The following is a 57,671-nucleotide window of genomic DNA, read 5'->3' as shown; positions in this document are numbered from 1 at the left end:
AACCTTCGGGCAAGCCTTTTATAGTGTAGCCAATAGCGAGGTAGGGTTGCAGCGGATCGATCTTTTTTTGCTCAAAGGCCTGTTTAACAGCAGTTATCTGGATGTTATAATCGGGTTTTTCCTTATCGCTGCAGGATAGTAGAGCGAGTAGGAGGAGTAAAGGCAGTAGCTTTTTCATAAAATGATAGTTGTTGGTTGATAAATAAATGTAGTAAAATTCAGCGTTTTATAAACTGTTGTTTTTAAACATTCTTATACCCTGCAAGTTACCCTGCATAAACAATTGGTTGTGTTACGCATTGCTATGTTGTGTTAATTAGTGTTAAGATGAATTGTCGATCCTGAATTCCAAATAGTATACCTCTAAATTAACGAGTTAAATTCCAGTATTTTATGATGACAGAAATTGTAAACATCTCTGTATTTCGAAAACTATTAGCGAAATATTAGGGCATGCTCGTTTCTTGTCCCAGTTCAATGCCCATGTTTGAGATATGGAGCAAGTTTGTGGTGTTCGTGAGGGAACAATTTTACGCTTTGATTGATTGGTTGATTGATGTTAAAGGCTTTGCCGGTAATCCGTGCAGAGCCTTTTCTTTATAGTTGATACTGAAGTTTTAAATAGCAAAAAGGCTGCCTTCAGCAGGGCAGCCTTTTAAAAAAGAACAATTTTTAACTACTACTATCTTCTAACTTCCTCCTGGTAAGCGGTTAACAGCCTTTTGCCAAAGCTGCTGTTCCACTCCATAGGGAACGTATAATCATCTAACGATTTTATGCCGATAACCTCGGCAGCAGTGCCGGTAAAAAAGGCGCTATCAGCCTGCTTTACATCCTCTATAGTAAAGAGTTTTACCTCGGTACGGATGTTAAGTTGCTGTGCCAGATCTAATATAGTATTGCGTGTTATTCCCGGTAAAATATTACCTAACGGGCACGTATACAGGCATCCATCCTTTTCATAAAAAAAGTTGGCACCGGGGCCTTCGGCTACAAAACCGGCAGCATCCAGCATCAGGGCTTCATCAAACCCGTTTTGTTTGGCCTCTGTACTGGCGAGTATGGAGTTGATGTAATGCCCCACAGTCTTAGCCTCAACATGGCACGATTTAGGGTTGGGCCTTTGATAGGACGATGTACCCAGCCGCAGCAGGTTGTCGCCCAGGTATTTACCCCATTCCCACGCGCATAAAAACAGGTTGGTTTCTTCAACCGGCATGAGGGTCATATTAGGGCCCAGGTAAAACAACGGCCTTATATAGGCATTGGTAATATTATTTTTTTCGAGCAACTCATAACTCAGCGCAATAAGCTCTTCTACAGTATAATAGGTTTTAATGTGCATCAGCTTTGCCGAATCCAGCATCCGCTGATAATGCTCTTTAGCCTTAAATATCTTTACGCCATTGGGTGTATCATACGCTCTTATGCCTTCAAAAATACCATTACCGTAATGCATGGTCTGGTTATAAAGGCTGGTGTTTGCCTGCGCTGCAGGGATCCAGTTTCCGTTAAGGAAAACTATAGTGTTTTCGTTATAATACATTAAATTATGGTTGACTTGCCAATGCTCATGTTGCTGCTGTTGGTAAAAATTTCGTTGCCAAGTATCAGGCTTTCAATAAAATCGCCTACATCGCCGGTGGAATAAGTGCTTTCCGGGTCGATGTCCAGGGTGCAAAAATCCTGTTCGATACTTACAGCCACAGCGTTTTTAATGGCGTCGGCTTCTTCATACAGGTCAAAATGCTCTAACAACAAAGCAGCTGATAGTATGGATGCCACTGGGTTGGCAATGCCTTTTCCCGTTGCAGCAGGGTAGGAGCCGTGAATAGGTTCAAACAGGCTGTATTCATCGCCCACAGAGGCTGATGCTGCCAGCCCGATGCTTCCGCCAATTACACTGGCTTCATCTGATAGGATATCGCCAAACATATTTTCGGTAAGCATTACATCAAACTGTTTTGGGTTAAGGATAAGCTGCATAGCGGCGTTATCTACAAATAAAAAGTCGAGTGCCACGTCAGGGTATTCTTTGGCAATTTCGGTCACTATGCGCCTCCATAAGCGGGAGGTTTCCAGTACGTTAGCCTTATCTACCAGCGTAACTTTTTTGCGCCTGTTTTGTGCCGCTTTAAACGCCATGTGGGTAATCTGCTCTATTTCTTTAACAGAGTAGCTGCACACATCGGTAGCTACGGTTTTATCATCACTAAGAAATTTTTCGCCAAAGTAAATGCCGCCCGTAAGCTCCCTGTAAATGGCAATATCTACACCGGCTATCCTGTCGGCTTTAAGCGGTGATTGCGGTATAAGCTTATCATAAATAGTTATGGGCCTTATGTTTGCAAACAGCTGTAGCGCCTTACGGATGGCAAGCAACCCCTGCTCCGGCCTTATGGGCGCATCAGGGTTATTGTCATATTTAGGATGGCCTACCGCGCCTAACAATACCGCATCTGCCTCCCGGCAAATTTGCAGGGTAGATGCAGGCAATGCTTCGTTGTATTTATCTATAGCGCAGGCACCAAGCAGTGCCTCGGCAAAATCAAACCGGTGCCCGTATCGTGATGCAACGGCTTTTAATACTTTTACCGCTTCGTGGGTAACCTCCGGTCCTATACCGTCGCCGGCCAATACTGCTATCTTTAAGATCATAACTAACTTATTTTTTCTTCAAATTGTTTAATTGCGTCCCGCTTGCTCAGCAGGAAATCGATATCATCATAACCGTTAATAAGGCATACTTTTTTATACGGATTGATGTCGAAACCTTCTATATTTGCATCATCGCCAAAGCTTATGGTTTGCTCTTCCAGGTTAACCGTTACTTTTTCTGTAGGGTTAATTTCTAAAGCCTTAAAGAGTTTGCTTAAAAATTGCGGACTAACCTGCAAGGGTAGTAAACCGTTGTTGAGGCAGTTTTCCTTAAAAATATCGGCAAAATAGCTCGATACGATTACTTTAAACCCAAAGCCCGCGAGCGCCCATGCAGCATGCTCCCTGCTGGACCCACAGCCAAAGTTGTTGCCAGTAACCAGTATAGAACCCTTTTGCGACTGCTTGTTAAGGCTAAAATCAGGGTTAAGGATATCGCCGCTGCTGTACCTCCAGTCCCTGAAAAGGTTATTGCCAAAGCCATCCTTATCGGTAGATTTTAAAAACCTTGCGGGGATAATCTGGTCGGTATCAACGTTCTCAATATTAACCGTCATGGCCACATCGGTAAGTGTTGTGAACTTTTGCATACTAATTAAGGTTTTGGGTAAAGTCGATTATTTTTCCTTCAATAGCAATGGCAGCAGCCGTTAGCGGGCTTGCCAGTATGGTACGTGCACCGGGGCCCTGGCGGCCTTCAAAATTGCGGTTGCTGGTAGATACACAGTATTCCTCGGCAGGGATCTTGTCATCGTTCATGGCCAAACATGCCGAGCAGCCCGGCTGGCGTACCTGGAAACCAGCTTCTTCAAATATTTTATACAGGCCTTCGGCTTTCATTTCATCGGCTACCTGGCGCGATCCCGGCACTATAAGCGCGGTAACATTATCGGCTTTCTTTTTACCGTTAATATAACCGGCCACGGTGCGGAAATCCTCTATGCGCGAATTGGTACAGCTGCCTATAAATATGTAATTTATTTTAGTGCCTAAAAGCGACTGCCCATACTCAAAACCCATGTATGCCAGTGCCTTATCGGTACTGGTTTCTATTGTTTCAGGGATAGTTCCGCCTATTTTTATGCCCATACCAGGATTAGTACCGTAGGTTATCATTGGGGCAATATCGTTAGCGTCAATATCATATTCCTTGTCAAAAACAGCGCCTTCATCGGTTTTTAGGGTTTCCCAGTGGGCTATCTTAGCGGTAAGTTCTTCGCCTTTTGGGGCAAATTCCCTGCCTGCAACATACGCATATGTAGTTTCATCCGGGGCTATTAGTCCGCCGCGTGCGCCCATTTCAATGCTCATATTGCACACTGTCATGCGTCCTTCCATAGACATCTCCCTGAACACATTACCGGCATACTCGCAAAAATATCCGGTACCGGAGTTGGTGCCCAGTTGGCTGATAATGTACAATATCACATCTTTAGGAGATACCCCTTTTTTTAGCGTACCATTTACATTGATGCGCATTTTCATAGGCTTTTCCAGCAGAAGGCTTTGGCTGGCAAATACCTGTGCCACCTGGCTGGTGCCGATGCCAAATGCAATAGTACCAAATGCCCCGTGGGTAGAGGTATGGCTGTCGCCGCACACAATGGTCATGCCCGGTTGGGTTATGCCCAGTTCAGGCGCAATTACGTGCACAATGCCGTTATACTTATGGCCAAGGCCGTAAAACTCTATGTTGTTCTTTTTACAATTGGCGGTAAGCTCTTCAATTTGCTTGCGCGACATATCATCCTTAATGGGCAGGTGCTGGTTAAGGGTAGGGGTGTTATGATCGGCAGTGGCAACAATTTTATCAGGGCGGAAAATAGGGATATCCCTTTGCTCCAGTTCGTTAAAGGCCTGAGGGCTTGTAACCTCATGTATAAGGTGCTTATCTATATATAAAATATCGGGGCCGTTAGGTATCGACTCCACCACATGGGCATCCCAAACTTTATCAAACAGCGTTTTTTTCATTGTATTAAAGACTTAATTGAAATTTGCTTTTAGACATCTGTACGATATGGTGAATATCATTATCGGCAACCACTTTGCAGGTATCGGCAAAGTTTACAAATTCAGAATATACCAAATCCAGGTCCAGCTTTGTAAAATCGTAACCTATATTTTTTGCCCTGTACGCCAGCGCCGACCTGCCGCTACGTGCTGTTAGCACAATAGACGATTCGTTTACGCCTACATCGGTCGGGTTTATTATCTCATAGGTTGAGCGGTTTTTAATCATACCATCCTGATGGATGCCGCTGCTGTGTGCAAATGCATTATCGCCCACAATGGCTTTGTTGGCCTGTACCATCATACCCATTTCTTCGGCCACCATTTTACTGATGCTAAGCAATTTTTTAGTGTTAATATTGGTTTCAAGGTCAAGCCTTGGGTGCTGGCGCAATATCATAACCACCTCTTCTAACGAGGTGTTGCCTGCACGTTCGCCAATGCCGTTAATGGTACACTCTATTTGGCGGGCACCGTTTATAACACCGGCAATGGCATTAGCTGTGGCAAGGCCAAGATCGTTATGGCAATGGCAGGAAATGCGCACCTTGTGTATACCCGGCACGTTCTCCATTAAATATTTAATCTTAGCGCCATATTCATCGGGCAGGCAATAACCTGTAGTATCAGGAATATTAAGTACAGTTGCACCGGCACGTATGGCTTCGGCGCACACCTTTGCAAGAAACTCATTATCGGTACGGCCGGCATCTTCGGCATAAAACTCAACATCATTAACATAGGTTTTAGCGTATGCAACAGCCTCGTAGGCACGCTCTAATATCTTATCGGGCGTGGTGTTGAATTTGTATTTTATATGCGTCTCAGATGTGCCAATACCCGTATGTATGCGTGGCCTGCGGGCGTATTTAAGTGCTTCTGCGGCAACTTCTATATCTTTCTCCACGGCGCGCGTTAAACCGCATACTGTGGCGTTTTTAACCAGTTTTGCAATCTCTGAAACCGACTTAAAATCGCCGGGGCTCGATATCGGGAAACCGGCCTCTATTACATCAACCCCCAGTTCATCGAGTTGGGTAGCTATTCGCAGTTTTTGAGATGTATTTAACTTACAGCCGGGCACCTGCTCGCCGTCTCTTAATGTGGTATCAAAAATTTCTACGCGCTCCATAGCTCTTGTATTGTTAGATTGAAAGATAAAATTACCATGTATTATGCGCGAATATTATTTTAACAAGATACCCTTTACGGCACCTTAACTCGAAATTTAAAACTCAAAATATTGATAATTAGTAATTTATATACGTTTGAATTACGATGGCTAAATAATTTTATATTTTGATTGTATGTTTTTAATTGATACTTTTAAGCACTAACATTATTAAGCCGTGTATAAAAACCACAACGAATTAACCGATAACCTGTTTTCGCTGGTAAAATCGCTTACCGCATCCGAGAAGCGGCAGTTTACGCTGTACGTGGGCAGGGTGCCGCTTAATAATGAAAGTAAGTTTATTAGCCTGTTTAAAATACTTAGCACGCAGGAAAAATATAATGAGACAGAGATTTTACAATGTACCGATATCTCCAAGCAACAGCTTAGCAACGTTAAGTCGCACCTTTATAACCAGATACTTACCAGCCTGAGGCTTAACCCATCTAAACGCAATATACCGCTGCAAATACGTGAGCAGCTGGATTTTGCTTTTATATTGTACCGCAAAGGCCTTTATCAGCAAAGCCTTAAGTTGTTGGATAAGCTAAAAACACTTGCACTGCATTATGAGGAAAAGAACATAGGTTATGAGATTTTAGACCTTGAAAAAATAATCGAGTCGCAATACATTACCCGTAGCCGCCCCAACCGTGCCGATTTGCTAATTGGGCAAACCAATGAGCTTACGTTTTTAAACGGGGTAGCGAGCCAGCTATCTAATTTGGCGCTGCACATGTACAATACCTTTTTAAAGAACGGGTATGCCCGTATGGAGGAGGAGTCTAAAGAAATATCAAATCATTTTTTTAATAACCTGCCCGATTATGATGATGCCCGCCTGGGCTTTAGGGAAAAGCTTTGGTACAACCAGGCCTACCTGTGGTACAGTTTTATAATCCAGGATTTTATTTCCTGCTACCGCCATGCCACGCGCTGGGTGGCTCTGTTTGATAAGAATCCGCACCTTATTGTAGTACACCCGGTGTTTTACATTAAGGGCAACCATTATATATTAGAGTCGCTGTTTTACCTTAACCGCCCTAAGCAGTTTGAGGCAGCGCTGAATAATTTTGAAACCATTGTAAGCGGGCCCGATATTCCGGATGATGATAATATAACTGTATTGTCTTTCCTGTACCTGTACTCCAACAAGCTTAACCTTAGGTTTATGAAGGCCGATTATAGCGATGGGGAGGAATTACTGGACACCATTCATAAAAAACTAAACCGCTACAGAGACAAGATAGACGAGCACCATATTATGATACTGTATTATAAAATGGCATGCCTTCATTTTGGCAACAATAAGTATGATAAATGTATTTTCTTCCTAAAGAAAATTATACACAGCAAGGCCACCCACCTAAGGGAAGATTTGGTGTGTTTTGCGCGGATACTTAACCTTGCGGCCCATTATGAGGCCGGGCTTGATTACAGGCTGGAAGCGCTTATAAAATCTACCCACACGTTTTTAAGTAAGATGAACCACCTGCACGAAGTACAAAAAGCGCTGATGGAATTTTTAAAGAACCTGCCACAAATTTCACCATTACGTATTAAGGCTGAGTTTAAAAGATTCCATGCTGTTTTAAGCGAATATGAGAACCACCCTTTTGAGCGCAGGGCATTTTTATACCTGGATTTACTTTCGTGGCTGGAAAGCAACATAACCGGACAGCCTATTGCCGTGGTTATAGCCAAAAAAGTTGCTGCTAAAAACAAGGCAAGGGGCATTGTGTAAAAATTCTTGTACATTTTAATAAGGATTATAATCAGGAAAATAATTATTGCTTCATTTAAAAGCATGATTATTAGGGTATAATAAAATTGCTTTATAAAAAACGATGGTATTTTTTACCGCATCGGCAAAAAACGCGTATATACCTTATATATGTGTTATATTTACACACCACTATTTCGATTGAAAAAAATGTAAACCCCTTAAAGATTATAATTTTATAATCTTGTGGTTTAAAGGATTTATGGTAATGAAATTATACCAAAATATAGCCACGGTGCTTTTGTTAATTTGTTGCTTTGCAGGTGTAAAAGCACAGGAACTGCCTGTAAAATTTTTAGATATTACCCAAGGACTGTCTAACAATTCGGTTATAACAATTCACCAGGATGCTAACGAGTTTATGTGGTTTGGTACTTATGATGGCCTTAACCGTTATGACGGCTACAGCTTTAAAACCTATCGCAACCTTATTGGCGACAGCACTTCTATAGCAAGCAATTCGGTATACTGCATACAAAACGATTCTAAAAACAATATTTGGGTAGGAGGCTCTAAAGGAGCCAGTGTGCTTAACCAAACCACCGATAAATTTAAGCAGTTGCACTACATGCCGTACAACAGCACTACGCCACAGCTTCTTAACGATATTGTACACCAGATAAAACTGGCGCGTACTGGTACAATTTTGGTAGCCTCTCAACAAAAGGGCCTCATAAGTTTTAATGAAAATTCGTTTACCGGAAAACAAATAACCCTTGACGGTGCTAAAAACAATAAACATGTTTATGATGTAACTGCCATACAGCCGGGCGATTATAAAACCTTTTGCTGGGTGTATGTAAATAACGAGGGCATTTGCAGGTATGATATAGTAAATAAGAAATTAAAAGTTGTATTTGCATCTGCTATAAAGGCAAATTGCTTTGCAGCTGCTACGAGCGATAATTTATGGCTTGGTACCGATGAAGGACTGTTTTTGTACGATCCGGTTAAAAATTCGCTTTCAGGTAATTACATGCCGCGGAAAATCAATATTACTAATGTGCTGCCCGATAACGGCCAGCTTTGGATAGCTACAGATGGTGCAGGGGTGTATAACCTGTACCGTGACAGCAAAATGGCTGTGCCTTATGATAAGGATAAGGGACGTATTGTAAAGAGTAATTCGGTTTGGTGCCAGTACCGCGATACAAGGGGTAATAAATGGATAGGCACGCTAAGGGGTGGCATCAGTATGATAAGCGCGGTACCCACAGCTTTTGAGCATATTAAATACACGGGCACCGACCCATCTAACCTGATAAATAATTTTATATTGTCTTTTTGCGAAGACGAAAAAAACAACATCTGGATAGGTACTGATGGGGCAGGGCTGCGCTATTGGGACAGGAAGCAAAACACGTACAAGCTGTATAATACCGGCGGTGGCACTAACGGCACGTTAACCAGTAATTTTATTACGAGTATTATACGAGATGAAAATAACCTTATATGGCTCTCAACCTGGGCCGGCGGCATTAACCGCATCAACCCTAAAACCGGCGCCATAGATTATCTTAACTGCTACAACCCGGTTACTAAGCAGGTAGAAAAGAATGTGTGGTTTGTTTTTCAGGATTCAAAAAAGAATATTTGGGCAGGCGCTACTAATGAGGGGGCCCTTTATAAGTTTAATAAAGTTACCAACACCTTTGAGTTATTTAGTAATGCCATTAACAACCTGCAATGCCTTATAGAAGATAAACAGGGCAGGCTATGGGCAGGCAATTATTCACAACTTTTTCTTATAGATCCCATAACTAAAAAACATGAGGCGTTTGATGTTGGCTATCCCGTGCGTAGTGTTTTAGAAGAAAGTTATAATAATTTATGGGTTGGTACGCAGGAGGGTGGTTTATTGTTATTTGATAGGAAAAGCCACAAATTTACGCGCTACACCACGCAGGATGGGCTTTCGGGTAATACCGTTTTAAGGCTATTGCAGGACAGGGAAGGCTATTTATGGATGAGTACCTACAACGGGCTTACCCGCTTTGACGTGAAAACTAAAACATCCAGAAATTTTACCATAACCGATGGACTACAGGGTAACCAGTTTAGCTTTAATGCAGGATTGCAGCTTTCTACGGGAGAATTTTTGTTTGGCGGCATCAACGGGTTTAATATTTTTTTCCCTGAGCGTATTAAAAGCATACACCACAGCAGTAAGATACAGCTTACATCTTTATCGGTAAATAATTCGCCTATTGAGCAAAAGGCTGGGTACATTACCCCTATGCCAGGTGGGTTGATAAAAGATATACGCCTGCCTTTTGATGAGACCACACTATCTATAGAGTTTGCCGAGATTGACTATAATAATTCGGATAATATAGATTATGCCTACACCTTAGAAGGCTGGGATGATGAGTGGAACTATGTAGATAACGCGCGTAAGGCCAATTACACCCGGCTACATGAAGGCGATTACACGTTTAAAGTTAAGACCAAAAATGCCGATGGTACCTGGAACAAGCCCGTAAACCTGCTTCAAATAAATGTAATGCCGCCGTGGTACCGCACAATTTGGGCTTATTTGCTGTATAGTATGCTTGTTGCTGCCGGTATTTATGCTTATATTAGGTATAGCAGGTATAAGGAACAGCTGCGTTATAGCGTTAAACTGGCACAAATGGAAAGCCGCAAGGAGAAAGAACTGGCCGAAAAGCAACTTTCTATGTTTACCTATATATCACATGAGTTAAGGACCCCGCTTTCGCTGATAATTAATCCGCTAAAAAGGGCAGTACGCAAACCTGTTGCCGATAACCCCGACCTGCCTAACGACCTTGCCGTTGCACACCGCAATGCCCGGAGGCTGCTTAGCCTTGTAGACCAGCTCTTATTATTAAGGAAAGCCGAAAGCGATGCCGATTCGCTTAAAATATCTCCCATTAATTTAACTCACATTTGCAACGAAGTGTACGAATGCTTTGTAAACCAGGCAAAAGGGCAGAGCATAACCTTTAACCTGCTTGTGCCCGAAACTCCTGTTGAAATTTATGGCGATTATGAGAAAATTGAGATAGCGCTATTTAACCTAACATCAAATGCGTTTAAATATACTACCGGGGGTGGTACAATTACATTGCAATTATCTGAAAATGATGATGAGGCAGCTGTAAGTATTATAGATACCGGTAAAGGTATAGCCCAGGCCGATATACCTTTTATATTCGAGAAATTCAGGCAGCTTAACAGTAAGTCGGCATCAGCCAGCGGGTTTGGCATAGGGCTGTATATTGTAAAATATTTTATAGAAAAACATAAGGGCACGGTCAGTTGCAGCAGCGAGCCCGGCAAAGGCAGTACTTTTACGCTTAACTTTTTAAAAGGCAACGAGCATTTTGCCGAACTCCCTATTAGTGAAGTCAGCTCTAAGATGAGCGAACTTGTTGAGGAGCTTATGGAAGAAAAAGCACCCCATGAAATTGAGGTTAGCACTACACAGCTGGAAAAAGAGATAGAAAGCCAAACCAGTACCGAGATACTTACAGGCAAAAAATCGGTGCTGATTATAGATGATAATGATGAGATAAGGGAATATTTGGTGCAGTTGTTTAGTCCGCTATACCTGGTGTATTCGGCCATTAACGGAATCGAGGGGTTAGAGAATACCATTAAGCACCTGCCGGACCTTGTAATAAGCGACATTGCAATGGATGGCATGGACGGGTTAGAGGTATGCCAAAAAATTAAGGAGAACAATAACCTGAGCCACATACCGGTAATATTACTTACGGCAACTACAAGCAGCGAAATTCATTTACAAGGAATTACGTTTGGTGCCGATGATTACATTACCAAGCCTTTTGACAGTGATATATTAATGGCAAGGGTAGAAACGCTGCTTAAAAGCCGTGAAAACCTGCGCAGTTATTTCTTAAACAGCATAACCCTTAAAGAGAACAACCATAAAGTACCGGCAGAATACCAGGAATTTTTAACCAAATGCATTCGCATTATTGAGGCCAACCTGGACGATAAAGATTTTACAATAAAATCATTCTCTAAAGCTATGGGCATGAGCCACCGTAGCCTTTACGATAAAATAAAGCTAATATCGGGGCAAACCCTGAATGCTTTTATCAGGTCGGTACGCCTGCGCAGGGCAGCTTTGTTAATGCTTACAGAAGATATTAATATTGCGCATGCCAGCGCTCAGGTAGGTTTTGAAGACCAGCAATATTTCAGGCAGCAGTTTGTAAAGCTGTTTGGCATGAATCCGTCTGATTATATCAGGAAATACAAAAGCTCATTTAACAGGGAGCTTAATGTTATAAAATAATATTTTAAAAAAATATTGTTGTTTTAAATAGGGCAAATCAAATTATTTTGAAGAATTATAAGAATAAATTAATGTGTATTTAACACTTATTACGATTCTTAAAATTGTACTTATTTGATTTTATAGGTTTTAATTTCACTTTTTTGCGAATTTACCCCCCTAAATTTTCCATTTTACCCCCCTTAAATCATTGTTTACCCCCCTTACTTTGCATCATACCATTATAGCTACAACGATTTAGTTATGGTTATTATGAACATTAAAAACAGCAGGCATATAAAAGGTGTGTACTACGCACTTAAAAATAAATAAAACTTGTTTGGGTTAAGTTTTAGGATTATTTGGGTTTTTTACACCTGCCTGCGGTATTCATACACTGCAGGCAGTTTTAAATAGAACCTTTAAAAACAAGCTTTAAAAAAATGAATAACCAATTAAATTATATAGAACAACCATAATTTTAAATCAAACCATTTTTGTGCCTATGACGTGTTTAAACCAAGAGAACAAATAAACCATTAACACGAATCCCGAAAGGGACAGAATTTTAAACAAACTCTAATTTATGAATAACATTACGTTTTTTAAACCTAAAAATGTTTTGCAGGGCTGCATGCTGGCTCTGTGCATTATTGGTGCCAATCAGGAAGCGAGGGCTTATGGGCCGGTTGCCAGCGAGAGCACCTATTTTCAAACCATTGTAAAAGGTACTGTAAAATCAGGTACTGATAATTTACCCGTACCCGGCGTAACGGTAATGGTAAAAGGTACCAGCATTGCCACTACTACCGATATTGATGGTAACTTTGAAATATCAGTAGCCGATCCTTCTGCGGTTTTGATCTTTAGCAGTATAGGATTTGCAAACCAGGAGATCCCGGTTAACAATCAAACCAATATATCGGTTACTCTTGCCGAAGACGTGAAAACTCTTGAAGAAGTTGTTGTTGTAGGTTACGGTGTTAAAAAGAAAGCTACCGTAACAGGATCTATATCAGAAATTAATGGTAAAGATGTTGCAAAAAGCCCGGCAGTAAATATCTCTAACGGTTTTGCCGGCAGGGTATCGGGTGTTATAGCTACCAACAGGAGCGGTGAGCCGGGTTATGATGACTCAGGTATCTCTATAAGGGGCCTTGGTACTATGGGTAATAATGATGTACTTGTAGTTGTAGATGGTATTCCTGGACAAATTGGTGGTCTTAGCAGGCTATCTGCACAGGAAATAGAAAGTATTACAGTACTTAAAGATGCATCGGCAGCTATTTACGGTAGCCGTGCAGCAAATGGTGTAATACTTGTTACAACTAAAAAAGGTAAAAAAGGTTCAAAATTAAGCGTTAGCTACAATTTTGATCAGGGTTTCTCATCGCCTACACGCCTACCGGATATGGCAGATGCAGCTACCTACGCGCAAATACGTAATGAGATAGCATACTACAACTCGCCAGACCTTGGCATGAACCAGATTTATGACCAAAACGACATTGATATGTTTAGGGATGGTTCTAATCCGGTTACAAATCCCAATACAGATTGGGCAAAGGCGGCATTAAAATCAGCAGCACTACAAAGTCAGCACAACATTAACGTTCAGGGTGGTAGCGAAACTACTAACTATTTCTTCTCTGTTGGTAAATTATCTCAGGAAGGCCTTTACAGAAATGGTGTTGCTAATTACGACCAGTACAATGTGCGTACTAATATTGATACTCAAATTAATGATAAATTAAAAATTGGGGTTTCATTATCAGGGCGTAAAGAAGACAGGCTGTTCCCTATACAAAGTGCAGGAAACATATTCCGTGCTATTTACAGGGCATACCCTACCGTTGCAGGTATTTATCCTAATGGTTTACCATCAAGGGGTATAGAAGGCAGTAATCCATTGATAGACGCTACAAATGTAGCTGGCTCAAACGAAAACCCAACGTATGTATTCAACGGTATTTTAAGAGGTAGCTATGATTTTGGATTTCTTAAAGGCTTATCTGTAGATGGTTTTTATTCTGCCGATGTTAGCGAAAGCCGTACAAAAAGTTTTTCGACACCATTTACACTGTACAATTATAACGAAACTACCGGCAATTATGACGAGAGTTTGTATGGTGGCGGCCCTAATCAAATGGCATCGTTGTATCAGTCACAAACCAGTACATCTCAGGAAGTGGCTAACATTAAAGTTAATTTTAAGCGCCAGCTTGGCAGCCACAATATAGATGCGTTTGTAGGCTATGAGCAAAGCGAATATAAATTCAGCACGTTTGATGCTACACGTTTTAATTTCCCAACAACAACATTACCAGAATTATCTCAGGGAGGAGCTGCTACTGCTGATGCCAGAAACTCAGGCCGCTCTTGGAATTTTACAAGGCAGAGTTATTTAAGCCGTATTGCATATAACTTTCAGGAAAAATACCTTTTGGAGCTACAGGCAAGGATAGATGGATCATCTAACTTCCCTAAAGGCAATCAGTTTGGTTTCTTCCCATCAGTATCGGCAGGTTATAGGATTTCTAAGGAAGATTGGTTTAAGAGCGATGGTGTAGTTAACGATTTAAAAGTACGTGCATCATGGGGCCAGTTAGGTAATGATAACATTGGTAACTTCCAATATTATGATAACTACCAGTTTAATAACAGGTATGTGGTTGGTAACCAGGTTGTATCAGGTATAGATCTTACAAGGTTGGGCAACCCTAACATTACCTGGGAAGTAGCTACTAAAACAGATGTGGGTGTAAATGCCACGTTTTTAAAGAACTTTACTTTAGAGGCTATCTACTTTATGCAGGACAGGTCGGACATTCTGTGGACAAGAAATGCATCTATACCGGGCTCTACAGGTATAGTTAACCCTTACGGAAGCGGAGCATTAGTGCCTCAGGAAAACATTGCTAAAATGAAAAGTAATGGTATAGAGGCTACTTTAGGTTACCGCAAAAACGGCGACTTTAGCTGGGGTGTATCGGGTAACTTTACCTACGCTAAAAACGAAGTTAAATACATAGATGAAGCACCTGGGCTTTTAGATTACCAAAAACAAACAGGGCAACCATTTAATACGTATTTGCTATACAATACAGCGGGTATTTACACGAGCCAGGAACAAATTGACAGCACTCCTCACTTAGAAGATGCACAACCGGGCGACCTTATTTACAAAGATACCAATGGCGATGGCGAAATTACGCCGGATGACATGACAAGGAGCAAATACAGCAACCTGCCTCGTATAACTTACGGCTTTGTAATGGATGCTGCTTACAAAAATTTTGATGTATCTGTTGTATTTGCAGGTCAGGCACAGGTTAGCCAGTATTTATTAACAGAGTCTGGTACTACAGGTAACTTTTACAGCACCTGGGCAGATAACAGGTGGAGCCCAACAAACCCTACAGGGTCATTCCCAAGGGTTGATGAAAGCTCTGGATCATCAATAAACGGTGGCCGTTACCGTAACGATTTCTGGTTACATAACACTGCGTTTGTAAGGCTTAAAAATGTACAGTTAGGCTATACATTACCTAAAGATATTACAGAGAAATATGGTGTTAGCAGCTTTAGGCTGTATGCAAGTGCCTTTAACTTATTTACCCTTACAAAAGTTAAAGATTTTGATCCTGAGGGTAGCAGTGAGAACGGCCAGTTTTATCCGCAGCAAAAAATTATAAACTTTGGTTTTAACGTTCAATTCTAAAAATCAGACTATGAAAAATATTAATATATTTAAATCGGTAGTATTCGGTATAGCGGCAAGTGTTGCGCTAACAGGATGCGAAAAAGATTTTCTTGAAATTACACCTACAGACGTTCTTAATGATAGCTCTATCTTAAACGATTCGGTATTGTTTGATGCTTTTGTGGTAAACCGCTACCTGGGTGTTAAACTAACTAACAAAGAGGGCGATAGTAACCAACCGGGCTTTGGCCGTGGTTTTGAATACGGTATGTGGAGCTCGCTTACAGATGAGTCTATCTACAATAATAACGATGATACATGGCTTATTCAGCAAGGGCAGCTTGCGCCGGAAAACCTTGGTATTGCCGGTACATTTTGGGCAAGGAGCTACCGTAGCATACGCGAAATTAACTATGCTTTAGCGCATATTAATGAAGTAGGTATGAGCCCAAGCCATGTTAACCTGCTTGTTGCAGAGTTAAAATTTATAAGAGCGTTTAGGTACCATGACCTTATTAGAAATTATGGAGAGGTTGTACTTGTGGGTGACCATGTAACAGAACTTGGAGACGATTACACCGATCCTGCATTGTTTGACCGCAGGCCTATAGCAGAGGCTATGGCTTATGTAACAAGTGAACTTGACGCTGCCGCTGCAGGACTTCCTGTAAGTAACAGTGGTAGCTATGGCGAAGGCCGTGCTACAAGGGGTGCTGCCCTTGCATTAAAATCAAGGCTATTGCTTTATGCTGCAAGCCCGTTATATACTAACGGATCATCTGATGCTCAAAAATGGGCTCAGGCTGCAGCTGCTGCAAAAGCCGTTATGGATATGGGAACGTACAGCCTTTATCAGGGTGGTTACGGCTCGTTATTTACAGGACAGGGAAGTAACCAGGAGTATATATTTGCCCGTTTTTACAACATTACGGCGCGCCACCTGGCGTTAGAAATTGCTAACGGCCCTAATGGCTATGGCGGATGGGGGGGTAACGTACCGTTACAAAACCTTGTAGATGATTACGAAATGGCCGATGGTACCATGTTTAGCTGGAGCAACCCTACACAGGCTGCTGCGCCATATGAAAACAGGGATCCGCGTTTTTACGAAACTGTTCTTTTTAACGGCGCTCAATACCGTGGCAGAGCTGTAGAAACCTTTAGGCCAAACGGACTTGACAGCCCAGAGGGACCAGACAACTGGAACTCGAGCAGGACAGGTTATTACCTAAAGAAATTTATACGTGAAGACCTACCTATCATTAACCCGTGGGATGTTGCAGGGGTACAAAACTGGATCTATTTCCGTTATGGCGAAATCCTTTTAAATTATGCTGAAGCGCAAAACGAGGCTGTAGGTCCCGATGCTACCGTGTATGAAGCTATAAACGCAATAAGGGGAAGACAAGGCGTTAACATGCCGGCATTGCCTGCGGGTTTATCGCAAAGCGAAATGCGTGATCGCATCCGCCATGAGCGCAGGATAGAGCTTGCGTTTGAAGAGCACCGTTTTTATGATGTGAGGCGTTGGATGATCGCATCTCAGGTTGAGAATGAAGAAGCTGAGGGCATCAGGATATTAAGGGATGGCGCAGGTAACTTAACGTATGAAGTTGTAACGGCTTTAACAGGTAAAAGCTTCCAGGATAAACATTACTGGCTGCCAATACCAAGGTTCGAAATTCAGGCTTCAAACAATTTATTGCCACAAAATCCGGGCTACTAATAAAATAAAAATGCCGGAGCGGTTTAAACCCCTCCGGCATTTATTACATCATGCTACACTACTAAAATTACTATGATATATAAAACTATTTACTCACAATACGCAGCCATGCTGTTTGCAGTGCTAAGCGGCTCATGCAGCAGCAGCGATACGCCCAAGGAATCTGCCCCAACGGTAGATGCAACTACAGTTACGCTAAATATTGATGATGCAACTGCTTACCAAACTATAGAGCACTTTGGCGCATCTGATGCGTGGTCGTGCCAGTTTGTAGGCAATTGGCCCGATGCTAAAAAGAACGGTATTGCCGATTTGCTTTTTAGCCAGCAAAATGATGCCGAAGGCAACCCGCAGGGTATTGGCCTTTCTATTTGGCGCTTTAATGTGGGAGCAGGCAGTGCAGAACAAGGCGCTGCAAGCGGTATTGGTGATGAGTGGCGCAGGGCAGAGTCGTTTTTGCAGCCTAATGGCACGTACGACTGGAACAGGCAACAGGGACAGGTATGGTTTGCTAACGCGGCTAAACAACGTGGTGTAAGCAAACTGCTTATTTTTCCTAACAGCCCACCGGTTTCTATTACACGTAATGGTAAGGCGTATGCCAATGTTGGCTTAGAGTCTAACCTTGCGGCAGATAAATTTAATGCCTATACTGATTACCTTACAAGTGTTACTGAAGGCCTTCAAACCATGGGGTTAACTGTAGATTATATTAGCCCTATGAACGAGCCTCAGTGGGACTGGAGTGACGGAGGCCAGGAAGGTACTCCATTTTATAATAATGAGATCTCGCAAATTACAACCCTGTTAAATCAAAAGCTTGAAAACAAAGGGTTAGCTTCTAAAATCAATATTGCTGAAGCAGGGCAAATTAACTACTTGTATGAAGTTGGCAACAAGCCGGGCAGGTCAGATCAGGTTAAGGATTTTTTTGTAACAGGATCGCCAAATTACGTGGGCAACCTTTCGCATCTTGAAAATGCCATATCAGGCCACAGTTACTTTACCACATCGGCGTTTGATGCCGCTGTAGCGCAAAGGCAGCAGCTTAACACAGCCGTAAGCCAGGTTAACGGACTAAAATACTGGATGAGCGAATACTGCATCCTGGGCGATAATTCAGGCGAAATTAATGGCAACGGCCGCGACCTGGGCATAGAACCGGCGTTGTACCTTGCCCGTACCATTTTTACCGACCTGAGTGTAGCGCAGGCCACCGCATGGCACTGGTGGATAGCTATTTCTCCTTACGATTATAAAGATGGGCTTATCTATATTGATAAGCAAAAGGAAAACGGCAATTATTACGATAGCAAAATGCTTTGGGCGCTTGGTAATTACAGCCGCTTTATACGCCCCGGCTTTAAAAGGGTTAAGGTAGAGAGCTCTCAGGGTAACGCTATTACAAAGAACTTTTTATTTTCATCGTATAAAGATCCGTTAACCGGTAAGCTGGTTACGGTAATTGTAAATTCCGGTAACGAAGCCGTAAACATCAATCTGCAAAAGCAGGGTGCGGCGCTAACCGGGCTTAAGGCTTATGTAACGTCATCAGATAAAAACCTGAAGGTTCAAAACCTGAATAACAATGAGGCTTTTGCTGTACCGGCACGCTCCATCGTAACCCTGACAAATTAGTACACGCCCTAATTCTCACATTGAGAAAAATTAATAATAACTGATAAAACAACGTATTGTGACAACCAAAAAACTATTCTTATTCATCCTTAGCCTTTCATGGATCACTGCTTTTAGCCAGATTTCTTTTGGCGATGCAAAAAAAATAAATGAAGACTGGAAATTTGTGCTCGAAGACAAACAGGAGGCAAAAGATCCCGGTTTTGACGACAAAGACTGGCAAACAGTACAATTACCACACGACTGGAGCATAAAAGGCCAGCTTAGCCCTACATTGGCAAGCTGTACAGGCTTTTTACCGGGAGGTATAGGCTGGTACCGCAAAAACCTTAATGTGCCTGCACAGGCTAAAGGCGAAAAGGTATACCTGTATTTTGAAGGCGTATACAACAGGAGCGAAGTGTTTTTAAACGGGCATTCGCTGGGTAAGCGCCCTAACGGTTACATTTCTTTTGCTTATGATGCCACACCATATATTAAATATGGCGAAAACAATACCATAGCGGTAAGGGTAGACCACAGCCAGAGTGCGGATTCACGCTGGTACACAGGCTCAGGTATTTACCGTAACGTATGGGTGGTATATGCAAACCCTGTGCACATTGCACAATGGGGCGTGTATGCATACCCCGAAGTTAAGGGCAACAACGGTACTTTAAACATTGAAGTAACAGTAGAGAATGGCTCAACGGCTAAGCAAAGCCTTACGGTTGTTAACGAGCTGCTTGGCCCCGATGGTAAATCGGTAGCTAAAGCAACCAATAAAGTTCAGGTTGCAGCAGGACAAAACCAACCGGTAACCACAACCCTTAAAGTAAGCAATGCTAAGCTATGGGATTTAAACAATCCTAACCTGTACCAGTTAAAAACCACGGTTTTAAAAGATGGCAAGCAGGTAGATGCTGCGGTAACACGCACAGGTTTCCGCACATTTACTTTCGACCCTAATAAAGGTTTTGCCCTTAACGGCAAGTTTATGAAGGTTAAAGGTGTGTGCCTTCACCACGATGCAGGTGTATTGGGTTCGGCTGTGCCAAGAGATGTCTGGAGGGGCCGCCTTAAAACCCTAAAAGAAATTGGCGTTACCGCAATACGTACAAGCCACAACCCACAGGCTCCTGATTTTTATGAGCTTTGCGACGAGATTGGCCTTTTAGTGCTTAACGAGGCGTATGATGAGTGGGAATATCCTAAACGTAAATGGCTTACAGGCTGGAACGTAGGTACTCCGGGTTTTCAGGGATCGTTTGATATTTTTGCCGAATGGTCAGAAAAAGACTTAGAGGATATGGTGCGCCGCGACAGGAACCACCTATCGGTATTTGCATGGAGCATTGGTAATGAGGTAGATTACCCTAACGACCCGTATTCGCACCCGGTGCTTGACGGCGAAAAAAATGCTACAGGCTTTACTCAGGCTGCTTACGGTGGCTACAAAAAAGATGCGCCAGACGCTATGAGGCTTGGCGGTATTGCCAAACGCCTTGTTGCAGCGGTTAAAAAATACGACAAATCGCGCCCTACAACGGCGGGCCTTGCGGGTGTTGCCATGAGTAACGAGACAGAATATCCGGGAGCGCTGGATATTACAGGATATAATTACACAGAGAGCAAGTATGCAACTGACCATAAAAAATACCCTAAAAGGGTTATTTACGGCAGCGAGAACGTACACGATATTGAGCCTTGGTTAGCCGTTAAAAATAACGAGCACATCTTCGGCCAGTTTTTATGGACAGGTATCGATTACCTTGGCGAATCAGGCCAATGGCCTTCAAGGGGCTTTTATTCAGGCCTGGTAGACTTTGCAGGCCGTATTAAACCAAGGGGTTATTTCCGCCAGTCACTTTGGTCGGATAAGCCTATGATATTTGCAGGTACTTATATTCCGCGTACTAAAGAGAAAGGTTTATCTAAAGATGCATGGCCTTTATGGAACTACGAGAACGGCCAAACCGTGCGCGTAGTGGTGTACACCAATGCTGTTAAAGCCCGCCTTGAGCTTAACGGTAAAGTAGTTGGTGAAGTTAAAAACTACGATCCTAATGTGGGCATCCTTTCATGGGATGTACCTTTTGCTGCCGGCAAGCTGGAAGCCGTAGGTTTAGATGCCAACAATAAAGAGGTTAGCCGTTATGCCATAACATCGTCTAACCAGCCGCATGCGCTTGTGGTTAAAGAAAAATCGGTAACGGTAGACAAGCAAAAAGGCATTGCCCAGATAATGGTTGAGGTTGTAGATAAGGATGGCCTGCCGGTTATGCTAAGCGATAACGAGGTTACCTGCAAAATAAGCGGGCCTGCAACGCTGCTTGGCCTTGAAGCCGGTAACAACAGTGACATGACCGATTATACCGATAATGTACAACGCGTGTTTAACGGGCACATTTTAGCTTATGTGCAGGCAACCGGCGAAGGCGGCCCTGTAACCGTAACCTTTAGCAGCCACTGGTTGCAGCCTGTTACAGTAACGGTAAACGTTAAGTAATACATTTCATATTCTATAAAGAGCTGGTAAACTAAGTTTATCGGCTCTTTTGTTTTTATACTCTATCTGATTTTAGCCCTATGAGGTTTGTTAACAGTAAATAACACTACATAGCAAAGCGTAACACACGCAGCCTCAGTATCAAAATATCTTTGTAATGTAAAATAAGAGGAACAGTTAAGGCTCCCGGTTTACAAAACATAATCAATTAAAATCAATAGATATGAAAACTTCAAACAACACCATCCTTATTACCGGCGGAGGTTCTGGTATAGGGTTTGAGATCGCAAAATTATTTTCTGCAAACAACAAGGTAATTATTACCGGCCGCAGTGAAGAAAGGCTTTTAAAAGCCACCCAACAACTACAAAATGTAACAGCTATTGCCGCTGATATTACTAACGAAGCCGATGTAAACCGCCTGGTTGCGAAACTTACAACTGATTTTCCTGAGCTTAATATTGTAATTAACAATGCCGGACTGGCCCATTATTACAAGCTAAGCGATGAAGGTGCTAATGCTTATAAATTAGCTGGTGAGGAGATACAAACCAATTACCTTTCTATAGTAAGGCTTACCGGGCTTTTAATCCCTCAGCTTAAAAAACAAGGGGAGTCGGCTTTTGTAAATATATCGTCTATAGCTGCATTTGCCCCGGGTCATGTATTGCCTACTTATGCCGTTAGCAAAGCTGCGCTGCACAGCTACTCGCAGGTACTGCGGGTTACTTTAGAGAGGGTATCAAACATTAAAGTTTTCGAGATCATGCCACCGCTGGTTGATACAGAGTTTTCATCGGCAATAGGAGGGAACACTGGCATTAGCCCTGTAAAAGTTGCCGAAGACGCCGTTGAAGCCCTTGCCAACAATGAGTTTGAAAAACACGTGGCCGGTACAGCCGATTTTTACAAGCTGTTCCTGTCTTCTCCGGCAGCGGCACTGGCAGCAATGAATAAAAGTGAATAATCATCAGCAACCAATTGTTAATTATAAAATTACGAGGTCATGAAAAATATACAATCTAAAACAATAGTATTTATTACCGGTGCTTTTGTAACACATACCGGCTGGGAAAATTGGGTAACCTACTTTGAAAACCTGGGATATACCTGTATTAACGAACCCTGGCCTTTTAAAAGGGGTACAGCGGCCCAATTGCGCAGCAAGCAGCCTTATGATACCCAACTGGCCGATTTGCACTACAGTGATGTGGTAGAGCATTACGCCCATATTATACTTAAACAGGATGAAAAACCTATTTTAATAGGCCATTCATTAGGCGGGTTAACGGTGCAAATGTTACTGCAACGAAATTTAGGGGTGGCAGGTATTGCCATACACTCGGTGCCGCCGCAGGGTGTAACCACGTTTGAGTTTTCGTTCATAAAATCGTTATGGAAACCCCTTGGCTTGTTTAGCTCTTTAAAGAAAACACACCTTATGAGCTTTAAAGAATGGCAGTATGCCTTTACCAACGGCTTATCTTACGAAGAGCAAAAAGAATCGTATGAGAACAATACCATTCCGGAGTCGAGGAGGGTAATGCGCGGGCCATTGGGCAGCCAGGGTAAAATTAATTTTAAGAAACCCCACCCGCCATTATTATTTATAGCCGGCAGTGCCGACCATATTATGCCTGCATCGCTTAACTACACCAATTACAAAAAGTATAAAGACCCAAAATCAGTGACGGATTATATGGAGTTTGAAGGTAAAAACCACTACGTGCTGGGATTACCGTCATGGCGCGATGAGGCCGAATTTACCAACAGCTGGATAAACAAACAGTTTGGGATATTAAATTAAGGACTATTAATGGTTTGGTTCTGTTTATTGATTGATGATGAAAGCCTTGGCGGATAGTTCCGTACAGGGCTTTTTGTTATTATCATTTACAAAGCATTGTACTGCAAAAACCGTAGTTTTAAATCTAAATATTGCGATGTAACCTTGGCTTTTAGAAGGCTGTATTGAGCCGTAAGCAATTGGTTTTTAGAGGCAGTAAATACTACGGCCTCGATTAGCCCGTTAGTGAATTTTGACTGTGTGGTATTAAAAGACTTTTCGGCGAAAGCCTGTGTGTCTTCCAGTTTGCTTACTAAAAGGGTGTTTTGCTGTTGTTTTGTGGTTTCCTGTTCTATAGATTGGCGCAGTTCCAGTTTAGATTGTTCGGTAACAACGGTGCCTTTTTGGTATTCTAATTTGGCAAGCTGCACATCGCGGTTGGTTTTGAGTCCGTTAAAAATAGGTACCGATAACTGCAACCCTATGTAATGGTTCTTATTATCGTTAAGCTGTGTCCAAAATGGGTTTACCGTAGCACCGGGCTGATTGAGCGGCTGGTAATAAAATGAAGAATACGAATAAAATGCCGAGAGTACCGGCAGGTAATTGTTCTTTTCTATAGTTACATTTTTTTGCAATACTGCCTCATTTAGTAAAGCCGACTTAACCTTAGGGTTGTTGGTAACGGCCGTTTCATATGTGGAAATATCCGATAGGGGGGCAGACTCCAACTGGGCTACGGTTTCTAAAACTATGGCGTTAGGGGTGGTATTGGTAACGTTTAGCAGCTGAAGCAGCAACAGCTTTTGATTCTCTAAAAGCTGGGTGGTTTCCAGTATGTTGTTTTCTTCCTGGGCATAGCTTACCTGCATATCATACAAGTCGCTTTTAGGTTTGCTGCCTATTTCGACTTCTTTAGCAATTCTGTTCAGATTAAAAACAGCATTCTCAAACTGCGATCGTTGTATTTTTAAAAGTTCCTGGGTATAAACGGCGGTAAAGTAACGTTCTAAAACAAGTAGCGTATATTCGCTCTCGGCGGCTTCTTTATCGGCGCGGGCTTTAAGGGCGGCAATTTTATTGCGGCGGGCAACGGTAAAGATGTTAAGGTCGAGGATGTTCATGCTCGCATTAAGCGATACGTTATCGGATTGTATCTTAGAGCTTACCCTGTTATTGGTTGCTGGGTCTATCGTAGAGCCTATGCTGTAGCTGTGTGTACCGCTAAAGCCTACGGTAGGCAGGTATTCCAGTAGTGCAGGGCGCTGGGTAACATCGGCACTTAAAATGTCGAGCTGTTTTATTTTAAAGTCCAGTTTGTTTTGCAGGCCGGTTTCCAGGCACTTTTTAAGCGTCCATACTTCCTGGGCTGTCGCGTGGCAGGAGAGGAGTATAAATAGAGCCAGCAGTTTTATAGCGTTCATTTTAGGGAATAGTTAGTAAGCCTGCGGAAGTTGGCACCTTCCGCAGGCAGATAAAAAATCAGGAAACTCAAATTAATTTACGTTATCTTATTCGTACTTAAGGTATTTAAGCACGTTTACCCGTGTAGCCTGAAATGCTTTGCTTAATACAACTATCAGCGTTAAAAGCATCAGCACTATAAAGCCAACGATGAACGGTATTGGCGAAATGCTTATCCTGAAAGCAAAATTATCAAGCCATTTATCCAGCAGCATATAAGCCGGGAACAGCGCTATAACAAAGCCTATAACACAAAATACTATGTATTGCTTAGACAGTTCTTTAAGCAGGGTTTGCGTTTCTGCGCCAAGCGTTTTTCGGATGGCTATCTCCTTCATACGGCGCTGGATGGAGTAGGATGCCAGGGCAAACAAACCAAACAATGCAATGGTAATAACTACAAGGTTTAGCAGCGAGAACAGGTTGCGTTGTTTTGCATAACTTTCGTAAGTACGCGCAAAGCGCTTATCTACAAAATCGTATGAAAACGGGTAGTCAGGATCTATCTCGCTAACCCAGTATTTCTCTATTTCAGGTAATGTAGTTTCCAACTCTTTCGGGTCTACAGTAGCAAAAATGTTATGCACATTATATATCATCCAGGGCACGGTTTTAAAGTGGAAGAATATCATTGGCGGGATATCCTGATTAAGGCCTTTGTTATGAAAATCGGCCACTACACCTACAACTTTTAGTTTTTTATCGTTCCATTCTATTGTTTTTCCTATAGGGTCCTTTTCTTTTATCATCCTAACTGCAGTTTCGTTAAGCAGGGCCGACTCAATAGTATCGGATGCAAATTTTTCGGATAGGCCACGCCCTTGTGTGATCTTTATTTTCATCATCTCGAGCATGTTAAAATCGACCGCCATATTTTGTGGCTGCACAAAAATATCCTTGTAAATAAACCCGGATGTATTTATAGACCCACCGCCAAAAGCAAATGTACCCGCTGATACTTCTTTTATTCCCTTAATTTTTGACAGGCGGTCTTTAATGCTGTAAAATTTTTGCAGGGTTATTTTTTCAGAATTTTCATCTTCACGATCATAGCTGTTGTTGTACGTTATATCTATAACCTGACTGCCGCTAAAACCTAAGTCTTTTGTAGCCATATAGTCAACCTGCTGGTATACTATATACGAGCCCACAATAAAAAATGAGGCTATGGCAAATTGTAGTATCAACATTGCGTTGCGCAGCCAGATACCGCTTTTGCTTCGGCCAAAGTTGCCTTTCAAAACCTTTAAGGTTTCAAAATTACTAACATACACGGCCGGGAAAATACCCGCTGCAATAACCACTACTATAAAGATCAATATTAATTGAAGGTAAAACTGCCCACCGTATATTACCAGTTCTTTATATAGAAAATCATTATAATACGGCAAAGAAAGTTCTACAATTACTAATGATAACAATATGGCAAAAAGGGTAGTTATAACGGTTTCAAAAACAAACTGCCTTATAATGTTGGCTTTGCCTGCACCCAGTATTTTGCGCACACCAACTTCTTTCGCCCTTTTTATGGCACCGGCTGTGGCAAGGTTTATATAATTTACAATAGATAATATAAGTATAAGCAATGACAGCACAACCATAATGGTTAAGAACTGTAAATTACCGCGGCCTTCCGGCGCATCCTCAACTACAGAGTGCAGGCGCAGGCTTTTTAGCGGCTCTAAAATTACATGGGCACTTTCGTATTTTTTTTCGTATTCCTGCGGTGTCATGCCACTTTCTTTTGCCGATGGCACAGTACGATAATCAAAGTACAGCTTATCTATTTTTTGCCTTGCAATATCGGCATCTGCCGGATTTTTTAGTTTTAACAATAAGGAGTAACTAAAATTACCCCATTTATCCTGATTTTCCTTTAAATACGTTTCTACGTCGTTAACTATAACCGCGGGCTCGTAAGACGATCTGCCCTCGATTTTATAAACACACTTAACGGTATAATATTTTTTCTTGTAAAAAACCTGTTTGTTTACAGGGTCTTCGGTACCGAAAAATTGTTTTGCAACAGATTCAGATACCGCCATGCCGTCATTTTGCAGGGCTGTAGCTGCGTTGCCCCTAAGTATTGTAAAAGGAAAAAAGGAGAAAAAATTTTGCTGGGCGCTCATTACTTTTTCTACAAGCTGCTTTTTTTCTTTGTATTTAAAGATACCATTATCATACCAGCCATTGGTATAGCAAAAACTTTCTATTTCGGGTACGGCAGTAGGCAGTTTAGGAGCCAGTGCTGCGCTGCTGCTGCCCCAAATGTTGCCCTCGCCAAGATTGGTAACCGTATAAAATACTTTTTCTTTATTAGGGTTCCAGGCGTTGTAAGATTGTTCGTCGTTCCAATACAAAATGGCGAATACCAGCCCGGCTATGCCCAGGCTAAGACCCAAAACATTTAAGGCGGTAAAGAACTTATTATTCTTTAGTTGATACAAAAATATCTTTATCCAGTTTTTTAGCATGATGTTGTAATTACGAGTTAGACACTAAAACATCTACATTCCTGCTGTTTTGCTTTTCGGTAAGCACCATGCCGTCTTTCATAAAAATGGTTTTTTGAGAGAATGATGCATCATAATCGCTGTGGGTAACCATAAGTATTGTAGCACCATTGGCATGCAGGTCGGTCAAAAGTTCCATAACCTCATTACCATTTTTACTATCCAGGTTACCGGTAGGCTCATCGGCCAGAATAATTTTAGGGTCGTTAATAAGCGCACGCGCCACGGCTACCCTTTGCTGTTGCCCGCCCGATAGCTGCTGCGGATAGTGCTTTAAACGGTGCGATATGGCAAGCCTTTCGGCAATTGCTTCTACTTTTTTCTTCCTTTCAGATGCCGGCACGTTGTTGTATATCAGCGGAAGCTCTATATTATCATACACCGAAAGCTCGTCTATCAGGTTAAAATTTTGGAAAACAAAGCCAATATTCTGTTTCCTTATCTTTGATTTTTCGGCTTCGCTAAGGCCGTTAATTTCGCGGTCGAGTAACTTGTAGCTGCCCGAACTTACGTTATCCAGCAGGCCCACAATATTAAGCAGTGTAGACTTGCCGCAGCCCGAAGCGCCCATTATGGTTACAAATTCGCCCTGCTGTATTTGCAGCGAAACGTTGTTTAAGGCTTTCGTCTCAATTTCTTCGGTACTAAAAATTTTAGATAGGTTTTGAATGTTGATCATGGCTTTTAATTTTTAATTACTGTTTGTTTTTTGATTGATTGATGATGATTGAACTCCTGTATTGATGATTGCGTGTAAATTTAATTATTAATGTTAAGCACTTCTATGGTTTTATAATCGGTGTAGGCCGATGTTACCACACTGTCGCCGGGTTTTAGCCCGCTAAGCACCTCGTAGTACAAAGGGTTTTCGCGCCCCAGTTTAATGTCTTTTCTAACTGCCTTGCCATCATGGGCAACAAACACCCATTTACCCGATGTATCGCCATAAAATGCCCCTTTAGAAAGTACAGTTGATTTCTTTTTTTCCGATAGCGTAAGCCTTACTCCAAAGCTAAGGCCCTGTTTAAGGTCGGGTGCCTTGGCATCGGTAAAGTTAAGCTCTACTATAAAGCGGCCGCTTTTAACCTCCGGTATAACTTTAGTAACCACAACATTTATATTCTGCCCCAGGTATTCCACATGGCCTTTAAGCCCTTCGGCTATTTTGTCAAGATAATATTCGTCTACCTCCGCAAGCAGCTTGTAGCCCTTCATAACATCTATTTTACCAATACTTTCGCCCACGGTGTAGTTCTTGCCCAATATCGGTTCAAAAGATGATATCCTGCCTGCTAACGGCGCGGTAACCAAAAAATTCTTTTTATTGGTGCGCAGTATCTCCAGGCTTTTTTGCATAAAGATTTTCGACTGGTTAATTTGGGCTATCTGTATGCTGTTGGCCTGTTTTTCCTTTTGGATGCTTTGCTGTATGATGTTCTTGCGCTCCTTCTGAAAACGAAAGTTTTCTTTTGTTTTCTGCCATTCGTTAGCCGATAATATTTCCTCTTTAAATAGTTTCTCGTTAAGGTCGTATTGCGTTTTGGCATCCAGGTAATCGTGCTCTATTGCTACAAGATCCTTAGCCAGGTTAAGCTCCTGGTTGCGCAAATCGAGCTTGGCTTTGTCGAGGTTATTTACCTGTTCTATAATAGAGGTTTCCTGGGTAACGTAGCTCAGTTCGGTATTGGGGTTGTACAGGCGGGCAAGCGGCTGGCCTTTAGTAACCCTGTCGCCGTTCTCTATAAATATTTCCTGTACCGACCCACCCTCGGCAACGTTTATCAGCATTGAGTTTAAGGGTTCCACCTTAGCCTGAAAAACAATAAAGTCTTCAAAAAAGGCATCTTCTACGGTTTTAATTACAATTTCGCTGCGTTTAATATCAAGGCTGCGCTTTTTAGTGGCAGATGCATACACAAAATACCCCACCAATAAAAAAGCGGGAACAGCCACATACAGGTACTTATTTTTTCTATTTTTACGAAGAACAACGGTGTCCATACTAACAATTTTGTAAGACTATATAGCAATTTTGTGCCACGATTTTAAAATATGCAAGTGCTTAACTGTCAGCGTTTTTTATTTGGGATAAGATGGCTAACTGTCCGGATATGAACACCTTTTGTACGATAATGAACAGCCCATGAAAAAAACGAACGCCGCCATTTTAATTATAGACGACCAGGAAGACATTCTTTTTGCGTCGCGTATGGTTTTAAAAAAGCATTTCGAAACAATTTATACCCTTAGCAACCCAAAAAATGTGGTTACGCTGCTTGCCGAAAACCAAATTGATGTGGTGCTGCTGGATATGAATTACCGCATAGGTTTTGAAGACGGCCGCGAAGGAATTTATGTATTGAAGGAGATAAAAGCGCTGTCGCCACAAACGTCAGTTATTTTAATGACGGCCTTTGGGCATGTGCAAACCGCTGTGGAAGGGCTTAAAAGTGGCGCAGCCGATTACGTTTTAAAACCCTGGGATAATGAAAAGCTTGTTGAGGTGGTTAAAGCAGCGGTTGACCAAAGCCGCAGGAACAGGAAAACGGCCGCAAAGCAATCTCAAAATGATGTGTTGTTTATTGGCGAATCGCCTGCTATTAAAAGTGCCTATGCGCTGGCGCAAAAGGTAGCAAAAACCAGTGCCAATGTGCTCATTTTAGGCGAAAATGGTACGGGCAAATATGTTATGGCACATTACATTCACCAGCAGTCTAACCGTTGCGGGCAGCCGTTTGTGCATGTGGATTTGGGCTCGTTGAGCGATTCAATTTTTGAGAGCGAACTCTTTGGCTATGCTAAAGGCGCTTTTACCGATGCCAAAGCCGATACCCCCGGACGTTTTGAGTTGGCTAACAACGGCACCCTGTTTTTAGATGAGATAGGCAACGTACCGCTGCGCCTACAATCTAAACTATTACAGGTATTACAAAACAAAGCCGTTAGCCGATTGGGGGAAGGCAAAGCACGCCAGCTTGATGTGCGTATTATAACCGCTACCAACAGCAATTTGGCACAGGAAGTAAGCCTTAAAAACTTTAGGGAAGATTTGTATTACCGTATTAATACTATGGAAATTACCCTGCCGCCATTGCGCGAACGCCGCGCCGACCTACTGCCGCTTGCGCAATTTTTACTGGACAAAATGATTGACAAATACGAGCGTACCTCGATAGTTTTTGACGATGCTGCACTCGCACAGATACAACTGCATGCGTGGCCCGGCAATATCCGTGAGATGGAAAACCGGATAGAGCGTGCCGTAATTTTGTGTGAGGATAACGTTATTACGGTAGCTGACCTTAACCTTGAAACCATTACTAAAATAGATGAGAGCAAGGATGATTTGCCGTTATCTGAAATTGAAAAGCACACAATAGAAAAGGCGCTGGCTAAGCATAACTTTAACATCAGCAAATCAGCAGAGGAGCTTGGATTGTCCCGCGCTTCGCTATACCGCAGGATGGAAAAATACGGTATCGAAAACAATTAAGTCCATGAAGTTATACCAGCAGCTTTTTATTCGTTTAGTGCTTATTATCCTTGCCGTGGGAGGGGGATTTTTGCTGTACCAAAAGGGTTTGTACTACACTACTGCGTTTAGCCTGTTATTGTTTGTGCTGCTTTTGGTGGAGTTATTCTATTTTGTGCGCAACACCTTTTTGTTTTATGATAAAACCATCAGCGCGATATTAAACAACGATTTCTCGGCCGATTTTACCAAACACAGCTCGTTTGATAATTATAAAAGCCTGTTTAAACTGTACGACCATTTAAAGGTAAGGCAGGACGAGCAGGTATCTAAAGACCTGGTGTACCGTGCCATCTTAAACAATATAGAGACAGGTGTACTTATCCTGGAAAAGCAGGAAGCCGACTGGGACATTTTTTTAATGAACGATTATTTCTCTGATCATTTTCAAACGCCTAAGGTTTCTAAATGGGTGTATTTAAAAAAGCACCTGCCATCGTTGTGTGAGGTTATAGAGCGCCGCAATTTTGACGACCTTAAAACATCGGCACAAATAAGCATTAACGGGCAGGATACCCAAACGTTTATATTACAGGCTTCTAAAACCAAAACCTACAACCGCGAATACTATATTGTTTTGTTAGACAGTATACAAAAAGTAATAGAGAAGAAAGAAAAAGATGCCTGGATAAACCTTATGAAGGTAATATCGCACGAGCTTATGAACTCCATTACGCCCATACGCTCGCTGGCGCAAAACCTGGAGGATATCGTGCAGCAGGAGGCATTCTCTAAAGACGACCTTGATGACATCCGCGAAAGCGTATCTACCATGATTAACCGCAGCGACCACCTGCAAAACTTTATAGATAATTACCGAAAGCTGGCCATGCTGCCATCGCCCGATAAGCAAAAAGTTGAGCTTACCGCACTGTTAGATAGTGCCCTTAACATTATGGCTCCGCTGTTTAAAAAAGCAAATGTAACAGTCACGAATACGGTAGCGATAAAGCGCTGGCTCATGGCCGACCCCCAACAAATGGAGCAGGTGCTTATTAACCTCTTTATTAACAGCATTTATGCGTTAAAGGATAAAGAGCACAAACATATAAACGTAAGCGCTGAGGTTAAGACCAACCGACTGTTCATCAACATTACCGATACCGGCAACGGCATAGAAAAAGAAATTGAAGACAAGATATTCCTGCCTTTTTTTACCACGCGCAAAGAGGGGGCAGGCATTGGGTTAACGCTCTCTAAAAATATTGTAGAAGCCCACGGGGGATACCTTAGCTACACCACCACCGAGGGTACCACTACCTTTATAATCAGCCTTATTACTTAGTAGCACAGTTTTTGCAACCCGTAAAAGTGATGGACACAACAATTAAAAAAGCAGGTTTTGGCGGCGGGTGCCACTGGTGTACCGAGGCGGTTTTTGCCTCGCTTAAAGGTGTAGTATCGGTAGCGCAGGGGTGGATAGCCGGTAGTGGAGAGAATGATTCTTTTTCTGAAGGTGTTGTAATTGAATATGATACCCAAACAATAAACCTGCAAACCCTTATTGCGGTGCATTTGTATACCCATAGCGCCACTTCATTACACAGCATGCGGGGTAAGTACAGGTCGGCGATCTACACTTTTAATGATGAGGATATCGCTTTAGGTGAATCCGCTATAGCGGAACTGCAAAACAATTTTGAAGATGCCATCATTACAAAAGTGCTGCCGTTTAGCGAATTTACCCTGAGCAAGGAAGAGCAGCTTAACTATTATTACAGCGATACCCAAAGGCCGTTTTGCGAAACCTACATCAATCCGAAACTGCGGGTGATACTAAAACAATTTGCAGATGTGGCAGATGATGCTAAGTTGCAGCATTTAAAAAGCATGAGGTACATATAATTATTTTTACCACAAAGACACAAAGCCTTTTATACTTTTTAAACACAAGGTTCACAAAGTATTATTTCCTTTGAATGCGCAAGGAGACAACTTTGTTGTCTTATTAAGGTCACAAGGCTGTATGAATACATTGATGTAAATACACGTTTAGCTTTGTGTCCTTCCACCTTTAGGTGGCTCTCTTTGCGGGCTTGGTGCTTGTATACAAGTAAGAGCCTTGTGTCTTTGTGGTAAAAATAATTAGAAAACAGTTATTCTAATGCACTGATAACTTCCTGATCATTTGCTCTGAAACCGGATCGGCATACATGCCGTAAGCGCTTAGCAGCACCCTTAACGTTGAATTTGGTGGATGTTATTCCGTAAATAATTTCCTCATCGCCGGGATCGGTATCGCCTTCAAACCTAAATACCCATTCTATATGAAAATCTTCGGGAGCCATGGCGTTGGCGCCCCTGTTAAATTCCAGGTATTCGTAAGCTAAGTTAAAATCGCGGGTAAAGCCTTCGTTACGCAGCCAGGTAAGGGTTTCGGTAACGGTATCAAAAGAAGGTTGTAAATTTTGCATGATCTTATAATTGATGGTTGATTTATATTGATAAACCCTTGCAGCTAAATAAGCTGCAAGGGTTATTGTTTTTGGTTACTCTTTTAAAAACTTAATAAGCTCGGTATTAAACTTATCGGTTTCCTCTACAAACGATGCGTGCCCGCTTTTATCAAACGGTACAAGCTTAGAGCCTGCAATGGCTTTGTTTAATTGTTCGGCAAGGGCAAAGGCAACTATCTTGTCTTCTTTGGCATTAAAAATTAAGGTAGGCACTTTAATTTTAGGCAGGTCGGCGCGCAGGTCTTCATCACGCAGGGCAATCAGCGACTGCTCCATAGCATAGGGAGACGACTGCATTTCGATACCGCCCAGCCACGCACCAATACCCGGTGATAGCGACGTAGCCGATAGTGTAAAGCGTTCGCCCATAGCAGCCAGTAGTGCAGGCCTGTTAGTGTTGTTAAGGTTAACCCACTGGGTAATATCCTCTTGAGTATATAAAGGGTAAGGGTAGTCGGCCTTTTTAGTGTGGGTAGGAGCCGCAGCCGAGAACAATGCCAGTTTGCTAACATGTGCAGCATCATACTTTGCAACATAATGCAGTGCAATGGCCCCGCCCATAGAGTAGCCACCTATGGTAGCCTCCTTAACATCAAGCTGGTCTAAAACCGACTTGATATCATCGGCAAACTGGTCGTAATCATACCTGCCGTACGGCTTGTCCGACAGCCCGAAGCCCCGCATAGTGATACCAATAACGCGGTAGCCGGCTTTTTCGAGTGCGCTGTACTGGTACTCCCACATGGCATCGCCAAGCGGGTAACCCGGTATTAGCACCACTACAGGGCCATTGCCCATATCGGTTACATGCAGCCTTACATTTGGCGCTACCTCTATATATTCTTTACGGGCCTCTTTTGGGGATGAGGTGGTTTGGGTAGTGGCAGCGCCATTTGTAGGCTTAGATTTTGTTTCGTCTTTTTTAGAGCACGACGATAGCGATACAGCAAGTGCCGCTAATGCCGACAGGTTCAGTAATTTGTAAAATGCATTCATAGTTATGTATGGTTTTGGTTAGGCTGTAGCCGATCGCTCAGCAGCCTCTATTATTACGTTGGCTACTTCTTCGGGCTTTGTCATAAACAGAGTGTGCCCGCCGGTCATTTCGGTAATTACACAGCCTGCGCGGTTGTACATGCTGCGCTCCAGCACCGGGTTAATGGTGCCATCATCGGTAGCCAGTATGGCAAAAGACGGCTTGGTTCTCCAGGCAGCCTGTGTAACCGGGGTAATGAACGATTTTACCGTTAACGGAATTTGCGAATCGTACATAAAAGCCGACTTATCTGCGCTTTGCCCCGTGGCAAAAGTGGCGTTAAACAGGTCTTTATCAAGGTATACGAGCCCCTTATCATCGGGAGCAAGTATGCCGTTTACCTCCAGTATCGCCTCTGATTGTACCAGTTCTAAAGTAGACTCCCCCTCCTGCGGTACAAAAGCCGCCACATAAACAAGGCTTGCCACTTTATCGTGCAGGCCTGCCTGGGTAATAACCGTGCCGCCCCATGAGTGGCCTACCAGTACTGCGGGGCCATCCTGCCTGTCTAAAACAACATTGGTTGCGGCCACATCTTCCTCCAGCGTAGAGGTTGGGTTTTGAACCAGGCTAACATTGTATCCTTTGGTTTTAAGGATCTTATAAGCACTTTCCCAACCCGATGCATCGGCAAAAGCGCCGTGAACGATAACGATATTTTTTATTTGATTCTTCATAATTGTATGGTTTTAAGAGGTTTGTTTATGCAAAAAGGTATTTTTTAAGGTCGGCTGCCGCATGCCTGAAAAGCGATTTAACCTGGGGCTCTTGTGCCAGTGGGTTTAGCAGGCCAAAATCGTGTATCATGCCGTTGTAACGGATGGTGGTAACTTGTACACCGGCATCATCTAACTTGCGGCCAAAAGCTTCGCCTTCTTCGCGAAGTACATCAGCTTCAGCTACTTGGATTAAAGTAGGAGGGAAATTTTTAAGGATATCTGCTGATGCGTTTAGTGGCGATGCATATATCTCCTCGCGCTCGGCAGGGTTGGTAGTGTACTGGTCGTATAGCCATTTCATTAACGATGTGGTTAAGAAACGGTCTTTACCGTATTTTTGGTAGGTTTCGGTTTCAAAATCAGCAGCAACTATAGGCCAGAACATAATAAGCGAGGCTATTTTAGGGCCGTTGTTCTCTATTGCTTTAATTGCCGTTACCGCTGTCATATTACCGCCCACGCTGTTACCCACTACCGATAGCCTGCTACCGTCAACGTTAATTTCGGCGCCATTTTCGGCAACCCATTTGGTAGCGGCATAAATTTCGTTAACTGCCTGCGGGTACTGTGCTTCGGGCGATGGCGTGTAGTTTACAAAGATGCCTACAGCACCGCTTAGTACCGTAAGGTCGCGCACCATGCGTTTGTGGGTAGGGTAGTCGCCCAGTACCCAGCCGCCGCCGTGTATAAAAATGTAGGCGGGAAGTTTTTCGGTATTGCCCTGTGGCCTAACGATGTTCAGCTTTACGGTGTAACCGTCCTGTGTGATGGTGTGTTCTGATTCATCAATACCCGAGTAATCTACCTCCACCGATTTTTGTGCGCCTACCAGTACCAACCTGGCTTCTTCGGGGGTTAGTGTCTCTAACGGTACACCACCGGAATTTAACACTTTTAAAAATGCCTTGGTGCCTTTTGAAATGGCAGGGTCTTGTAAGTAAGAAATTGGTTCTTGATTGGTATTCATAATTTTTAAATTAAATGATTAAAAGATTTATGAACAGTAAACCAAAAAAAGAGCCTTAACTATAAGTTATTGTTTTTTAGATAGTTATGTTTTAGGCAGAAAATATTTTTTACGATATATCGTGTTTTTTTAAATGCCTTATGAATTATAAAGATTAATTAATTGGCATTTAACAGGTTACAGAAATCACACTTGCAGGTTCACAGGTACGATTAAGTCGTGAAAAGGTAGTTTTGACTAAAATGTGTGCTTTTTGCTGATGCCGAGCTTTTGCATTTTAGAGGCAAGGGTAGTAGGAGGGACGCCCAATCGCGCTGCGGCACCATTCGGGCCCGAAATTCGTCCGTTACACAATTTAATTACCTTAAGAATATGCGCTTTCTCAACATCCAAAAGTGAAATATTAGGGTGTTTTTCGCCTTCTGCATCGGTAGCAGAAGTCATTTCCGGGAAGTGCATTTTAGTTATTTTTTTACCATCAGAAAGTAAAATGCTGCGTTCTATAGCATGTTTTAGTTCGCGCACGTTGCCCGGCCAGGTGTAAATCATCATGGCTTCTAAAACTTTTGGCGAAAGCGCCACCGGTTTTTTACCCGATTTACTGCAATACAGGTCAATAAAGTAGTTGCTAAGTGGCTGTATATCAGATTTCCTTTCGCGCAACGGCGGAATAACTATAGGGAATACATTAAGCCTGTAAAAGAGGTCGCTCCTAAACCTGCCCCCGGCCATCTCCTCAAAAAGGTTGCGGTTGGTTGCAGCTATAATGCGCACTTTAACTTTGATGGTCCGGCTGCTGCCGATGCGCTCAAATTCGTTCTCCTGCAATACGCGGAGTAGCTTAGTTTGCATGTTTAGAGGCAGTTCGCCTATCTCATCAAGAAATAGGGTGGAGTTATTGGCGAGCTCGAACTTACCTTTGCGGCGCTCTGTAGCCCCGGTAAAGCTGCCTTTTTCGTGTCCAAACAGCTCGCTCTCAATAAGATTTTCGGGTATGGCGGCACAGTTTACGCGTATCATGTTACGGTTCTTTAACGGCGAAAGGTTATGTATAGCACTGGCTATAACCTCTTTACCGGTACCGCTTTCACCCAATAACAGTACACCCGAATCTGATGGCGCAACCTGGCTTACAAGCTTAAAAACCTCCTGCAATTCGTCACTTTTTGCTACAACATCGGTAAAAATGGTATCGGGGTTATGAGTTTCCTGTTGCTGCTCAATAACCTGATCTTTAAAATTTGATGGCGTACCTGTATGATTATTAAGCTTTTGTGTAAGTAATATATTAGATATCGTTAGGGCCATTTGCAGCGAAATACTTTTAAGCAACCGCTCGGCATTTCTGTCGAAACTACCCTGCCTTTTGTAAAACATAAACACCACCGAGGGATTATTTTTATGGTAGTGCAGCGGAAATGCAACCGCCTCGCGCATACCTACCTGGCGCGCTCGTGCAATAAATACAGGGGTATTTTTAGCAGATAGGTTTAACAGGTTAAACACCACAGGATCTGCGGATTGCAATGCGGTATCAAAAAAACCATCTGCAACAAAATGGGGTGTACCTTTAAGCTCCGACTGTGATTTTTCATCATCATGAAAAAAGATATTGTACTCTTTTTCAGCTGCATCGGCAACACAGATAACAAAGCTGTCAAAAGGCAGGTTATCATGCAAAAGCCCCGTAATTACAGGGACTAACGCGGTTTTAGTGGTAACCGAACACAACTGGTTGCAAAGGCTAAGTTGCAGCATGAGACTCTTTTCCCTTTCCTGGATGGCTTTAAGTTTGGCATCGGTCTCGGGAATTCTTTGCTGCATAGTTAGTTAGGTTTAATAGTGTGATCGTGTAAAAATAGCAATAAAATTGGATTTTGAGCAGCTCATGTTTGAGGATTTAAAGCGTTACAAAAACCGACCTACGTGCCTTATTTTCAAGGTTTTTGGTCTTATGGCCTTTACCTGTGGTGTCTTCCACAAGTAATATTTCGCCGGTATTGAAACTGCGTTTTTCGCCTAATGACGTCTCAATTTCAACCCCGCCGTCAACCAGAATTATATACTGCTTTTGAGGCGCGTTGTGAAAATCATAATCGTAAGAAGCTGCTACTTCCCTAAAAATGATACTCTTAACAGGCTCAGCTTCCGATAGGAAACCTATATCGCCATTGCTCTTTAGCGCAACGGTAAAATCTTCAAAATGGCTGTCGCCACTGGCATCGCTGTAAATTCTTGTTATGCTGAACATAAATGTTTGGTATTGAGATTATTCTTCTCCATCCTTTTTTTGCCAGATGTCATTATACTCATCCGGGTGCCTTTTAAACTGGGCGTGTACATAGGGGCATAATGGTTTAACTTTCAGGTTATGTTCCCTAACGTAAGCCACCATAGTATCAAGCAGTTGCTTGGCATAGCCTTTTCCGGCAGCACTTTCATCAACTTCGGTATGGTAAACGGTAAGTAATTGTGGTGCAATGCTTACCACCATTTCGCCAATTTTAGTACCTTCTTCATACAGGTTAAAGCCACCATGTTGTTTTTCGTTCAGTTCCAGTTTTATATCAGCCATAATATGTTATATTTAAATGAGTTGTTGTGTAAATTTAGTAATATTCCTGTCGGATGCCCAGTTTTTTCATTTTAGAATACAGCGTGGCGGGTGATATTTTTAATACCTCTGCCGCGCCCCCGGGGCCAAAAACTTTACCGCCGCACATTTTTAAAGCCGTCATAATATGCTCACGCTCCATGTCTTCCATAGAAAGCATTGCACCATCGGCCGCCTGCTTAACCTGTGCCGATTGTGATGTTACAGCCAAGTCAAACGCTATGATCTCGCTGCCCGAAGCAAGCAATACATTGCGCTCTATAAGGTGCTCCAACTCGCGGATGTTGCCCGGCCAGTCGTACTGCATGAGCTCGTTTAAAGCCTTGTGGCTTATGCCTGTAACGTTTTTATGAGCCTTAGCAGCGTATTTTTTGAGGAAGTAATAAGCAAGGGACTCAACATCCTCTTTGCGCTCCCTAAGCGGCGCTAATTCCACAGGAAATACATTCAGCCTGTAATACAGGTCGAGCCTGAAACGCCCCTGTGCCACCTCAAATTCCAGGTTACGGTTGGTGGCGGCAACAATGCGCACATCTACCTTAACGGTGGTTTCTCCGCCTATCCGTTCAATTTCTTTTTCCTGTAATACTCTAAGTAGTTTAACCTGAGCATCTAAAGGTAGTTCGCCTATCTCATCTAAAAATAGTGTACCGCCGTTGGCCTGCTCAAACTTGCCTATTCGGCGTGCATTAGCACCCGTAAACGCACCTTTTTCATATCCAAAAAGCTCTGATTCTATCAACGATAACGGCAGTGCAGCGCAGTTTACTACAACGATAGGCTTGTTTTTTCGGGGCGAATTTTCGTGTATGGTATGGGCAATGCGCTCCTTACCGGTACCGCTTTCGCCCAGTACCAGTACCGATGTATCGGTTGGGGCAACAACGCTAACCTTATTCAGAACTGCCTGCACAGAGTTGCTGGCTCCTATAATACCTTCAAAAACAGGCTGGTGTGCCGGGTTGTTTACGGCAAGCTGGCTTTTTTGCTCTAACGCAAAGCGGTAACGGGCAATATCCAGCATTACAAGCAGGTCTTTTTCCCTAAAAGGCTTAACCATAAAGCCGTAGGGTTCGGTTTGTTTAACCGCCTCAAGGGTACTTTGATTGGTATTGGCCGATATAAACAGGTACGGTATGTTTACTTCCTTCAGCTCCCAAGCCAGGTCAATCCCTGTTTCATCACCTTTTAATATGATGTCCAGCAGTACCCATTCCGGCTTTTTAGCCTGTATCATTTCGCGCGCCTGCTGTGTAGATGATGCTATGCCAACAACATCATAACCAGCCTTTTTAAGTATGATCTTCAGGTCGTTAGCGACAATAAATTCGTCTTCAACAATTAATATTTTTTCTTTTGTGCTCATTGTCATGTGGCTATACGTCAGCCTTTCTCTTTATAAAGTTAATTGTTACTACCACCCCGTTGTTAGAGGCTATGTTAAATGAGCCGTCCATTTGCTCCGTTAGCCCCATCATAAGGTTCATACCCAACGAGTCGCGCTCTTCGGTCTCAAAGCCAGGGCTCAGCCCAATCCCGTTATCTGATATCCTGAGCATGTACTTACACGTCTCAATTTCTTTCAGTTCTATATTTATAGTGCCTTTGGCATCGTTGGGAAATGCATATTTAATGGCATTGCTAATAGCTTCGTTAAGTATTAAACCCAGCGGAACCGCCTGTGCCACATCAAGCTCAATAGGCTCTGTGTTAAGTACGTACTTTATTTTTGAAGCTATATCAAAACTGTCTTTAAGATAGTTTACAAGCTCATGTATGTACCAGGACATATCTATACTGGACAGATTTTCAGTTTGATACAGTTTTTGATGGATGAGCGACATGGCATGCATACGGTTTTGGCTGTTTTGTATGGCCAGCAGCGCATCTTTATTTTCAAGGTAAGCCGACTGCGTATTGAGCAGGCTGATAACAATTTGTAGGTTGTTTTTAACCCTATGGTGAATTTCGCGCAGCAGCCATTCCTTCTCGTTAACAAGCTGGCGCAATATATCGTTTTGCCTGTTGATCTCTTCCCGTTGGGCCTCCAGTTTTTTATTGCTTTTTTGCTTTATCTGGTACCTGCTGTAGGTTACTATAAGCAACAGCAACAGTACAATAATGCCACCTATCGTAATGTTCCTAATGGTTGCCTGGTTGCTTATGGTAGTATCTTTAAGGCGGCTGTTTTGCTGTAACAGCTTAATGTCTTTATCCTTCTTTTCGGTTTTGTAAGCAATATCCAGCTCCTTCATTTTCTTATCCCTGTCTACACTAAACAGCGAGTCTTTCCATTTATGGAATTGCTGGTAATGGCCTATGGCACTCAGGTAATTGCCTGATGCAGAGTCGGCCATAAATAAAAATTCCTCGTTCTTGGTAATCTGGGTAAGGTTAAAGTTTTTTTTAAGCATTTCAGCCTGTTTTACAAGGAAAGGCTTGGCAAGGTTATACTCCCCGGTATAGCTATAGTAATGAAAAACAGTTGGATAAAACATCTGTATGTGTTGAGGAGACTCGCTTACTGTCCGGTCTATCGCTAAGAGCCTCTTAAAGTAAAAGCGTGCTTTTTCTTTGTTGTTTGCCCTAATGTAAATGTTTGTAAAATAGTAGTTTAGATCAAAATTAAATTCGGGGTCACTGGATGGATATTTTTGTTCGAGTTCTTTTAACCTATTAATAGCCTCAGCATCGTGGTGAACTTGGGCCAGGTTTTCAACAAGGGTAAAATAACCGTGTACAATCAGATTTTTGTCTTGTGTTTTTTCAGCAAATTGTACCGCTTTTTTAGAGTAGGTAACTGCATTATTATATTGTGAAGCAGATGAATATGCCATTGCAGCCTTTTGGTAAACGGTACACATAACAGCATTGTTAAGGTGCATGTTTTCAGCTAGTTTCAAAGCTTTTATGGCATAGTTAAGGCTGTTCACATAATCTTCATTGTACCCATAAAAGTAAGATATGTCTGATAGCACCTCCGGAGATTTTTGTCTAGCATGATTATTGGCTAACGTAAGCGCTTTTTGAAGATAGGGCAGAGCAGGGCTAAAGTCGCGAATATGAATGTAGTACATTGCAATAGAACGCAGTGCATCTATGGTGTTGGGCCAGTCTTTTGCCTGCTCATACAGTTTTACTTGTTGTTGCATAGCAGCAAGTTCAGGTGCTTTAGAAAGAATGGTTAAATCTTGGGTATTATCCTGATCCTGAGTTTGTGCAAGTGATTGCATAGTGCACAAAAGCAACAAAACACCAAGTAAATTGGCGTAAAACACTGTACATATGTATGCTTTGGTATTCATTTTTTAAAGGTAATCTATTACTCACAAATTGCAAAATTGCTATTAAGCGCTGGTTTTATTACGGTTTTTAAGGTAGCATATAAGCAAAGCTACGCCCGGCACAGCTATTGTTGCAAGCCCAAAAAAATTACCGCTTACCGCTCCTAAAAAACATCCGGCTAAGAAACCGGATAACGTTACCAGTTGAGTTTTAAAATTAATGATATCCACAGAGTCTTTAAATCTGGTTCTAAACAGGTTACCTAAGTCTAACGCAGCCTGGGTAACATTTCCCGTCATCATAGTGGTTGGGCCATAGGTTTCTTTAGCATACAGTTTGCCAAAAGCATTTTGAAGCCCCATGGCAAATACAACGGTCATGGCAACAGGATAAATAATCCAGTTGCTATAACCATACATATAGTTAAGCAGTAATACGGTTAAACCGCCTACAGTTAGTAAGACACCTTCCCACAATAACAATTTGTACCTGTTTGTTGCTGTTGCACCAATACGCCCACCTACCATTACGGCTACGATGAATATGGGGAATGTAAGTAGTTTTACCCATGCCAGGATGTCTGAGCCTTTAACTATCTGGTAAGCAAATACAATAAAATTACCTGTAACGTGGGCTGAGAATAAAGCATCGGCAGCTACAAAAGTAACGGTATCACAAAAGCCTGCTATGATAGTTAATAGCAGGGTAGTGTACCAAATGTTTTTAGTAGGATGCGATGTCGCATTTTGGGGCGGGTACATAATACATTATATAAATTGCATTACAGTAAACAATAAAAACACCAAAATGATAAGTATTTGAACTACAGGGATTAAGTTATTTTTAATGAAAAATAATTCACGACATATCGTTAATTTGGTGTGTATTTATTATTTAAGATAGGTGTTAAGCCAGTCTATCCAGTACTTATCCCTCTCTAAAAGTGTCACCGGGTCGCTGGCATTATGGGCTGCAACCGGCCAGCCTATAAATTTAGTAACCACTCCATTATCTTTAAGTACATGGTACAATTTATATGATTGCGTAATGGGCACTCTTGGGTCAGCTGTATTAGAGAGGATGAGGGTTGGTGCCTTAATATTATGGGCTTCTGTAATAGGCGATTGCTCAATGTATTTCTTCATGTTATCTCCCACAAAAGGCGATCCGCCAAGTGACCCTGAGCGCGCTACATTGCCATCGCTAAAACTGTATTGGTCTACCCAATCGGTAACCGCAGCACCGGCAACGGCACATTTCCAGCCACCGTAATGCCCTGCAAGCCAAACCGTCATAAATCCGCCGTAGGACCAACCTGTAACAGCAATATTATCAGTATCTATTATACCTGTAGCCTTTAATTTTTCCAGTCCGGCCATAACATCGCGACCCGGGCCTGTACCGGCATTTTCTGTAATAGCAAGCTTGTAGGCACTGCCTAAATTATCGCTGCCCCTGTAATTGGGTTCAAAAGTAAAATATCCCTGGTTGGCCAACAGCTGCGGGAAACGCGCAAACATTTCTACCGATGCCGCATTTGGCCCGCCGTGTACCAACAATACGAGCGGATATTTTTTGCCTTTTTCATAATTAGCGGGGTAAGTAACAATACCACAGTGCTTTAATCCGTCATTTCCCCAGCGGATGGTTTCAGTTTTACCCAAGGTCATAGCGGCAATTTCCTTATTGAAATTGGTGAGCTGTATAGGTTTGGCTGTAGCCGATTTTAGATAGTACAGCTCAGCGGGTTTGGTAGGATTTGAGCCTATAAAGGCAATGCTGCCGCTTTTACTTACCGATGCATCTACCCAAAACGACCAGTTAGGGCAAATAGTGCCCAAATCCAGCTGGGTAGCTTTACCATCTAAAGTAACCGTCCAAAGTGATGTTTTGTTATCGTTATGGGCACCCACTAAGAAGGATTTACCATCGGGCATCCAAACCGAGCAGTATACATCCCTGTCGAGCTTATCGGTAATAACCTTACCCTCAGTACCGCTACCGGTATTGGTAACCCACAATTCATAGCTACTTTCCTGCCTGCCGGAGTTTTTGTACCAATAGGATATTTTACTGCCATCGGGCGAAAAGTTGGGGTACGACTCTAATGTTGTCCTCGGGGTAATTTGTTTGATGGCCTTATCGGCTACTGTAACCGAATTAACGGTACGCTCTATCAAATCGCCCGAATAAGCTGTTGCCACCTTTGTAAATAAAATAGATTTACCATCGGGCGACCATGAAAACGGCGATGATGGCGGACCCGGCATTATGGTTACAGGCAGGCTCCAGTCGCCTTCCGTAAGTCTTTTTTGTTCAAATGTAAGGGTATTTACAAGCCATATGTGGGTAGGGGTGGGCTGGCTGTTTACAAATACATCATTGTTGCCAATTTCAAAATCGGTATAGCCTTTTTCAATTTCTTTTTTGCGCTTTTGCTCATCGGCAGTGGCATAGGCAATTTCATCAGATGTTGGGCTCCATGCAAAATGCTGTACACTTTTTGGCGCTTTAGTTATTTGCTTGGCATCACCACCATTCATGGGAATGATAAATATCTGGGCCAATGCATCTTTAGCTGCGCTTACTTTGGCAATAAAGGCCAGTTTGCTGCCATCGGGCGACCATCTGGGGTATGCCACTACAATCCTGTCCTGCGTTAAAATTCGCTGCTTGCCGGTGGCAATATCAACCAGTACCAGTTCGTAATTATATCGGTTTTGCTCATAATCAGGCCTTGAAACCACAATTACAATGCTTTTACCATCCGGCGAAATTTTTGGTTCGCCAATGTTTACAAATTTTCCGGTATCGGATAGTTCAAACTTTTTCTGTGCAAACATGCTGGCAGAAAATATATTGATAAGCAATATTAGTGCTATAATTAATTTTTGCATGATTATATATTTTTAATGAGTATTAGGGTTGTTAGATAGTTTGTTTTAAGGTGTTTAGCTTTTAAAAGTAATGCAAATTATCTGATTGGCAGATAAATGCTTAACATATTTTACAAAGAATTATCTGATGGATATAAAACAAAACCGCAGCCAGGATATCCGGCTGCGGTTTATTTTAAAAAAGAAAATTTGGGTTATTGCTTGTTCTTAATGATACGTTTTGTTACCGAACCCCTGTTTGAAGTAATGTTGAATAAATACACCCCGGACTCCAGCGTAGCAATATTGATCCTTTGATGCGTGCCTGTTACAGGCTGCTCAAGAACAATTCTTCCGTTAAGGTCGTACACGGTAACCTTAACATCTTTAATGCTCATGGCCTCTGGTATAGAGATAAACACCTCATTGTTAGCCGGGTTAGGGTAAATATCAATAGATGCTACACTAAAATGTTCTGTTTTAAGAGAGTACGTAACAACCACTATAACTGTTGCCTCGCTACAATTAGTAGTACTTAAAGCATCACAAATTGTGTAGGTTATAGTGTAAGTACCAAGTTCGGCACCGGCAGGAACGTTAATGTTTCCGTCTTCATCTATGGTAACACCTATAAGTCCGCCATCGTTAGTTACCGTTATGGTAATAGCAGCATCATCAACGGCAACACCGTTCATAAGGTCGTTTGCTGTAACATCGCCGGCAATACCACCTGTATCTTCATGAATTTGGTTCTCGCTAAAGTCGTCATTTACAGCTTCCAGAACATTGGTTACTGTTAGCATGGCCGAAGCCGACTCCGTAATACAGTTAGCACCATTGGCTAACTGTACCCTGAAAATGTATCCGTTATACGATGCAGGCACGTTTACTAAAATTAATGAGCCTGTGGTAGCACCCGAAACTTCAGGGCTTGTACCACCATTGGTGATATCAGTCCAGTCGGTTCCGTTAGCGCTGTATTGCCATTGGTAGGTACCTACGTTATCGGCAGTAACAGTAAATATAACATCGTTACCGGCCTCGGTAATTACATCGGCAGGGTCGCTGTTTACAACAATTGCAAGAGGCTCTGTAATAGTAAAGCTTTGTGTAAGAGTACAACCGTTAGCATCGGTAACTGTTACTGTGTAGGTTCCGGCAACCAGGTCGGATGCTGTAGCAGCCGATCCGCCCGATGGCAGCCATGCATATGTATAAGTGCCTGTACCACCGCTAACATTTACCGTAGCCGAACCATTTGTACCGCCGTTACAGCCCACATTAACCTGTAGCGTTGTGGCTGTTAGTGCAGCAGGCTCAGTAATAGTAACTGTTTGTGTTGTGGTACAACCGTTAGCATCGGTAGCGGTAACTGTATATTCTCCGGCAGCTAATCCTGTTGCTGTGGCAGAAGTTCCGCCAGACGGAAGCCACACATACGTATAGGCTCCTGTACCTCCTGAAACGGTTACGGTAGCCGACCCATTAGTGCCTGCATTACATGAAACGTTAGTTTGCGTTGTTGTTGCTGCAAGTACTGTTGGCTGTGTTATAGTAACCGATTGTGTTACAGTACAACCATTAGCATCGGTTACAATTACACTGTATGTACCTGCGGCTAAACCTGTAGCAGTGGCAGCAGTACCACCCGATGGGCTCCATACATACGTATACGCACCTGTACCACCTGTAGCCGTTACTGTAGCCGACCCTGTACCACCATTACAAAGTACGTTAACTTGTGTTGTGGTTGCAGTAAGCGCTGTAGGCTGGGTTATAGTAACTGTTTTAGTAACTGTACACCCGTTAGCATCGGTTACAACTACACTGTATGTACCTGCGGCTAATCCTGTTGCTGTAGCAGCAGTACCACCTGATGGGCTCCACTCGTAAGTGTAAACACCCGTACCGCCTATCGCTGTTACAGTGGCCGATCCTGTACCGCCGTTACAAAGTACATTTACCTGTGTAGTTGTTGCAGTTAGTGCAGTAGGTTGTGTTATAGTTACTGATTTAGTAACAGTACAACCGTTAGCATCGGTCACAATTACGCTGTAAGCTCCTGCTGCTAATCCTGTTGCTGTTGCAGCAGTTCCGCCCAATGGGCTCCATGCATAGGTATAAGCACCTGTACCACCTGTAGCGGTTACCGTAGCCGATCCTGTACCACCATTACAAAGTACATTTGCCTGTGTTGTAGTTGCTGTAAGCGCTGCCGGCTGCGTAATAGTCACCGTTTTAGTAACAGTACAACCGTTAGCATCGGTTATAACCACGCTGTAAGTCGCCGCTGCTAAACCAGTAGCAGTAGCAGCAGTTCCGCCCGATGGGCTCCATACATAGGTGTAAGCACCTGTTCCACCCGTGGCGGTTACCGTAGCCGAACCCGTACCGCCATTGCAGGCAACATTTACCTGGGTAGTGGTAGAGGCAAGTATTGTTGGTTGAGTAATGGTTATATTTTTAATCAGCGTACAGCCGTTAGCATCGGTAATTAAAACCGAATATGATCCGGCAGCTAACCCTGTAGCTGTTGCAGCTGTTCCGCCTGAAGGCGACCATACATAGGTATAAACACCTGTACCGCCTGTGGCTGTTACTGTAGCCGATCCGTTTGTTCCTCCATTACATAAAATATTAACTTGGGATGTTGTAGCCGTAATAGCTGATGGCTGGTTAATTGTTACGTTCTTAATGATGCTGCATAAGTTAGCATCGGTTATGGTTACAACATAAGTTCCCGCAGCAAGGCCGGTAGCTGTAGCGGCCGTTCCGCCGGAAGGCGACCATGAATAGGTATATGCTCCAGTTCCCCCTGTAGCAATTACCGTAGCCGACCCGTTAGAGCTGCCGTTGCAGCTTACATCGGTTTTAGATGTTGTAGCAGTAATAGTGGCCGATTGCGTAATGGTAACCGATTGTGTTACGTTACAACCGTTAGCATCAGTTACAACTACGCTGTAAGTACCTGCTACAAGTCCGGTAGCTGTAGCAGCTGTTCCGCCCGATGGGCTCCATAAGTAGGTATAAGCACCTGTACCGCCTGTAGCCGTAACCGTAGCCGATCCTGTTGCCCCACCATTACATAAAATGTTTACCTGTGTGGTAGTTGCTGTAAGTGCAACAGGCTGGGTAATGTTTAAACTCCTGATAATAGAACATCCGTTAGCATCGGTAATTGTAACGGCATAGGTTCCCGGGGCTAAGCCTGTAGCTGTAGCAGCCGTTCCGCCAGCGGGCGACCAGGAATACGTATATGCACCTGTACCGCCTGTAGCTGTTACCGTTGCAGTGCCGTTATTAGCACCATTGCAGGTAATATTTGTTTTTACTGTAGTAGCGTTAAGCGCAGCAGGCTGTGTAATGGTAACGTTTTTAGTCAGCGTACAGCCATTGGCATCGGTAATTAAAACCGAGTATGCACCTGCCGAAAGCCCGGTTGCTGTAGCAGCTGTTCCTCCTGATGGGCTCCATGCATATGTATACGCTCCTGTACCACCTGTAGCAGTTACTGTAGCCGATCCGTTTGTAGCACCGTTGCACAACAGGTTAATCTGAGAGGTTGTTGCTGTTATTGCAGATGGCTGTGTAATGGTTACATTTTTAGTAAGCGTACAGCCGTTAGCATCTGTAATCAGTGCCGAATATGCTCCGGCAGCTAAGCCTGTAGCTGTAGCAGCCGTTCCGCCTGAGGGGCTCCATACATACGTATACGCTCCTGTACCGCCAGCTGCGGTTACAGTAGCCGATCCGTTGCTTCCTCCGTTACACGATATATTTACCTGAGATGTAGTTGCTGTAAGTGCAGCCGGTTGGGTAATGGTAACGTTTTTAGTGAGCGTACAGCCGTTAGCATCGGTAATCAGTACTGAATATGCTCCGGCTGATAATCCTGTTGCTGTTGCAGCCGTTCCGCCTGAGGGGCTCCATACATACGTATACGCTCCTGTACCGCCAGCTGCGGTTACAGTAGCCGATCCGTTGCTTCCTCCGTTACACGATATATTTACCTGAGATGTAGTTGCTGTAAGTGCAGCCGGTTGGGTAATGGTAACGTTTTTAGTGAGCGTACAGCCGTTAGCATCTGTAATCAGTACCGAATATGCGCCGGCAGTTAAACCTGTAGCTGTAGCAGTTATTCCGCCTGAAGGGGTCCATACATACGTATACGCTCCTGTACCGCCAGTTGGTGTTACTGTAGCCGATCCGTTGCTACCTCCATTACAAGTAATATTTACCTGAGATGTTGTTGCAGCTAATACAGCCGGTTGTGTAATGGTTACTGTTTTGGTAATCGTACAGCTGTTGCCGTCGGTTATCACAACCGAATAAGTACCCGCAGCCAGGCCAGTGGCTGTTGCAGCTGTACCACCTGATGGGCTCCATACATAAGTATAAGGCAATACGCCCCCAGTTGGTGTTACTGTAGCCGATCCGTTAGTTCCGCCATTGCAGCTAACATTAATTTGCGTAGTTGTGGCCGCTAAGTTAGAGGTAGCCGTAATGGTAAAGTTCTTGGTAAGAGTACAACCATTGGCATCAGTTATCAATACAGAATAAGCTCCTGCTGATAATCCTGTGGCTATAGCAGCTGTACCGCCAGATGGGCTCCATACATAAGTATAAGCTCCTGCACCTCCCGATACTGTTACACCTGCCTGGCCTGTGGGCCCGCAGGTTGCATTTACCTGAGATGTAGTAGCAGTTAATACAGCTGGTTGAGTAATAGTAAAATTGCGTGTTATAGAACAGCCATTGGCATCTGTAATTAAAACCGAATAGGCCCCCACGGTAAGCCCTGTTGCTGTTGAAGCAGTTCCACCGGATGGACTCCATAAATAGGTATAACCGGCAGTACCCCCAGAAACGATTACACTTGCTGTGCCACTTGCTTGCCCGTTACATAAAACGTTAGTTTGCGATGTGGTAGCCGTAAGTGCTGCGGGTTGGGTTATTGTAAAGCTTTGAGTATCGGTGCATAAGTTGGCATCGGTCACTGTTACAGTATACGTGCCAGCTGTTAAGCCAGAGGCTGTAGCTGCAGTACCACCTGATGGTGCCCATGAATAGGTATAGCCCGGAGTACCACCAGTTACTGCTACAGTAGCTGATCCTGTTGTGCCTCCATTACAGTCTATATTGGTTTGAGCACTGGCTGTCGCGTTTAATGCAGCAGGCTGGGTTATTGTAAAGCTTTGAGTATCGGTGCATAAGTTGGCATCAGTAACCGTTACGGTATACGTGCCTGCTATTAAGCCAGAGGCTGTAGCACCGGTTCCACCCGATGGTGCCCATGAATAAGTGTAGCCCGGAGTTCCACCGGTAACTGCCACCGTGGCCGATCCTGTTGCTGCGCCGTTACATGCTATATTGGTTTGAGCACTGGCTGTCGCGTTTAATGCAGCAGGCTGGGTGATGGTAAAGCTTTGAGTATCGGTGCATGAGTTAGCATCTGTAACCGTTACGGTATATGTACCAGCTGCTAATCCTGTGGCCGTTGCCGCAGTTCCTCCTGATGGTGCCCACGAGTAGGTATAGCCCGGAGTTCCACCGGTAACTGCCACCGTGGCCGATCCTGTTGTGCCGCCATTACACGCTATATTGGTTTGAGCACCCGCTGTAGCGTTTAAAGCTGCTGGTTCTGTTATTGTAAAACTGGTTGACGACGAATTACCACACGAGTTGGTAACCGTAACTGTCCATGTCCCGGCAGGTACGCCTGATATTGAAGCCGTACCATCGCCAGTTGGGTTGCCCGGTGACCAGTTGTATGTAAACCCGCTGCCACCTGATGCCGATACCGTTGCCGAACCGTTAGATCCGCCGTTACAACTTATATTTGTTTGAGATACCTGTGATAATGTAACAGCCGGGCAGGGAGCCACTGCTGTTTGCCATGTCATAGCATCTAAATCTATGTAGTTAATACCATTAGTAGTAGCTACTACAAACTGATCTATAAGTGTATTGGAATTATTAGCACCCCCAAAAGTAGCCATATTAATAAATGTATGGCCATTATTTACTGCAAACGACGTGGTAAACCCGGAACTTGCCGAAGCGGTATATTGTGTGGCACCCCCAAGTTTACCGGTAATGGTAAGGGTATTGCCATTTACATTTAAATTGAGGTTGTATGTTGAAAGAAAAAGGTACATACTCTTCAAGGTAAATTGCGCGCCTCCGGCAGCACTAATGGTAAACTGCGACGGCATATTTGCAAATGAATTACCACTATTATCTATGTACTTGTTATCTACACTGGAGCCATTCCACCCGGTGCCCGGGTAATTGCCCTGAATGTAAAAAGGTCCGCCTGCCTGGCTGGTAATGTTAAATACCTGGCCGTTATCGGTAAAGCTTGTAGAGCCGTTAACCTCGGTCTCAAAGGTCTCTGTTGTTTGAGCAATAAGCCACTGCGCAAAGAACAGGCAAATTAATAATAAGTAATTTTTTTTCATTAGATGTAAATTACGATTAAGTAGAAATTTAGATACGCCATACCGCAGGATATAAATATCCCGGTAGTATGGCATATTACTTTTAAAAATTAGCTCCTTGAAGGGAAGATGCCATACAGGCAAATTTGATAACTCATAGCAAGGTATGGTTGTAAGTTGTTTACAGGTAAGCCACTACCTGTTAGGTTAGTAACAACAGTTGTGTCGGCTAACGGCGTATCCGGATTAATTCCGGCTGCCGTATAACCAAGTGTAGGGGTAAAATCCCTACCCGATGATGTACCTGGGGTAGCAATCGCCGCGCCTCTTGCAGCAGTGCTGGCGCTTGATTGTGTAGAACTAACTACTACGTGGCCAGTGTGATTGTGAGGTGGCAGGTTGCTAACAAAAAGAGAATTATTCTCGGTGCCGCTCATTTGTCCTCCCACATAGTTGCTAAGGCCGGGGCCCTGGCCTATACCTATTGCAATTCTGCTTCTATAATCAGGCAAGGCAAAAGTAGTTTGGCCGTCTCCGCCGTAAGTAGTTCCTAAAAGCGAAAATAACGCTGTATTTTGTTGTATCGATAAAAGTCGGCCATCGCAAAATGCCCAATTTTTTACTTCCCAATTAAAAGCAAATAGCTTTACTGTACCAATAAATTCGTCCATGATAATAATTTTTAAGGATTGTGTTTGTTAATTGATCTATAATGTTTTAGTTTGAATTTTTTAGCCATTACTTTAACGTTTTCGTAAAGTAATGTGCTTCATCAAAATTCTCTATATATTACAAGGTGGCACAGGTAGCAATTACCTGTTTTGTGTAGCAGGTAGTTTTACCTGTTACGGTCTTATTACATTTTATCTATGGAGGATAATGTATTTAACCGATGTCTGGTTATAGACATTTATACATTAGAATAAAATCAAAATATATAATTGGGTTAAAATAATTGGTTATGCAGAGGGGGCGTCTTAGTCTAATTCTGTTTTCATTTTAAAATAAAAATCCCACGCTACGTAAGCGTGGGATTTTTGTTTGGGCTGGTTTTCCAATTTTTTATTTGGAACTTTTGTTTCAATAAGTTCGGCAGAATAATGATAATCGAATGTATAATCCGTATTTAATTTAATATGCTCTTTAACTCCAGTGTAGTTTGTTGTAAAAAGCCTAATAATGCTCTAACGAAATTTTTGATGTTTTACAGGAAATTATCGGTATAAGAATTAGTATAAAAATTATGTTTTTCATTATTCAACTGGGCTAATTTGTTCTTTTTAAAGAATCTTTTAAAACAGTATTTAGGTAAATAATAAATTAAAATTTTAGAACGAGATAAATATAAATTATAACTGTAAATGTTAAAATAATATGCTTTATTTTGGTTTTTACCTGTTTTAGATAATTATAAGTGATTGTTAAATGTATGATAGCTAATATAATATAAGCGATTATCCAATACCATTTATGTTTTTCATAATTCAAGGAAGACAAGATTCCTGAGCCATTTATAAGGAAATCAATTACTGTAAAACTGAAGAATATTAAATAAGGAACTGCGAGATGCAGTATGCTGAGAATCGTATTTGATATTATTTTCATCAGCAAATTACTCTGTCTATTATCTAACATCTAATATATTAACATCTACTTTTTTAAATCTAAAACTCTTTTAACCTCATTTAGTAAAAGCGGGTAGGCAGGGTCTGCCATGTTATGTCCGTAACCATCCAACTCAAAATGTTGAATATCGGTATGCCCATTAAGTTTCATCATACGTGCCATATAAGCGTTCTCGTCGTAGCGGCCCAGCATTTCCATTTCGCGGTTACCGGTAATTAGCAGGGTAGGTGGGGCATCGCCACGCACCCAGAATAATGGGGCAAGTTCATCTATAGTAGGTTGTTTTTCAGGTATTCCTTTTTCTTTACGTGCCGTAAAGTGTGTTATGCATTGCGGACTAAACGGTATCAACCCAGCAATCCTGTTAGCATCTATGTTATATTTTCCCAGCCACTTTTTATCGAGCCCTACCATGAGGTCTAAATATCCCCCGGCCGAGTGCCCAGAAAGGAAGATGTGGTTAGGATCGCCACCATACTTAGCTACATTGTTAAACGCCCAGGCAATGGCTGCGGCACTGTCCTCAATACAATTTACTACTTTTACATTAGGGCTAAGGCGGTACCCTACACCTATAATACAGTAACCCTTATCTTTTAAAGCCTGCGGAATTTCTTTGCTGCCCTGCGTTAACCCACCACCATGAAACCATAGTATGGTTGCGAAATTTTTTACGTTCTTAGGGTAGTAAATATCCAGTACACAACGCTCTGATTTATAATTATCATTCTTGTAATCAGCATCAGGATAATAACGGATGTTAGTTTTGGTGTCGTAATCAGTTTTTTGGGCGAAAGATATTGTGCAGGTAAACAGCACGAAGAGAACAAGAAATTTTTTCATTTTAGTTGAGATGTTTTTTGGAATAGCTAAGATAAGAAATTTTGGCTTGACAGTGTTGCAAGCTAAACTACTCCTCATTAACAAAAGCCACACTATGCGCGGCAACAATAGCGGCGGTTTCGGTGCGCAGGCGGGTGTTGCCTAACGATACCGCAACGTACTTTTGTGCCAGTGCTAGATTAATTTCCTTTGTAGAAAAGTCACCTTCAGGTCCAATAAGTATGGTGACTTTTTGTTTGGGCTGCAGGGCGTGCTTCAGCAGTTTTTTATCGGTTTCTTCGCAATGCGCAATAAATAAATCGCCCTCTTTAGCATCACTTACAAAAGCGGTAAAGGCCACTGGCTCGTTAAGCTTTGGCAGGTAATATTGCAGCGACTGTTTCATGGCGCTTTGCAATATCTTCTCAAAACGGTCGGCTTTAAAATTAGTACGTTCGCTGTGCTCGCAAATAAGCGGTGTAATCTCGTTAATGCCAATTTCTACAGCCTTTTCTAAAAACCACTCGTAGCGGTCGTTAAGTTTAGTGGGTGCAACAGCCAGGTGAAGGGAGTAGGGCGCAGGCTCAAAAAACTGCTCAGCCGTGATTTTAACCTCGCACTTTTTTTCGTTACCAAAGGTAATTTCAGATGTAAACAAATATCCGGAACCGTTAGTAATTTGTATAGTGTCGCCTTCCTTTTTGCGCAGCACTTTAATAATATGGCGGCTCTCTTCTTTATCAAATAAAAAAGTAGTGCTGCCGGGAGTAATATCGGGGTTATAAAATAACTGCATTATAGTTGTATACGTGCTTTAGAGGTTACGGATGCATCGCTAAATGTATGCTCCAGGTATTTATGGTAGCCTACAATGCCTATCATTGCGGCATTATCGGTAGTGTATTCAAATTTAGGGATAAAGGTTTTCCAGCCGTATTTTTTTTCGGCCTCCTTTAGTGTACTGCGAATACCGCTGTTAGCCGACACCCCACCGCCAATAGCCACCTGCTTAATACCGGTTTCGGCTACAGCCAGTTTTAGCTTATCCATCAAAATATTAATGATGGTGTGCTGAATAGAAGCACAAATATCGTTCATATTCTGGGCAATGAAGTCGGGGTTTTCAGCCACGTTCTTTTGCACAAAATACAATATCTGTGTTTTAAGGCCGCTAAAGCTAAAGTCCAGCCCCGGTACTTTAGGCTTGGTAAAGGCGTAAGCTTTAGGATTGCCCAGTTGGGCATATTTATCAACCAGCGGGCCACCGGGGTAGGGCAGGCCCAGTATTTTGGCGCTTTTATCATACGCTTCGCCCACGGCATCATCGGTAGTTTCGCCAATAACCTCCATATCAAAAAAGCTGTTCACTCTTACAATTTGGGTATGCCCGCCGCTAATGGTCATGGCCAGGAACGGAAATTCGGGCTTATCAAAGCCATCCTCATCAATAAAATGGGCTAAGATATGCGCCTGCATGTGGTTTACCGCCACCAGTGGAACATTAAGTGCCAGCGCAAGCGACTTTGCAAACGAGCTGCCCACTAAAAGCGACCCCATAAGGCCGGGGCCCTGGGTAAAGGCAACAGCGCTAAGTTGCTCGCGGGTAATACCTGCTTTAATAAGGGCAACATCTACCACGGGCACAATATTTTGCTGGTGTGCGCGGCTTGCAAGCTCGGGCACCACGCCGCCATATTGCTCATGAACATCCTGCCGTGCCACAACATTACTAAGCACTTTAGCGTTTTGTAATACGGCGGCGGCGGTGTCATCGCACGAACTTTCTATAGATAAAATATATACGGGCGTATCAGCCATAATTTAGGCACGGATTTTGAATTATAAAAAAGGGTTAAAGCGTAATTTAACAAGGGTAAAAATTCCTACTTTTGCCTGTTAAATGGCTTAACCAACCAATAGGCAAATTTAAAACAAATAGCAGTATCAAAAAATTTAAAAAAATACTTATCCGCACCTTTGTTGGGTTGCTCATTTTTTTGCTGTTACTGGCTATTGCTTTGTCGCTACCTTTTGTGCAAACCTCTATAGCACATTATGCTACAGAGCGCATTAATAAAGACTTTGGCACCAACATACAAATAGATAAAGTAGGCATTACTATTTTTGGAAGCGTTAAGCTTAAAGGTGTAATTATATTAGACCACCACAAAGATACGCTGATTTCTGCCGACAGGCTGCAAACCAATTTGCTCAGTACGCTTTCCGGCTTGTCAGATACCAACCTTGAGTTTGGTACTATCCGTGCCGAAAAGCTTAACTTTCATATGAAGACCTACAAGGGGGAAAAAACCTCTAACCTTGATGTTTTTGTAAAAGTTTTTGATAACGGTAAGCCCGGTAGCGGAAAATTCAGGCTGCATTCAGATAATCTGTATGTGTCTAACGGGCGTTTCAGGTTAACCAATCAAAATGCGGTTACGGCGCGTGTTCTTGATCTTAAAAAGCTGAGCGGCCACCTTGAAGATTTTTACATTAAGGGGGCTAATGTAACGGCTGATATCCAAAAGTTGTCGCTGTTAGACCACCGCGGTTTATTTGTAGAGAATCTAAAGGCGAAATTTTCGTACAGCAAAACCAATATTATACTTAATGGCCTGGAGCTTAAAACAACCGAAAGCGCCCTTACCGGTAATGTAAAGCTTACCTACACCATTGCCGATATGAAGGATTTTGTTAACCGTGTAAAGTTTGACTTTAAGGTAGACAGGGCCACCATATCTACCAACGAGCTTAACTATTTTTATAACGAGTTTGGTAAAAACCAAAAATTCTATCTTAGTACTACGCTTACCGGCCCACTTAACAATTTCATCCTGCACGACCTTAAACTGCTTGATGCACAGGACAGCGAAATTGTGGGCAGCATAAACTTTAGGCACCTGTTTGATAAAGCAGGCCCCGGATTTTACATGAACGGTAATTTTGACAGGATTACTTCTAACTACAGTAACCTAAGGGGCATTATGCCACGCATTTTGGGGAAAAGCTTACCCGCAGTGTTAGAGAAATTTGGGCGGGTAGATTTGGTAGGCCACGTTACCCTTACCAAAAAAGATATAGATACCCAGTTGTATGTAATGAGCGAGCTTGGGGAGGCCGAAACTAACCTTTCGGTTAAAAATTACAACACACCGGCGGAGGCGCTCTACACCGGTACGATAGATATTACCGACTTTAATATTGGCGCCATCTCAGGTGTTAAAACCATTGGCCTTGCCACCATGCACATAGATGCCGATGGCCGTGGCTTTACACAGCAATCGCTTAACACTACAGTTAAGGCCAGCGTTACCCGATTTGCATTTAATGGCTATAATTACAAGAACATTGTGGTAGACGGGCAGTTTAAATGGCCGTATTTTAAAGGTAAGGTAAATAGTAACGACCCTAACCTGCTTATGAGCTTTGATGGCCTTGTAGACATGAGCAAGAGAGTTAAGAATTACGATTTTCATGCGCAGATTGATTATGCCGACTTGGCCGTGCTTAAGCTCATGAAAAACGATTCGATATCCATATTTAAAGGTGATTTTGTTTTTGATGCCACCGGTACCAATATTAATGATATGGCCGGTACCCTTAATATTAGCAGGCTATCGTACCAAAATAGCCGAAACAGCCACTACTTTGAAGATTTCTTTGTAGAGTCTAAATTTGATGAAAACCGTGTACGTACCATAACTATTAACTCTAAAGATATTTTAGAGGGCAGTGTTACCGGTATTTTTGATATTAACGAGCTGCCTAAGCTGGCACAAAATGCCGCGGGGAGTCTGTACACAAACTATTCGCCGTATAAAGTTAAGAAGGGCCAGTTTTTAGATTTCGATTTTAAAATATACAATACCATTGTAGGGATATTATTGCCCGATGTGGTGTTAGGGCCGGATACGCGCGTCCGCGGAAAGATAAATGCCGATAAGGGCGAATTTAAGTTCGCTTTTGATTCGCCTAAAATTGATGCGTTTAACAACGCCTTCAGTAATATTGAGATCGATATTGATAATAAAAATCCGCTATACAATACGTATGTCCACATGGATAGCGTTAGGATGAAGAGCTAC

General features: G+C 42.7%; 38 protein-coding genes (2 of these 38 only partly in view). 12 read left to right on the top strand and 26 right to left on the bottom strand.

Going from position 1 to position 57,671, the window contains the following annotated elements; genetic code table 11:
- The 6 genes from FMM05_RS06775 to FMM05_RS06750 all read right to left on the bottom strand — a co-directional run.
- Positions 1–178: the 5' end (the start) of a hypothetical protein gene (locus FMM05_RS06775; RefSeq protein ID WP_143372585.1), read on the bottom strand. It extends 224 nt beyond the left edge of the window; only the first 178 of its 402 coding nucleotides appear in the window; its start codon is at positions 176–178; its stop codon lies off the left edge, out of view.
- Positions 179–682: 504 nt separating this feature from the next.
- Entirely contained in the window at positions 683–1,546 is an 864-nt protein-coding gene (locus tag FMM05_RS06770; RefSeq protein ID WP_143372584.1) for a branched-chain amino acid transaminase, read from the bottom strand.
- Positions 1,546–2,658 (bottom strand): 3-isopropylmalate dehydrogenase, encoded by a 1,113-nt coding sequence (gene leuB / locus FMM05_RS06765; protein WP_143372583.1) that lies wholly within the window; start codon positions 2,656–2,658, stop codon positions 1,546–1,548. Before leuB ends, FMM05_RS06770 begins: the two co-directional genes overlap by 1 nt.
- A 2-nt stretch (positions 2,659–2,660) precedes the next feature.
- On the bottom strand, positions 2,661–3,248 hold the full coding sequence (leuD, locus tag FMM05_RS06760; protein WP_143372582.1) for a 3-isopropylmalate dehydratase small subunit: 588 nt from the start codon (positions 3,246–3,248) through the stop codon (positions 2,661–2,663).
- A gap of 1 nt (position 3,249) precedes the next feature.
- Positions 3,250–4,632, bottom strand: a complete 1,383-nt coding sequence (gene leuC / locus FMM05_RS06755; protein ID WP_143372581.1) for a 3-isopropylmalate dehydratase large subunit — start codon at positions 4,630–4,632, stop codon at positions 3,250–3,252.
- A 4-nt stretch (positions 4,633–4,636) separates the two neighbouring features.
- Entirely contained in the window at positions 4,637–5,803 is a 1,167-nt protein-coding gene (locus FMM05_RS06750; RefSeq protein WP_143372580.1) for a 2-isopropylmalate synthase, read from the bottom strand.
- Positions 5,804–6,020: 217 nt separating this feature from the next.
- Between FMM05_RS06750 and FMM05_RS06745 the strand changes: the two genes are divergently transcribed.
- The 8 genes from FMM05_RS06745 to FMM05_RS06710 all read left to right on the top strand — a co-directional run bounded on the left by FMM05_RS06745 (position 6,021) and on the right by FMM05_RS06710 (position 23,257).
- The gene (locus FMM05_RS06745) at positions 6,021–7,589 is read left to right on the top strand and encodes a hypothetical protein (protein ID WP_143372579.1); all 1,569 of its coding nucleotides are present in this window, start codon (positions 6,021–6,023) and stop codon (positions 7,587–7,589) included.
- Between the two features lie 247 nt (positions 7,590–7,836).
- Complete coding sequence (locus FMM05_RS06740; RefSeq protein WP_235894368.1) at positions 7,837–11,916, top strand: hybrid sensor histidine kinase/response regulator transcription factor; 4,080 nt, start codon at positions 7,837–7,839, stop codon at positions 11,914–11,916.
- 565 nt (positions 11,917–12,481) lie between these two features.
- Positions 12,482–15,616: a SusC/RagA family TonB-linked outer membrane protein gene (locus tag FMM05_RS06735; protein ID WP_143372577.1), complete on the top strand. Its 3,135-nt coding sequence runs from the start codon at positions 12,482–12,484 to the stop codon at positions 15,614–15,616.
- A gap of 10 nt (positions 15,617–15,626) precedes the next feature.
- Complete coding sequence (locus tag FMM05_RS06730; RefSeq protein WP_143372576.1) at positions 15,627–17,324, top strand: RagB/SusD family nutrient uptake outer membrane protein; 1,698 nt, start codon at positions 15,627–15,629, stop codon at positions 17,322–17,324.
- A 72-nt stretch (positions 17,325–17,396) separates the two neighbouring features.
- Positions 17,397–18,962, top strand: coding sequence for a glycoside hydrolase (locus FMM05_RS06725; protein ID WP_143372575.1), 1,566 nt, complete (start codon positions 17,397–17,399; stop codon positions 18,960–18,962).
- Positions 18,963–19,020: 58 nt separating this feature from the next.
- Entirely contained in the window at positions 19,021–21,450 is a 2,430-nt protein-coding gene (locus tag FMM05_RS06720; RefSeq protein ID WP_143372574.1) for a sugar-binding domain-containing protein, read from the top strand.
- Between the two features lie 223 nt (positions 21,451–21,673).
- Positions 21,674–22,417 (top strand): SDR family oxidoreductase, encoded by a 744-nt coding sequence (locus tag FMM05_RS06715; protein ID WP_143372573.1) that lies wholly within the window; start codon positions 21,674–21,676, stop codon positions 22,415–22,417.
- 39 nt (positions 22,418–22,456) lie between these two features.
- Positions 22,457–23,257, top strand: a complete 801-nt coding sequence (locus FMM05_RS06710) for an alpha/beta fold hydrolase (RefSeq protein ID WP_143372572.1) — start codon at positions 22,457–22,459, stop codon at positions 23,255–23,257.
- 86 nt (positions 23,258–23,343) lie between these two features.
- Here FMM05_RS06710 and FMM05_RS06705 read toward each other — a convergent pair whose 3' ends face one another.
- From FMM05_RS06705 to FMM05_RS06690, 4 genes are all read right to left on the bottom strand, one after another.
- Positions 23,344–24,660 (bottom strand): TolC family protein, encoded by a 1,317-nt coding sequence (locus tag FMM05_RS06705; RefSeq protein WP_143372571.1) that lies wholly within the window; start codon positions 24,658–24,660, stop codon positions 23,344–23,346.
- Positions 24,661–24,747: 87 nt separating this feature from the next.
- The gene (locus FMM05_RS06700; protein ID WP_143372570.1) at positions 24,748–27,174 is read right to left on the bottom strand and encodes an ABC transporter permease; all 2,427 of its coding nucleotides are present in this window, start codon (positions 27,172–27,174) and stop codon (positions 24,748–24,750) included.
- Positions 27,175–27,184: 10 nt separating this feature from the next.
- On the bottom strand, positions 27,185–27,892 hold the full coding sequence (locus tag FMM05_RS06695) for an ABC transporter ATP-binding protein (protein WP_143372569.1): 708 nt from the start codon (positions 27,890–27,892) through the stop codon (positions 27,185–27,187).
- An 80-nt stretch (positions 27,893–27,972) separates the two neighbouring features.
- Complete coding sequence (locus FMM05_RS06690) at positions 27,973–29,214, bottom strand: efflux RND transporter periplasmic adaptor subunit (RefSeq protein WP_143372568.1); 1,242 nt, start codon at positions 29,212–29,214, stop codon at positions 27,973–27,975.
- A gap of 142 nt (positions 29,215–29,356) precedes the next feature.
- Here FMM05_RS06690 and FMM05_RS06685 point away from each other — a divergent pair, with 142 nt between their 5' ends.
- Genes FMM05_RS06685 through FMM05_RS06675 form a run of 3 tightly spaced genes read left to right on the top strand, consistent with a single transcriptional unit; the run spans position 29,357 to position 32,590 of the window.
- Positions 29,357–30,706 (top strand): sigma-54-dependent transcriptional regulator, encoded by a 1,350-nt coding sequence (locus tag FMM05_RS06685; protein ID WP_143372567.1) that lies wholly within the window; start codon positions 29,357–29,359, stop codon positions 30,704–30,706.
- A gap of 4 nt (positions 30,707–30,710) precedes the next feature.
- Positions 30,711–32,030 (top strand): sensor histidine kinase, encoded by a 1,320-nt coding sequence (locus tag FMM05_RS06680; protein ID WP_143372566.1) that lies wholly within the window; start codon positions 30,711–30,713, stop codon positions 32,028–32,030.
- Between the two features lie 29 nt (positions 32,031–32,059).
- Positions 32,060–32,590 (top strand): peptide-methionine (S)-S-oxide reductase, encoded by a 531-nt coding sequence (locus FMM05_RS06675; protein WP_143372565.1) that lies wholly within the window; start codon positions 32,060–32,062, stop codon positions 32,588–32,590.
- A gap of 251 nt (positions 32,591–32,841) precedes the next feature.
- Here FMM05_RS06675 and FMM05_RS06670 read toward each other — a convergent pair whose 3' ends face one another.
- The 16 genes from FMM05_RS06670 to tsaD all read right to left on the bottom strand — a co-directional run bounded on the left by FMM05_RS06670 (position 32,842) and on the right by tsaD (position 55,404).
- A complete protein-coding gene (locus FMM05_RS06670) occupies positions 32,842–33,159 on the bottom strand; it encodes a phosphoribosylpyrophosphate synthetase (RefSeq protein ID WP_235894367.1) in 318 nt (105 codons plus the stop codon).
- 75 nt (positions 33,160–33,234) lie between these two features.
- Positions 33,235–34,197 carry an alpha/beta fold hydrolase gene (locus FMM05_RS06665; protein WP_143372564.1) on the bottom strand — a complete coding sequence of 321 codons (963 nt, stop codon included), beginning with the start codon at positions 34,195–34,197 and terminating at the stop codon, positions 33,235–33,237.
- A gap of 18 nt (positions 34,198–34,215) precedes the next feature.
- A complete protein-coding gene (locus FMM05_RS06660) occupies positions 34,216–34,914 on the bottom strand; it encodes an alpha/beta hydrolase (RefSeq protein WP_143372563.1) in 699 nt (232 codons plus the stop codon).
- A gap of 25 nt (positions 34,915–34,939) precedes the next feature.
- Positions 34,940–35,923, bottom strand: coding sequence for an alpha/beta hydrolase (locus tag FMM05_RS06655; protein ID WP_143372562.1), 984 nt, complete (start codon positions 35,921–35,923; stop codon positions 34,940–34,942).
- Positions 35,924–36,160: 237 nt separating this feature from the next.
- Complete coding sequence (locus tag FMM05_RS06650; RefSeq protein ID WP_143372561.1) at positions 36,161–37,747, bottom strand: sigma-54-dependent Fis family transcriptional regulator; 1,587 nt, start codon at positions 37,745–37,747, stop codon at positions 36,161–36,163.
- Positions 37,748–37,823: 76 nt separating this feature from the next.
- Complete coding sequence (locus FMM05_RS06645; protein ID WP_143372560.1) at positions 37,824–38,174, bottom strand: cupin domain-containing protein; 351 nt, start codon at positions 38,172–38,174, stop codon at positions 37,824–37,826.
- Positions 38,175–38,192: 18 nt separating this feature from the next.
- Positions 38,193–38,498, bottom strand: a complete 306-nt coding sequence (locus FMM05_RS06640) for a GNAT family N-acetyltransferase (RefSeq protein ID WP_143372559.1) — start codon at positions 38,496–38,498, stop codon at positions 38,193–38,195.
- A gap of 34 nt (positions 38,499–38,532) precedes the next feature.
- A complete protein-coding gene (locus FMM05_RS06635; RefSeq protein ID WP_143372558.1) occupies positions 38,533–39,903 on the bottom strand; it encodes a sigma-54-dependent transcriptional regulator in 1,371 nt (456 codons plus the stop codon).
- 10 nt (positions 39,904–39,913) lie between these two features.
- A complete protein-coding gene (locus FMM05_RS06630) occupies positions 39,914–41,842 on the bottom strand; it encodes a tetratricopeptide repeat-containing sensor histidine kinase (RefSeq protein WP_143372557.1) in 1,929 nt (642 codons plus the stop codon).
- Positions 41,843–41,884: 42 nt separating this feature from the next.
- Positions 41,885–42,583: a YoaK family protein gene (locus tag FMM05_RS06625; protein ID WP_143372556.1), complete on the bottom strand. Its 699-nt coding sequence runs from the start codon at positions 42,581–42,583 to the stop codon at positions 41,885–41,887.
- 129 nt (positions 42,584–42,712) lie between these two features.
- Positions 42,713–44,719 (bottom strand): S9 family peptidase, encoded by a 2,007-nt coding sequence (locus tag FMM05_RS06620; RefSeq protein WP_143372555.1) that lies wholly within the window; start codon positions 44,717–44,719, stop codon positions 42,713–42,715.
- Positions 44,720–44,913: 194 nt separating this feature from the next.
- Positions 44,914–51,159 (bottom strand): T9SS type A sorting domain-containing protein, encoded by a 6,246-nt coding sequence (locus tag FMM05_RS06615; RefSeq protein ID WP_221932251.1) that lies wholly within the window; start codon positions 51,157–51,159, stop codon positions 44,914–44,916.
- A gap of 89 nt (positions 51,160–51,248) precedes the next feature.
- Positions 51,249–51,809, bottom strand: coding sequence for a phage tail protein (locus tag FMM05_RS06610; protein ID WP_143372553.1), 561 nt, complete (start codon positions 51,807–51,809; stop codon positions 51,249–51,251).
- Positions 51,810–52,788: 979 nt separating this feature from the next.
- Positions 52,789–53,607: an alpha/beta hydrolase gene (locus tag FMM05_RS06605; RefSeq protein ID WP_143372552.1), complete on the bottom strand. Its 819-nt coding sequence runs from the start codon at positions 53,605–53,607 to the stop codon at positions 52,789–52,791.
- Positions 53,608–53,674: 67 nt separating this feature from the next.
- Complete coding sequence (locus FMM05_RS06600; RefSeq protein WP_143372551.1) at positions 53,675–54,382, bottom strand: 16S rRNA (uracil(1498)-N(3))-methyltransferase; 708 nt, start codon at positions 54,380–54,382, stop codon at positions 53,675–53,677.
- Positions 54,382–55,404 carry a tRNA (adenosine(37)-N6)-threonylcarbamoyltransferase complex transferase subunit TsaD gene (gene tsaD / locus FMM05_RS06595; RefSeq protein WP_143372550.1) on the bottom strand — a complete coding sequence of 341 codons (1,023 nt, stop codon included), beginning with the start codon at positions 55,402–55,404 and terminating at the stop codon, positions 54,382–54,384. The genes FMM05_RS06600 and tsaD overlap by 1 nt, the downstream gene beginning before the upstream one ends.
- Before the next feature lie 71 nt (positions 55,405–55,475).
- Here tsaD and FMM05_RS06590 point away from each other — a divergent pair, with 71 nt between their 5' ends.
- Positions 55,476–57,671: the 5' portion of a translocation/assembly module TamB domain-containing protein gene (locus FMM05_RS06590; RefSeq protein WP_235894366.1), read on the top strand. Its footprint extends 2,349 nt past the window's final position; 2,196 of the gene's 4,545 nt are visible here — the first part of the coding sequence; the start codon lies at positions 55,476–55,478; the stop codon falls past the right edge of the window.

The sequence above is a fragment of the Flavobacterium zepuense genome (assembly GCF_007097145.1).
Classification (GTDB): domain Bacteria; phylum Bacteroidota; class Bacteroidia; order Flavobacteriales; family Flavobacteriaceae; genus Flavobacterium; species Flavobacterium zepuense.
This window is presented reverse-complemented; position numbering and strand designations above follow the sequence as displayed.

Excerpts from the sequence above, each read along its gene's own strand:
- FMM05_RS06635 (WP_143372558.1), bottom strand. The coding sequence starts at position 39,903 with ATGAGCACAAAAGAAAAAATATTAATTGTTGAAGACGAATTTATTGTC.
- FMM05_RS06665 (WP_143372564.1), bottom strand. The coding sequence starts at position 34,197 with ATGAATGCATTTTACAAATTACTGAACCTGTCGGCATTAGCGGCACTT.
- leuC (WP_143372581.1), bottom strand. The coding sequence starts at position 4,632 with ATGAAAAAAACGCTGTTTGATAAAGTTTGGGATGCCCATGTGGTGGAG.
- FMM05_RS06645 (WP_143372560.1), bottom strand. The coding sequence starts at position 38,174 with ATGTTCAGCATAACAAGAATTTACAGCGATGCCAGTGGCGACAGCCAT.
- FMM05_RS06700 (WP_143372570.1), bottom strand. The coding sequence starts at position 27,174 with ATGCTAAAAAACTGGATAAAGATATTTTTGTATCAACTAAAGAATAAT.
- FMM05_RS06740 (WP_235894368.1), top strand. The coding sequence starts at position 7,837 with ATGAAATTATACCAAAATATAGCCACGGTGCTTTTGTTAATTTGTTGC.
- FMM05_RS06650 (WP_143372561.1), bottom strand. The coding sequence starts at position 37,747 with ATGCAGCAAAGAATTCCCGAGACCGATGCCAAACTTAAAGCCATCCAG.
- FMM05_RS06605 (WP_143372552.1), bottom strand. The coding sequence starts at position 53,607 with ATGAAAAAATTTCTTGTTCTCTTCGTGCTGTTTACCTGCACAATATCT.
- FMM05_RS06690 (WP_143372568.1), bottom strand. The coding sequence starts at position 29,214 with ATGGACACCGTTGTTCTTCGTAAAAATAGAAAAAATAAGTACCTGTAT.
- FMM05_RS06735 (WP_143372577.1), top strand. The coding sequence starts at position 12,482 with ATGAATAACATTACGTTTTTTAAACCTAAAAATGTTTTGCAGGGCTGC.
- leuD (WP_143372582.1), bottom strand. The coding sequence starts at position 3,248 with ATGCAAAAGTTCACAACACTTACCGATGTGGCCATGACGGTTAATATT.
- FMM05_RS06730 (WP_143372576.1), top strand. The coding sequence starts at position 15,627 with ATGAAAAATATTAATATATTTAAATCGGTAGTATTCGGTATAGCGGCA.
- FMM05_RS06615 (WP_221932251.1), bottom strand. The coding sequence starts at position 51,159 with ATGAAAAAAAATTACTTATTATTAATTTGCCTGTTCTTTGCGCAGTGG.
- FMM05_RS06630 (WP_143372557.1), bottom strand. The coding sequence starts at position 41,842 with ATGAATACCAAAGCATACATATGTACAGTGTTTTACGCCAATTTACTT.
- FMM05_RS06680 (WP_143372566.1), top strand. The coding sequence starts at position 30,711 with ATGAAGTTATACCAGCAGCTTTTTATTCGTTTAGTGCTTATTATCCTT.
- FMM05_RS06725 (WP_143372575.1), top strand. The coding sequence starts at position 17,397 with ATGATATATAAAACTATTTACTCACAATACGCAGCCATGCTGTTTGCA.
- FMM05_RS06705 (WP_143372571.1), bottom strand. The coding sequence starts at position 24,660 with ATGAACGCTATAAAACTGCTGGCTCTATTTATACTCCTCTCCTGCCAC.
- FMM05_RS06660 (WP_143372563.1), bottom strand. The coding sequence starts at position 34,914 with ATGAAGAATCAAATAAAAAATATCGTTATCGTTCACGGCGCTTTTGCC.
- FMM05_RS06685 (WP_143372567.1), top strand. The coding sequence starts at position 29,357 with ATGAAAAAAACGAACGCCGCCATTTTAATTATAGACGACCAGGAAGAC.
- FMM05_RS06655 (WP_143372562.1), bottom strand. The coding sequence starts at position 35,923 with ATGAATACCAATCAAGAACCAATTTCTTACTTACAAGACCCTGCCATT.
- FMM05_RS06675 (WP_143372565.1), top strand. The coding sequence starts at position 32,060 with ATGGACACAACAATTAAAAAAGCAGGTTTTGGCGGCGGGTGCCACTGG.
- FMM05_RS06770 (WP_143372584.1), bottom strand. The coding sequence starts at position 1,546 with ATGTATTATAACGAAAACACTATAGTTTTCCTTAACGGAAACTGGATC.
- FMM05_RS06670 (WP_235894367.1), bottom strand. The coding sequence starts at position 33,159 with ATGCAAAATTTACAACCTTCTTTTGATACCGTTACCGAAACCCTTACC.
- FMM05_RS06710 (WP_143372572.1), top strand. The coding sequence starts at position 22,457 with ATGAAAAATATACAATCTAAAACAATAGTATTTATTACCGGTGCTTTT.
- FMM05_RS06715 (WP_143372573.1), top strand. The coding sequence starts at position 21,674 with ATGAAAACTTCAAACAACACCATCCTTATTACCGGCGGAGGTTCTGGT.
- FMM05_RS06625 (WP_143372556.1), bottom strand. The coding sequence starts at position 42,583 with ATGTACCCGCCCCAAAATGCGACATCGCATCCTACTAAAAACATTTGG.
- FMM05_RS06600 (WP_143372551.1), bottom strand. The coding sequence starts at position 54,382 with ATGCAGTTATTTTATAACCCCGATATTACTCCCGGCAGCACTACTTTT.
- FMM05_RS06620 (WP_143372555.1), bottom strand. The coding sequence starts at position 44,719 with ATGCAAAAATTAATTATAGCACTAATATTGCTTATCAATATATTTTCT.
- FMM05_RS06610 (WP_143372553.1), bottom strand. The coding sequence starts at position 51,809 with ATGGACGAATTTATTGGTACAGTAAAGCTATTTGCTTTTAATTGGGAA.
- leuB (WP_143372583.1), bottom strand. The coding sequence starts at position 2,658 with ATGATCTTAAAGATAGCAGTATTGGCCGGCGACGGTATAGGACCGGAG.
- FMM05_RS06640 (WP_143372559.1), bottom strand. The coding sequence starts at position 38,498 with ATGGCTGATATAAAACTGGAACTGAACGAAAAACAACATGGTGGCTTT.
- FMM05_RS06695 (WP_143372569.1), bottom strand. The coding sequence starts at position 27,892 with ATGATCAACATTCAAAACCTATCTAAAATTTTTAGTACCGAAGAAATT.
- FMM05_RS06750 (WP_143372580.1), bottom strand. The coding sequence starts at position 5,803 with ATGGAGCGCGTAGAAATTTTTGATACCACATTAAGAGACGGCGAGCAG.
- tsaD (WP_143372550.1), bottom strand. The coding sequence starts at position 55,404 with ATGGCTGATACGCCCGTATATATTTTATCTATAGAAAGTTCGTGCGAT.